Here is a 56,417-nt window from a genome sequence, read left to right on the forward strand (position 1 = left end):
TCGAGTTCATGACAAAGCTCCAATTCGGGGGTCGACGCACACCCACACCGAAGGGGGATCGGTCAGGCGCACGCAAGCACCGACAGGCGCTCAAACAAAGGGGGAAATCATCCGGCACGCGGGGCCAAGGGCCTGCTTCACGCCGCCGGGACCATGTGTAACGACCGACCGGCCACCATCATTCCCGCGGCCACACCCACCATCGGGGGCGGTCTTCCTCGGTCGTTCACCCGTCTACAACGCCCCCGACCCGCCGCCCATTCCGCCCCGGCACCCGGCACCCGGCACCCGGCACCCGGCACCCGGCACCCGGCACCCGGCACCCGGCACCCGGCGATCGTGGAACCAAACCGCCCACCCCGGGTCACGATCGCACCAAGATCCCCCGGCCAACACCTCCCGCGACCCCGAACACCACACGCGAACCCGACACCCGGCACATCCGGACGGTGTCCGCCCACGACGGGGGTGTGGCCCGCCGTGCCCGGCGCAGGGATCAAGCCTGACCGCCCGGAGCCGGGCACGGCGGGCCACACCCCCAGAGCACCCACGGCCGGACAGCACGGCAAATCCGGCATCGCCAGCCAGCCGCCCACGCGGGCACGGCAACCCACAACCCCGGCAGCCGGACACGGCTCACCCCGACCGCCCCTTCCGCGACGCGTGCGGCGTCCGGGGGAACACGGGACGGCAACGAGGATTTCTCATTTTCACCGGATCGGGTCTCAAGGCCACCTAGTGTTGGGCACACCGGTGCTAGTCACGGAGTTGGCCACCCGAACGACGTCCCACGCAGTCAGCGGACGAAAAGTGAGGGAAGACGCGTATGAAGGCAAGAAGAGTTCTCATACCGGCTGCAGGCGGCATCGCTCTCGGCGCGCTGTTGCTGCCCGGCACCGCGCTGGCCGACACGACCGTGTCGCCGTCCACCACGCCGGTCGGCGGAACCGTCGTACTGACCGCGACGGGCTGCAACCCGAAATCAGGCGACGCGATCTTCCGCGTCACCGGGCCTGACCGCGACCAGAATGTTCGCTCCACCACGGCAGCCGCGGGCGGCGGGTTGAGCGCGGAGCTGTTCACCGCCGGGTTCACCCTCGGCACCTACACGGTGGCCGCCACCTGCGGCGACGGTACGGCCGACGGCAGCGCGACCTTCACGGTCACCCCGATCGGCGGTGCCGAGGCCGGCGGCCGTGGCGGCGACGACGGTGCCGGTACGGTGGCCACCGGCGCCACCCTGCTGGCCACCGCGCTCGGCGGTGCCGTCATTCTGGCCCGGCGGCGTCGTCACGCCGTCACCGCCGCGACCCACTGATCCACGGCCCACCCCATCCCATCCTGCGACGGGTGCCCGTACCGTGCTCGACGGTACGGGCACCCGAGGTGGCACCGGCAGACGGAGTCGAGCCCCACGCCCCCGCTCCGCGCGGGCACCGCGAACGGAGGTTCCCGTGCGGGCGTACCAGCTGAGCCGGTTCCTGGTCGCGGCGCTGGCGGTGGTCGGCCTCGCGCTGGTCGGCGCGGGTGTGACGCAGCTACCGGCGCGACCACCGCAACCGGACGGTGCGGCGGCGCCGCACCCGACGATGCCCGTGCCGCGCCTGCCACCGCTGCCCCGGGCCGCCCCGGTCGAGGTACGCATCTCCGCCATCGACATCCGGGCACCGCTGATCTCCGTGGCCGCCGACGCCGCCGGGGCGCTTGAGGTGCCGCCGCTGGACCGACCGGGGGTGGCGGGCTGGTATCGCCCCGGAGTCAGCCCCGGCGAAACCGGTAACGCGGTGCTGGTGGGTCACGTGGACTCCCCCGCCGGGCCGGCCGTCTTCTTCCGCCTGGGACAGCTGCGCCCCGGAGACACCATCGAGATCGTCCGGACCGACGCCCGGGTGGTGCGCTTCGCCGTGTACGGCGTCGTGGCGTATCCGAAGGACCGGTTCCCCACCGACCTGGTCTACGGCCCGGGCGACACGGCCGGACTCCGCCTGATCACCTGCGGCGGCCGGTTCGACCGGGACACCGGCGAGTACGTCGACAACGTCATCGTGTTCGCCACCCGGGCGGCGTGAGCCCGCGTTTGACCGTCAAGGCGGCGGGAAGACCCGTCGCCCACGGCAGATTCGCAAGGAGCGACGATGGCGCAGGCAGCACGGGCCAGCAAGCGGACCGGCGCGGACAAGGGCGGCCCGCCGCCGCGGAAGGTGGCGGCGAAGAAGGCGGCCACGGCGGCGAAGCGGGCCACCGGGGCCACCGCCGCGAAGACGCCCGATACGAAGCCCACCCCGACGAGTTCCCGCGTCGCCCGTAAGAAGGCCGTCTCCGCCACCGCCACCCCGGCCCGCCGGCCCACCGCGAAGGCGACAGCGGCGAAGAAATCCGCTCCGGTCAAGAAGGCACCCGCGAAGAAGGCGACGGCGGCGAGAGCGTCCGGCGCGACGGCACCGGCAAGGAAGGCCACGGGTACGAAGCGGGCACCGACCAGGAAAACCTCCGCCTCCCAGGCCGCCGCATCCCGGTCCCGCTCCGCCAGCCCGGCAGCGGCGAAGCGGTCCGCCACGATGGAGTCGTTCGGCAACCGTCGGGGCGTCCGTACCGGATCCCGCTGACCGGCACGCCAGCGGCCGGTGGGCAGTCGCGCCGACGTGGGACAGTGAGGTCGCCCCGGTGGCCGTGGCCGACGCGGCGACCGGAAGGATGGCGACGTGGCCAAGCGAGACAGACGAACGGCCGGCGGGGCCGGGGTGACCGGGACGTGCCCGTGCGGGCAGGGCCTGCCATACGCGGACTGCTGCGGACGGCTGCACCGGGGCGAGACCGATGCGCCCACGGCCGAGACGCTGATGCGGTCCCGGTACGCGGCCTTCGCCGTCGGCGACCCGGACTACCTGATGCGCAGCTGGCACTCCCGCACCCGGCCCCCACGGCTGCACCTCGACCCCGCCCAGCGCTGGACCCGCCTGGAGGTGCTCGACACCGACGGGCGGTGGCCTGTTCGACAGCGTCGGCACCGTGACGTTCCGAGCCCACTACGAAGAGGGACGCGAGCCGGGCACGGTGACCGAACGCAGCCGCTTTGTCCGTGAGGACGGCCGTTGGGTCTACCTGGACGACGACCTCGGCTGAAGCTGGTCACCGCCCGGGGTCACCCCTACCGGCGCGCGCGGGCTCCGGTCGCCGATCGGCCCTATCGCCACCGCGGCCGCGATCAGCAGGTACGGCACCGCGGCGACCGCGAACGCCACCGGGTTGCCCGCCGCAGTGGCGACCAGACCGTACCCGGCGTACACGACGATGATCGTCAGGTCGGTGCCCATGCCGGCCAGTGAGGTGACGGTGGCCCGCCCCGGCCCAGCGATGCGGGCCTGTAGTCGCGCGTCGGCCAGCACCGAGGCCAGTTGCAGGCCGCAGAACGCCACCGCCACCAGACCGAACGCGGCCGGGTGACCCGACAGTGCGCCTGCGGCCAGGGCCAGTGCCGAGCCGGCAAGCAGCAGCGCGTAGCCACGGCTGCCGAACCGTTGACCGATCGGGGCGAGCAGACCGCCGACGATCTGCCCGACCGTGACGACCAGGAGCAGCAGCGGCACCGTGGTCAACGCGACGCCGGTGTCACGGGCCAGCAGCGGCGTGTACTCGTCCAGTGCGCCCCAGACGGCACCGACCCCGGCGACGAGCAGCACCGCCCGGCGCACCGGCCGGTTGCCACGGGCCTCGGCCACTCCCGCGCGCAGCCCCTGCCACCAGCCGAGTTCGTCCGCGTCCGGGTCGGCCACCGCCGCCCCGGGGTCCGCCGACCCGCTGCCCACGGTTGGGGCCGCCCGACCCACGGCGGGCACGGCGCGGTCGACGTCGAGGCCACCCGGCGCAGCGCGATCGACGCCACGCGGCACGGCAGGATCGACGTCGAGGCCAACCGACGCGGCGCGATCGACGCCACGCGGCACGGCAGGATCGACGTCGAGGCCACCCGGCGGGGCGGAGGCGACGCCGGCCGGGCCGGTGTCCGGGCGGCGGGTGACCCGGCGGTGTTCGGGGAAGCGGACGGCGACGGCCGCGGCGAGCAAACAGGCTGCGACGCTGGCCGCGCCAACCGCCGGGTAGCCGCCGAACCCGAGCACCGGAGCGGCCAGCACGATCGACGCCAGCACCCCGACGGTGCCGGCGGTGCGCGCCCGGCCGATGACGCGGGCGTACCGGTCGGCGGCACCGAGCCGGTCGAGTTCGTCGAAGACCAGGGCCTCCGTCGCGCCGGAGGCGAGCGCGCCGCCGGCTCCCCAGAGGACGAACCCGGCGGCAAACGCCGGATAGGACGGTGCGAGGGTCCAGAGGGCGAACCCGGCGGCGGTGCACAGCGGCGCGAGGCAGAGCATTCGCCGTCGGGAGGTCGCGTCGGCCCAGGCGCCGGACGGCACCTCAAGCGCGATGCTGGCCAGCGACCAGATGACGAACAGCGAGGAGATCTGCCCGACCGACAGGCCGGTGTCGGCGAAGAGCAGCGCGTACACCGGGTAGAGCAGCACCAGGTCGGTGAGGAACGCGTACGCGTAGAGCGTGCCGGCCAGGCGGCGGGCACGCGGCGAGGTCGGGGTCATCGGGGCCTTTCAGGTGGGACGGATCACGGACGCCGGTGTCACGGCGCCCGTGGCGGCCCACGGCCTCGGATGACGGATCAATGTCGCCAGGTCATGACGCTGATGCTAACGCCTCACCCGGCGCATTCGCACTGGTGTTGCGGGCGGCGGACTGCTCGGGCGGAACGGGACCGGCATCGGTCCCGTTCCGCCCGTCGTTCAACGCTGCTCGCCGGTCTTCGGCAGCACGATTGTCGAGTCGCTGTCGGCGGAGTCGCGCTGTGCCGGCAGCTGCGGCGGGTTCGGGGTGACCACCTGGGTGGTGTCCGGGTCGCTCTCCGGCGACGCCGAGGACGCCGGCCCGGACCGCGTCGAATCCTGGCGCGGTAGCGGCGTGGTCGCGTCGGGATCGATGGCGGGTCCGGTGACGACCTGGGTCGCCTCCGGGTCGTCACCGGCCGACGCGCCGGTGGAGGTAGGCGCTGCGTTGACCGGATGGGAGGTGCTGGGCGTGGCGACGTCCGACGGGTAGGTGGGCGCGCCGGCGGTAGGGTCGGCGAGATTCTCGTCGCTGTCGCGGCGGCCGACGGAGTAGGCCCGGGCGTGCTCGGCGATGGTCCGCGACTCCTGCTCGGCCCGGGCGAGCCAGGACTCCCAGCGGCTCTGCATCGGACGCACCAGTCCCCCACCGACTCCGACCACCAGGATGCCGCCGATGGTGGCCAGCACGGCGATCAGCACCGGCGTGGTCACCGCGGTGGCGACCCCGATCTGGTTTAGCGCGGCGATGATGCCGAGACCGAGAATGAACGCCGAGGCGACGGTGGCCAGCAGCCGGCCGTACGACAACCCGCCGAGCGCGCCGGAGATGATGTCCTTCACCGCACTGGCGATGGCGGCGGCGACCACCACGATGACGATCGCCACGAAGGCGCGGGGCAGCCAGGCGATGACCCCGCCGATCAGGTCGGAGATCGGGTTCGGCCCCCAGACCCCGAAGGCCAGGTAGAGGGTGAGCAGCAGGATCCCGTAGTACGCGAGCCGGGCGACGATGTCACTGGCGTCGTAGCGGGATCGGGCCAGGGCCCGGCGGATCCCGCCGCGTTCGACCGCACGGTCGAAGCCGACCCGTTCGAGCAGCCGGTTCACCAGCTTCAGCGCTGCCTTGGCCAGCAGCCAGCCGACAACCAGGATCGCCACGAAGGCGAGCGCCTTGGGCAGGAAGAGAAGTATCGAGCGGAGGGTGTCCCCCACCGCGTCACCGAAGTCGTCTCGCATCGGATGGTCCTCCACAGGGGCAGGTGGTTCGTCCGGCCCGACCTACCCGCCCGCCCCTGCACAGAAACCCCGCCCCTCAGCAGAGCCCGCCCAGATCTGTGGCAGGAAAGGTGGCCCCTGGTCGGCGTGTCGAGCGCCAAAGCTGCCACGCATCGGACGAGGTGACCGCGGCCACCACGAGCGCTCCGGCCCAGGACGGCAGTCCTGGGCCGGAGCGGGTGGGACGGTTGTGGAGCTGGTCGATCAGACGAAGTTCACGTCACTGCACCACATGTACGCCTGGTCGAGGTGCGAAGCCTGCCAGATGACGAAGACGATGTGGCGTCCGGTGTAGCCGGAGGTCGAGACGTTGAACGAGATGTTCTGCGCGGGCGCGTACCTGCCGGTCTGCGTGATGAAGTCGAGGTTGCCCCAGCCGAGTTGCTGGGTGGTGGGGTCGAACCCCTGCTTGCTCACGTAGACGCGGAAGAAGTCGGCGCCGTGGCTGGCCTGGTCGTACAGCTGGACCGTGAAGTTGCGGCTCACGTTGGTCGTGCGCCACGCACCAGGCTGGTTCAGGCTGTTGTTCCTGGACAGCCCGTTGCTGCACAGCTGCCCGTCGGGGGTGCGGCCCTGGAAGTTGCCGCCCAGACCGTCCCGCAGCGCGCTCATCCAGTTCCACATGGTGTCGGGGTTGGCCTGGAACGCCTGCCAACACATGGGGTCCTGCTGCTGCATGGCCGGGTTCGTGTGCTGGCTGCCCCAGCTCTGCCAGCACTGGTAGGCGCGGGAGGCCGGGTTGATGATGGTGCCGTGGGCTTGGGCCGGGGTGGCCCAGGGCAGCACGCCAACGATCATCGCGAGTAGCACGGCAAACACCCGAAGGGGCTGGCGGACGGCTGACCGGGACCGTCCGCCGCTCTGATCAGGCCTGCGTGAACGCATGTGCGTCCTCCGTTCCTCGGTGGTGTCGGTGGATGGGAGCGCTTCCAACGCCAGACAAGCATCGAGTCGCATAAATGTCAACAATGATCTTAATTGGTACCACTGTGTCCCGAGCCGGCCCGAGTCACCGTGAAGGGCACCAATGCCCCATCTGTGCTGCGACGATGACCCATTCCGCCACCCATCCGATCACCCGAACGACGTCCCGGATCGAAACTTTCGGTTGTTGACGGCCCGCGATTCATAGTACGAGAGCGCCGTCAGGCCGGCTCGTTCCAGAGGCGGATGTCGGTGTGGCCGGCAGAGGTCGTCAAGTCGCGTCCGCAGCGAGCAGCGGCAGCCGCTCGGCGGCGGCGCTGCCCGATTCCACAGCGCTGCCCGATTCCACGGCGCTGCCCGGTTCCACGGCGCTGCCCGATTCCACAGCGCTGCCCGGTTCCACGGCGTAGGCGATCAGGATGGGGCCGCTGCATCCCGGGGGCGGGCAGGCGTCCCAGCCCCAGACGCATCCCCGACCACCGGCCTGGAGTCAGCCTGGACAGGCGTAGCTGACCTCGGTCGCCGCCTGCGCCGGTGCCGGTGACACGATGTTCACCGTCGCGGTCTCCGTGGTGCTGCCGACCCCGGTGAATGACCAGCGCAACGTCAGCGTGACGCTACGCTGTCCCCGACCGACACGCTCGGTGAGCAGAGCACCTGGCGCACTGCCGGTCCGCAGCCACTGATACTCGATCACGCCCGCGCGGCCGTTGGTCCGCACGGTGGCGACCACGTCGACGGTGACGTCGCAGCGTGCGCCGGCGGGTCGGGGCACGCTCGCGGTGACGTCGGTGACCTCCAGTGGGCTGAGCCGCTGCCAGATCCAGAGTCCCACCGCGGCGAGCAGCGCGAGAGTTAGCAGGGTGGACAGCACGGAGACCAGTCGACGCCGCAGCGACGGGCGACGCGGTGGCGGCGCGGACGCCGGCCAGGCCGGCGCGGGTGGCGGGGCGACCGGCACCCCGGGACCGAACCGCAGCTCACCACCGGGCCCCGCGGCCGGTGCCGGCGACACCGCGCCGCCGGTACGCGTGCCTGCCGTGGCACCCGTGGCACCCGTGGCACCCGCGGCCATGGTCGCGCCGACGCTGGCCGTGCCGGCCGCCGTCCCCTTCAGCGAGACCGTCGACTCACCGCCGCCCCACGCCACCGTAGACCCGCCGCCGAATCCCTGCCCAGCCAGCGACACCGTCGGCTCGACACCGCCCAGCGACACCGTCGACTCACCACCGCCCAACGACACCGTCGACTCACCACCGCCCAACGACACCGTCGGCTCACCACCGCTCAACGACACCGTCGACTCACCACCACCGAAGGACACCGTCTGCGCATCACCACCTGACGACACCGTGGGCTCGTTCGCCGCCGGTGGAGGTGCGGGCAGGGTAACGGTCGGCTCAACCGGTACCCGTCGGGTGGGCAGGGCCTCGGTGGCGTCGTCCGGCTGCGTCACGGCTGTCGTCTCTCCTGCGTCGTTGTGGGCCTAAGTGTGCGGGGTGCGGCCGGATCAGCCGGGTGTGCAGAAGGAGTAGAGCGTCACGTACACCGTCGCGCCGGTGGTGGTGTTGCCGGCGGCGTCGGTGGCCAGGACCGTCACCGGGATCCGCGTGGTCGCGCCGGGCCGGGGCAGATCGCCGAGCCCGCCGCCGAACTGGCCGCCACGCAGCAGACCCATGCTCTGTTCGTACGACCGTTTCTCCAGCGTGTAGCGCAAGCGCACGCGCAGCTGGCCCGGGTCCGTGCGGTCGTCGGCGACCAGGGCGGTAACCGTGCTCGCGGTGGGCCCGAACGGGCAGCCGGACGGATCCAGTTCGGTCGGGCTCGCCGCGACCCGGTCGACGGTGGGCGCGGTGGTGTCCGGCGGCGGTGCCGGGCTGGTGGGCGGGCTGGGCACCGGCGTGGGGGCCGGCGCGTCGCCGGTGCGGGACACCGACGGGCTCGGGTCAGCGGGGGTGATGCCGGTCGGGGCGGGGCCGGTACCGGTCGGCGTGGCCGGTCCAGGGCTGTCGACCACCGGCTCGTCCGGTGTGGGCGTGACCGTGCCCGGGGGCGCGACCGGAACTCCGCTGGTCGGGGCTGTCCCGGCGGTCAGCTCCGTGCGGGCCTCGGTGGCGGCCCCGGCCCCCACGGGTTCGTCTTTCGCGGCGTAGCTGAGCCCGGCGCCACCGACCAGCATCGCGGCCACCAGCCCGGTCCCGACCAGCGCCGCCCGGGCCCGCCCGGTCCGCCGGGGCACGGGTGCGTCGGAGTCGTCGGCCACCGGCGGCGGGGTGGACGCAGCGAGCGCCGTGCTGGCCACGCTCATGCCGCCACCGGTGCCGTTCGGGAATGGGAAGAGTGCCGCCAGCAGCGCCGCGCGACGCGCCAGCTCGCGCCACCCGCGTTCCTCCCAGTCATCGCCGTAGGCCGCGGCGGCCACCTCCTCCAGGCTGGCGAGGAAGACCTGCGCGGGCTGCGGGCGCTCGTCGGGTCGCTTGGCCATCCCGTCCCGCAGCAGGCCCTGCACCGGGCGTGGCGCCCGGTCGGTGGGAATCGGCGCGCGGACGTGCTGGCGGCGCAGCGTGGCCAGGTCCCGCCCGTCGTACGGCGGGTGGCCGGTGAGGCATTCGAAGAAGGTGGCGGTAGCGGCGTAGATGTCGCAGGCCGGACTGGCCGGGGCACCGGACCACTGCTCGGGGGCCATGTAGCGCGGGGTGCCGGTGACACTGCCACCGGAGGCGGCACCGACCGGCATGGCGATGCCGAAGTCGGCGAGCTTGCTCGTGCCCTCGGCAGTCACCAGCACGTTCTCGGGTTTGTAGTCACGATGCACCACGCCGCGCGCGTGCGCCGCACCGAGCCCGGCCAGGGAACCCTTGAGCACGCAGAGCGCCGACTCCGGTGTGGTGGGGCCCTGTGCCCGCAGCATCTGGCGCAGCGACACGCCGTTGACCAACTCCATCACGATCGCCGCCCCGCCGGACGCCTCGACGTACTCGTAGAGGCGACAGATGTGCGGGTCGTCAATGTCGGCAAGCAGCCGCGCCTCGTCCCGGAAGTCGGCCCGGAACAGTTCGTCGTCGGACCTGGCGGTCAGGTATTTGATCGCCACTGGCGTGCCGGTGGCGTCGTGAACGGCGAGTTCGACGCTGCCGGACGCGCCAGCGCCGAGCCGACGGACCGGGGTATAGCCGGAGACCTGCCAACCGCTCATGTCGCCGCTCTCCGTGCTGTGCGCAGGTGGACAATGCCGCTGAATACGCTGATCATTATCGTCACCGCCGCCGGTGACACCATCGGCCCGGCGGGTGCTCCGCTGCGCCGGGTGGCTGCCTGGTGACTCCTCCGGTGGCACGATCGGTGGCGGGGCGCTGGCTCGGCCACCCCGACGACGCACGATGGTCGGTCACGGACACCCTGTCACTGGTAGCACCCCCGGTCAACGTCCGACGGCGGCGCGGACCAGGCGGTGCCGCCGCCCAATCCCGGCGCTGACCTGCGCGGCGTCGACGTTTGGCCCCGGCCGGCGACGGAAAGTGTGGCGGGATGAGATGGGCCCGTCACGCCGTACCCGCCGCCGTAACCGCCCTCGCCGCGCTCGCCGCCCGTGACCTGCTGCAACGCGAGCACGCGCTGAGGCGCAACTTTCCGCTGCTGGTCACGCCCGCTACCTGCTCGAATCACTCGGGCCGGAGCTACGGCAGTACATCGTGGCCGGCAACAACGAGGAACGTCCATTCACCCGGGACCAACGCCGCTGGGTGTACGCCTCGGCGAAGCGGCAGAACAACTACTTCGGGTTCGGCACCGACAACGACATCGAGTACACCCCGGGATATCCGGTCATCAAGCACCGCACCTTCGGTCGGGCGGTACCACCGTCGACGCCGACGACCGGGCACGAGGTGCGGCTGCCGTCGGCGAAGGTGCTCGGGGGCGCGCGGCGACGCACCCACGCGTTCCGCCCCGAATCCGTGGTGACCATCTCCGGGATGAGCTTCGGCTCCCTGTCCGGCCCGGCGGTGGAGGCGTTGAACCGGGGCGCGGCGCTCGCCGGCTGCCTGCACAACACCGGCGAGGGCGGGCTGTCGCCGTACCACCGCCACGGCGGGGAGCTGATCCTGCAACTCGGTACCGCGTACTTCGGCTGCCGCGACGATCGGGGCCGGTTCGACCTGGCCCGACTCAAGGACGTGGTCGCTGGCGCACCGGTGCGGGCGCTGGAGATCAAGCTCAGTCAGGGTGCCAAGCCCAGCCTCGGTGGCCTGCTGCCGGCGGCGAAGGTGTCGGCGGAGATCGCCGCGACCCGGGGGATCCCGGTCGGCCGGGACTGCGTCAGCCCCTCGCGGCACGCGGAGTTCGCCGACTGCGACAGCCTGCTCGACTGGGTGGAACTCCTGGCCACCGAGACCGGCCTGCCGGTCGGCATCAAATCGGCCGTGGGCGACCTCGATTTCTGGACCGAGCTGGCCGACCTGATGCGCGGCACCGGCCGAGGCGTCGACTTCGTCACCATCGACGGCGGCGAGGGCGGCACCGGCGCCGCGCCACTGATCTTCACCGACTCCGTCTCGCTGCCGTTCCAGCAGGGCTTCGCCCGGATCTACCCCGTCTTCGCCGAACGTGACCTGCACGAGCAGGTCGTCTTCATCGGCTCCGGCAAGCTCGGCCTGCCCGACAACGCGGTGGTCGCGTTCGCGCTCGGCTGCGACATGGTGGCCGTGGGCCGGGAGGCGATGCTGGCGATCGGCTGCATTCAGGCGCAGAAGTGCCATACCGACACCTGCCCCACCGGGGTGGCCACCCAGAACGCCTGGCTGAACCGGGGGCTGGACCCGGCATCGAAGTCGGTCCGGGCGGCGCACTACATCAAGACGCTGCGGCGGGATCTGATGAAGGTCGCCGAGGCGTGCGGGGTGGAGCACCCAGGACTGATCGACACCGACGCCGTGGAGATACTCGGCGGGCGGACCAGCGCCACCCCGCTGCGCGAGGTGTACGGGTACCGACCTGGCTGGGGCCTACCGTCGGCGGCCGACCGCAAGGCGGTGGTGGAGCTGATGTCCACCGAGGCACCCCAGGGCGGCAGCGCTCCCCCGTCACCGACCGCCAAGCGTTGACGCCCGGCGTTCACCCCAGCCGTCGACAGTGGTTTCGCGAGCCGGGGTGCACGCGGGTCGACCGAGGCCGACCCGCGCGCGTTCGTGCCACCTCAGGACGGATCAGCGGCGGGCACCGACCCCTCCCCCGGCGTCGACCGCTACCACCGCTCTGGGCGACGTCGCCGGTCGGACGGGTGGTACCCGTCGCGCCGGAAAGGTGGACGGGCTGAGCCGCACCGACGGGGCCGGCCGCCACAGCAGGTTGACGGTGGCTCCGCCTGGACACGACAGACGTTGCCGGCCCCGGTAGCCGAGCCGGCGATACAGGCGCAGGTCGTCGTCGCCGTGCACCTCCGCGTAGGTGGGCAGACCGAGGTTGTCCATGTACCGGTGGCTGCCGGCGAGGACGGCGGCGGCCTGACCGGTCCGGTCGACGTCCGGTGGTGCGGCGAGGAACGCGAGGTGGTTGTGTGCGTCGGCGGGACGCCGCGCGGCAAGGAGGTGATCGACGCGACGGAAGCGCACGGCGTGTTCGCCGCTGGCGTCGTCGAGTCGCTCGTCGTAGCGGGGTGGCGGCGGGATCGGACGGTAGCGGTGGAACCAGACGGTGGCGGCGGTCCCGTCCTTGAGCAGGAACGCGTCGCCGAACAGTAGGGCGTGCTCGGTCCAGATGCGGGCCACGGCGGCGATCACGGCGGGACGCCGCCGCCCGTCGGGCACGAGCCACGCGCCGAGGGAGGTCGGGACGATCGTGGCGGTGAGCAGGTCGACGATCCAGTCGAGGTCGCACCATCGGGCACGGTTGACCGGCAGGGTGACGTGCATGGGTACTCCTGGTGAGGCATGAAGTCGGAAAGAACGGTGACGGGCCGGTGCCACGGGTCACGCACGGGCGGGCCCGGGACGGTCGGCGGGGTACGCGCCGTCAGGTGTCGCGTCACGCGACCACGACCGGCGTGGCGGCGCTGCGGGGGCAGCGCCGCGGTCAGGCCGGCCGGCTGCGCGGGCGTGGCGAGCGGGAGGGTCGTCGCCGGGTACGCGCCAGCCGGGTCACCCGGCCGCTGACCGCCGGCGGCGACCAGCCGGCCACGGCCATGTCGGCCGGGCCGCTGTGCGAGGTCGGTGCCGACTCGGTACCGCTGGTGCCGGGAGCCGGCGACGAGGGCGGCGGACCGGGCGTACGGTCGGGCCGCCCGTTCCCGTCGCGCTGTCCACCGTCGACGATCCCGTCGGTGGTGTGCGGCAGCGACGCCGACGGCTGGCCGGACCGGTGACGGACGACGTGGTGGACGGAGCCGATCTGCCGGGCGCCGTCCGGGCCGGCGTCGGCCCGGTCCGGCCTGGCCGGTAGCGCGGGTTCGGCTCCCGGTGCCGGTGGCGTGGCGGGATCCGGATCGGGTCGGGGGGTCGGGTCCACCGGTGTCGGTGCCGGAGCGGGCTGAGGCAGCTCGACGACCGGCTCCAGCAGGTCGAGCACCGGCTCCAGACCCACCACGACGGAGTCGAGCAGCGGCGACGCGGGAGCCAACAGCTCCGCAAGGGCGGCGATGAGCGGCGCTGCGAGCGGCCCGGCCTCGGCGACCACGGCGGCCACCTCGTCGCGTACCGCCTCGGGCAGCCGCGCCAGCGGCTCCGCCGACCGGCTGAGCGACCTGCCCGCCGCAGGCGACCCGGCCGCCCGCTGCGCTGACGGTGCCGCACCCGTCGGATCGGCGGCTCCCCGAGGTGCGGTCGGCCTCGGTCTCGACATGCCCGGATCGGTCTCCGGTGGCACCTGACCAGCCGGCGGCGTCGGGTCAGCCGGCGGCGCAGTGTCCTGCGGTGGTCGCCCATTGGCAGGTGGTGACGGCGGTTCGGTCCGCCCGGCATCGGCGGGTGGTTCGGGCTCGTCGGGCGGAAGCGGTCGGGGCGGATCAGTCCTGGGCGGAGGGGCCGGCGGCGGAGGGGCCGGCGGCGGAGGGGCCGGCGGCGGAGGGGCCGGCGGCGGAGGGGCCGGCGGCGGAGGGGCCGGCGGCGGAGGGGGCTCCGGGGCGGGCGGATCCGACGTGAGTACCGGGGCGAGCAGACCTCGAACGAGGTCGCCGACGCGGGGCGTTGCGCCGTCCTGAGTGGCGGCCGGCGGTTCCCCGGCGGCCCGGGCGGAATCGGTCGAGGCGACGTCGTAGGCGCACCACGCCGCCCCGGCGACCACGGTCAGGAAACCGAGTCGTAGGACCATGCGGGCGAGGCCACGCCGTCGTCTCGTCACCGGCGCCTCCCGTGCCCAACCACCACCCGCTGCGAACGCACCCTAACTCACCGCGACAGCCTGGTCACGAGCCACGGGCGTGTCGATCCGCGGACCAATACTGGTCCAACCAGTTGACGGGTTGATGTGCCCTGGGCCACACTGCCCGGCATGGCATTCGTCCCCGTCACCCGGGCCTCCGTTTCCGACCTGGTCTTCGGACAGTTGCGCGACGCCATCGTCAGTGGCACCTACCGCACCGACGACAGCCTGCCCGGCGAGCGGGAGCTGGCCGCGGCTTTCCAGGTGAACCGGCACGCGGTCCGGGAGGCGCTGCGTCGGTTGCAGCAGCTCGGCCTGGTCAGGATCAGCCAGGGCGGGGCGACCCGGGTGTTGGACTGGCGGGTGCACGCCGGTCTGGATCTCGCGCTGTCCCTGGTGCGCTCCGGCGACGTCCTGCCGGTCGCCACCCTGGTACGCGACATGATGGACATGCGGGCCTGCATCGGCGTGGACGCGGCCCGGCTCTGCGCCCGCCGTGCCGACGACGCCGCGCGACGACGGATCGTACGGGCGGTCGAGGAGTTCGCCGACCTGGCCCCGGACCTGACCGCGATGGGTGAGGCCAACATCGCCGTCTGGCGGCTCATCCTGGACGGCTGCGGCAACACCGCGTACCTGCTGGCCTTCAACAGCCTGGTGGCCGGCGCCCTGGCGGTGGCCGAGGTGCCGCCACAGCGGCGCGCCAGCGAACTGCTCGACGTCACCGGGCACCGCCGGCTGGCCTCGGCCATCGCCGACGGCCGGGACGTCGAGGCCGCCGAACAGGCCCGATCCCTGCTCACCGCCGCGCTCACCGCCCCGACCAGAAAGGACAGCCGGGCATGATCCCCGCCGTGCTCTACGCCATCCCCGCGTTCCTCCTGCTCATCACCGTCGAGGCGTTGTCGTACCGGTTCGCGCCCGACGACGCCGAGCGGGGCTACGAGACCCGGGACACCGCCACCAGCCTGACCATGGGTGCCGGCAGCCAGGTCATCGGCGTGCCGTGGAAGCTGCTGACGATCGGCCTGTACGCCGCCGCGTACACCATCTCGCCGTTCAGTCTCTCCCCCGGCGACTGGTGGGTCTGGGTGTTGTTGTTCTTCGCCGACGACTTCGCCTACTACTGGTTCCACCGGGCCCACCACGAGGTCCGACTCCTGTGGGCGGGGCACGTGGTGCACCACTCCAGCGTGTTCTTCAACTTCTCCACCGCCCTGCGGCAGAGCTGGACGCCGATGACCTCGCTGCCGTTCTGGCTCGGCCTGGCCCTGCTCGGCATTCCACCGTGGATGATCTTCCTTCAGCAGTCGATCAGCCTGCTCTACCAGTTCTTCCTGCACACCGAGCGGATCAACCTGCTGCCCCGGCCGATCGAGCTGCTGCTCAACACTCCCTCGCACCACCGGGTGCACCACGGCTCGAACGACGAGTACCTGGACCGCAACTACGGCGGCATCCTGATCGTCTGGGACCGACTCTTCGGGACCTTCCAGGCCGAGGGGGACGCGGTCCGGTACGGGCTGACCAAGAACATCGGCACCTACAACCCGCTGCGGGTGGCGACCCACGAGTACGCGGCCATCTGGCGGGACCTGCGCACCGCCCGGTCGTGGCGGGAGCGGCTCGGGTACCTGCTGCGCCGCCCGGGCTGGCAGCCGGCCCGATGAACACGGCAACCGGCACCGGTCGACGACCGGTGGGCGTACGGCTGCGGCGGCCGGACCGGGGCGGGGCGTGGCTCTGGGCGTTCGCCGTCGTGGCGGCCGTCGAACTGGTCGCCGTCGCCACCGACGTGCCCGCGGCGCAGTGGTTGGCCAAGCCGCTGCTGGCACCGCTGCTGCTGGCGTGGCTGTGGCGGGTCCGCGCGGCGGACGTCCCGATCGCGGTCGGCCTGCTGCTCGCCACCGCCGGAGACGTCGCGCTGCTGGTGCCGTCGGAGATCGCGTTCCTGGTCGGGATGGGCTGTTTCCTCGGTACGCAACTGGCGTTCATCACCGCGTTCGTGAGACACCGCCGGGCCCGACCGGCGGCGGTGACCGGCTACCTGGCGCTGTGGGCTGTGGCGAACGCGATGCTGTGGTCGCGGCTGGGCGACCTGCGGCTACCGGTGCTCGGGTACAGCCTGGCGCTGTGTCTGATGGCGGCGACCGCCACCGCCCTCGGCCGGCGGGTAGCGCTCGGCGGTGCGCTGTTCCTCTTCTCGGACCTGCTGATCGGCCTCGGTGCGGCCGGTACGACGGTGCCCGGACACGGCGTGCTGGTGATGGCGACCTACAGCGCCGCGCTGTTCCTGATCAGTACCGGCTGGGCGGCGACGAGCCGGCGCTAGTACTAGTGACCGTGGTACAGGGCGGCGACCTCGTCGGCGAAGTGATTCTGCACGGCCTCCCGCTTGATCTTCAGAGTGGGGGTGAGCTCCCCGTCCACCTCGGTGAGATCCCGGTGCAGGATCCGGAAGGTCTTGACCTGTTCGGCCCGGGAGACGCTGCGGTTGGCCCGGTCGATCGCGACCTGGATCTCGGCACGTAGCTCCGGATTGTCCCGCAACGCGGACACCGACGCCCCGGGATGCCCGTGCTGCTCCCGCCAGCGCGTCCACGCCTGCGGGTCCACCGTCACCAGGGCGGCGACGTAGGGGCGGCCGTCGGCGACCAGCATCACCTGACTGACCAGCGGATGCGCCCGGATCCGCTCCTCGATCGGCGCGGGCGCGAGGTTCTTGCCGGCGGCCGTGACCATGATCTCCTTCGTCCGCCCGGTGATCCGCAGGAACCCGTCGTCGTCGAGTTTGCCGAGGTCACCGGTACGCAACCATCCGTCGTCGGTAAGCGCCTTCCGGGTGGCCTCCGGGTTGTTCCAGTAGCCGCCGAACACCACCTCTCCCCGGGCGTGGACCTCGCCGTCGTCGGCGATGCGGATCCGTACCCCCGGCAGTGGTCGCCCGACCGTGCCGATCCGCATCGCCGTCGGCAGGTTCGCGGTCAACGCCGGGGAGGTCTCGGTCAACCCGTACCCCTCCAGGACCGTGATGCCCACGCCCCGGAAGAAGTGACCGAGCCGCTCCCCCAGCGGCGCGCCGCCCACGATGGCCATCCGGCACCGCCCGCCGAGTGCGGCGCGCATCCGGCGGTACGCGGCGAGATCGAAGACCAGGTGCGCCAGGCGGAGCAGCTTTCCGGGCCCGCGCGCGGTGTCCAACACGCGGCTGTACCGCACAGCCGTCCGCTCGGCGAGGCCGAACAGCCACCCCCGGTGCGCGTCCTCGGCGGTGTGGCGGGCCTGGTCGTGCATCTTCTCGAACATCCGGGGCACGGCGAGGATGAAGGTGGGCTTGAACCGGCGCAGCTGGTCGAGCACCCCGGAGATGTCGGCGCTGTGCACCATGGTGGCGCGGTTGTGCACCATGCCGATCTGAATCAGCCGGGCGAAGGCGTGCGCCAACGGCAGGAACAGCACCGTCGACGCACCCGGATGCAGCAACTCGGGCAGCACCGCAGTGGCGTTGCCGATGTCGGCGGAGAGGTTGCGGTGGGTTAGCACGCAGCCCTTCGGTGGGCCGGTCGTGCCGCTGGTGTAGACGATGGTGGCGATGTCGGCGCCGGTCACGGCGGCTCGGCGGGCATCCACCTCGGTGACGTCGACGGCCCGGCCCCGCGCCACCAGCTCGATCAGATCACCGGCGTCGATGCGCCAGGTCTGCCGCAACTCGGGCAGTTCCGACCTCAGATCGGCCACGCTGAAGGCATGGTCTGCGGTCTCCAGCACGCAGCCGACCGCCCCGGAGTCGCCGAGCATCCAGCGGATCTGTTCCGGGCTGGAGGTGTCGTAGATCGGCACGGTCACCGCGCCGATCGACCAGAGGGCGTAGTCGACGAGCGTCCACTCGTACCGGGTACGGCTGAGCAACCCGACCCGGTCGCCGTGCGCGATCCCGGCAGCGGCGAAACCGCGGGCCACCGCCACCACGTCGTCGCGGAACTGCCGGCAGGTCACCGGCAGGGCGCCGCCTCGTCCGGAGCGGCGCACCGGCCACGACCGGGGATCCGGGTCGGGCCGGACGAACTGCACCGCGTCCGGGTCCTCGGCCGCGTTGCGCCACACCTGCTCCGCCAGGCCGACGTCATCGCCGCTGACGATCGGCTCGACCGCTGTCTCCCGCACGCCCGTCCACCTGCCGTCGCATCACCCGGCCTAGGCCATCGGAACAGATGGTCACCCGCCACCCCACGGCGTACCCCGAAAACCCGCAAACCCGCCCCCCACCCCACCCCCCGTGCTAACCCCACCCCCGCTCTCGCCGATCTTGCGCTTTCGGTCGGCGAAGTACCCCTTTCGCGGCCTATGCCTGGACGAAAAGTGCAAGATCGGCGGGGTGGGTGGGGCGGCGGGGGTGGGTGGGGCGGTGGGGGGGGTGGGGTGGGGTGGTTAGGGGTGGGGTGGTTAGGGGTGGGAGGGGGTGGGGTGGCGGGGTAGGCCGAACTGGTCCACGGTCGCGGTGATCAGCTCGTCGGTGGACAGTCGCAGGTCGAGGACGAGGCCCCGCTCCTCGGGACAGAGCGACTCCAGGGTGGCGGCCTGCGAGTCGAGCAGGCCTACCGGCATGTAGTGGCCCAAGCGCCGTGCCAGTCGCTCCCGGAGGCCTCGGTCGGGCCGGTCAGGTGCACGAAGTCCACCTCCGGCGGGCCCTGCCGCAGCACGTCCCGGTACGAGCGCTTCAGCGCCGAGCAGGCCAGCACGGTCGACACGCCCTCGCGGTGGCGGGCGGCCATCCAGTCGGCCAGGGAGCACAGCCACGGCCAGCGGGCCGCGTCGTCCAGGGGTACGCCGGCCCGCATCCGGGCCACGTTGGCCGCCGAGTGGAACTCGTCGGCCTCGGCGAAGGTCAGCCCGGTCAGCGCGGCCACCCCCTGCGCCACGGTCGTCTTCCCCGCGCCGGACACGCCCATCACCACGACGTGCCGGGTCGCCCGGTCACCAGTCATGGACGGTGCCGTCCTGAAGCCGGTTGAACGGCAGGTACGCCGGTTGGTACGGGAACCGGGCGGCCGCCTCCTCGTCCAGTTCCACACCGATGCCCGGCTGCTCACCCGGGTGCAGGTAGCCGTCGGTGAAGGTGAACGACTGGCGGAACACCTCGTCGGTGAGCGCGCCGTGCCGCATGTACTCCTGGATGCCGAAGTTGTGGATGGCCAGGTCAAGGTGGAGGGCGGCGGCCATGCCGACCGGCGAGATGTCGGTCGGCCCGTGGATGCCGGACTTGATCTGGTACTGCGCGGCGAAGTCGAGCAGCTTACGCATCGCGGTGATGCCACCGGTGTGGGTGACCGCGGAACGCACGTAGTCGATCAACTGTTCCCGGATCAGGGTCTGGTAGTCCCAGACGGTGTTGAACACCTCGCCGATCGCCAGCGGCGTGGTGGTGTGCTGACGGACCAGCCGCAGCGCCTCCTGGTTCTCCGCCGGGGTGCAGTCCTCCAGCCAGAACAGGTCGTACGGTTCGAGGGCCTTGCCCAGCTTCGCGGCCTGGATCGGGGTCATCCGGTGATGCCCGTCGTGCAGCAGCGGCAGCTCGGGCCCGAACTCGTTGCGGACCGCCTCGAAGACGCCGGGCAGGTGGCGCAGGTACGCCCGGGTGTCCCAGTCCTCCTCGGCCGGCAGCGGGGTGCGCTGCGCCGGCTCGTAGTCGTAGCGCTTACCGTCGGCGCTGGGCTGGGTGGCCACGCCGTACACGGCGTTGATGCCGGGCACGGAGGTCTGCACCCGGATGGACCGGAAGCCGAGATCGAGGTGCGCCCGGATGGAGTCGAACAGCTCCGGCAGGTCCCGCCCGGAGGCGTGGCCGTACGCCATGATGCCGGTACGGCACGCGCCGCCGAGCAGCTGGTAGAGCGGCATCCCGGCGGCCTTGGCCTTGATGTCCCAGAGCGCGACGTCGACCGCGGCGATGGCGGCCATGGTGACCGGTCCGCGCCGCCAGTACGCCGAGCGGTACAGAAACTGCCAGGCGTCCTCGATGCGGTGCGCGTCGCGCCCGAGCAGCAACGGCACGACGTGATCACGCAGGTACGAGGCGACCGAGAGTTCACGCCCGTTGAGCGTACCGTCACCGAGGCCGGTGATGCCGTCCGCTGTGGTGATCTTCAGGGTGACGAAGTTGCGGTCCGGGCTGGTGACGATGACGTCGGCGGCCACGATCTTCACGAGGGGGTGCCTTTCCCGCGGGCCGTTAACCCGGCGGCGGCACCGGCGGCGAGTCGGGGGAACCCGCGTTGAGCTCGACGTTGTACTGGCCCGAGATGCTAGGCCAAAACGCCTCCGCGCCGCCATCCGCGGCGGGGAACCTACCCCGGCCGGCCGCCTGCCCGATGTGGCCCAGCACCTCGTGGACGTGCGGGCGGACCTGGGCGCGCAACGTCTCGCTCCAGTGCTCCTGCTCGTAGCGGTGGTTCAGGTACATCCGGCGGGCGTGGGCCAGGACGGGCCGGTGATCCGGTGGCAGGCGGGCCACGGCCCAGTCGGCGGCGACGTCCTTGGCACGGACCTCACCGGTGGTCACGGTGAACCAGACGCGGGCGAGGGTGAGCAGCACGTTGCGGGTGTCGCCGTCGAGGTCGTCGAGCAGGCCCGGTACGCCGGCCACGCTCGCCCGGACCACATCGGCCGTAGGCACCGCCGCCAGCACCCGCGCCGGGGGCGGACCGGCCAGCGGGTGATCGCCGACGCGGGCGGCCGTGACCACCAGCGCCAGATCCGCCATCGTCTCCGGCTGCGGCACGGTGCCGGCCAGGTACGCGGCGCGGCGCCACTCGCCGTACTGGAAATCCACAGTGGGTGGGTACCGCCACGGTCGCACCTCGGCGGCGACGACCACGGTCAACTCGATCGGGCGGACCCGGTTCACCGAACCGGAGGTGGCCAGCAGCCCGTCGAGCAGCAGCCGCCGCTGCGGGTCGGTCAGGCTCCGAGCCGTGACCACCAGCACGTCGATGTCGCTGGCCGGCCGCAACCCGCCGAGCACCGCCGAGCCGTGCAGGTAGGCACCGACGAGCCGGTCACCGAGCACGTCCTTGAGGAGTTCGACGAGCTGCCGGATCTGGTCCATCATCGGCCGAGTCTGTGTCCGAGCGCAGCGTCGGCGCCACCGCTTTCCGGCCGTGCCACGGGCCGCCGGCTGGTCCTGGCGGAGCGTACGATGCGGCACATGGCGTTGTTGCACCGAGCGGACATCCGTCCCTCCAAGCTGGAACTGTTGGCGGCCTGGCTGCCGACCCGGGACTGGTACGAGGGCGGCGGCGACGTGACGCGCGTGGCCGCGTACCGGTTCGACGATCCGGCCGGGCAGGTGGGCATCGAGACGCTCCTGGTCCGGAGCGGCGACGGGCCGGTGCACCAGGTGCCGTTGACCTACCGTGGGGCGCCGCTGGACGATGCCGACGAGTGGCTGGTGGGCACCATCGAGCACTCGGTGCTGGGTCGGCGGTGGGTCTACGACGCGGTCGGCGACCCGGTGTACGCGGCCACCCTGGCCGAGGCCATCCTGGCCGGCACCGGACAGGCCGAGGAGTACTTCGAGGTCGACGGCCGGCGCGAGGTGCGCCCACCCAATATGGGCATCACCAGCGACGCTCCCGTCGCCGACCCGCCCACGATCGGGGCGGTCCGCCAGGTGGTCGACGGCGACCCCACGCTCATCGTCACCGACGCCCTCGAGCTGGGGGTGATCCGCCGCCCCGGATCCGTCGCCGCACCGGCCGGCGCCACGCTTACCGGCACCTGGGACGACGTCCGGGCCCCGCTGGCCTACGCAGCGCCACGCTGAGTCGGCGCGGACACCGCAACGGCCCCGCGACGCCACGGTGCCACGCCTCTACCGGCACCGAGCCGGTCGGGCGACACCTCGGCCGGTACAAGAGCCGGCGGTGCGCGCGCCGACCGAGGCGTGGCCTCGACGATCGGGCGTCAGTCGGCGAAGGCGGACAGGTCGAACCGGTCCAGGCGGGCCGGGTCGGCGATCACGTCGATCTCGGCGATACGCCCGCCGCGAATGCTGAACGCCATCACCGACAGCGGGCGGCCCGACGCCATGACGACCACCCCGGCGGCACCGTTGATCACCGCTGGCCGCGCGAAGGGCGAGAACCGGCCGAATGTCGTGGCCTGGGCGGCCACCGCCCGTGCGCTGGTGATCACGGTGGTGTGGCGGGTGCGGGTGGCGCCGCCGTCGGCACGGAGCACCACGTCCGGGTGCAGCACGGCGACGAGTCCCTCGATGTCACCGTCCCGGGCGGCGGCGAGGAACGCGTTGACCACCGTGCGTTGCCGGGCGAGGTCACGGTCGGTCGGCGGTGCCTGACCGCGTACCCGACGGCGGGCCCGGCTGGCCACCTGCCGTGCGGTGGCCGGCGACCGGTCGATCATCGGGGCGATCTCGTCGAAGGGCACCCCGAACATGTCGTGCAGGACGAATGCGAGACGTTCGGCGGGGGTCAGTGTGTCGAGCACCACCAGCAGCGCCAGCCCCACCGAGTCGGCCAGTACGGCGGCGTGCTCGGGATCGTCGGGTCCGGCGGGCGTGATCACCGGGTCGGGCACCCGGATGTCCAGTGGCTCCTCGCGCCGCCGCTGTCGGCTGCGCAGGATGTTCAGGCACACGCGGGCGACCACCGTGGTCAGCCAGGCGGCGAGATTGTCCACCTCGTCGGAGTCGGTACGGGACAGCCGTAGCCACGTCTCCTGCACGGCGTCCTCCGCCTCGCCGAGCGAACCCAGCATCCGGTAGGCCACCGAATGCAGGTACGGCCGCTGCTGCTCGAACCGCTCGGCCAACCAGGCGGACTCCCCCATTGCCACTTCCCTTCCTGAAGGTTCACCCACCCGACCCCGGCCGAGGCCTGAACGTGACAAGAGCCGGCCTGGACGTGCCGGGGGTGCCGGCGGCCGGTGTGGCGGGCGAGGCCCGTCAGGCCAGAATGACGGGATTGGTCAGGGCCGCCATCTGCCGGTCCGGATGGCGCACCTCCGCCCGGACGAAGCCGCTGTCCCGCGCGGCGGTACGCCACCGGATCGTGTCCGCCCCGTCGGCGGGAAGTCGCTCGCGGAGCACGGTGCCGCGTTCGGTGTGCAGACTGACGGTGCCCGACGGTACCCCGGACACCCGCACCCGTACCTCGATCGGCTCGCCGTCGGAGTCCAGGCGGGCCCCGACGCCGGCAGCGCGGCCACCGGTCGTGGCGGTGAGTTCCAGGTCGACGACGGCGGAACCGGCGATCCAGCTCCGGCCGGCCCGCAGGCCGGCGAGGATCGCGTCGACACCCAACTCCTCGGCGTGGACCACGGTGTGCGGGGTGCCGAGCTGGCCGGCGAGGTGGGCGTCGCTGTTGCCGACCGCCGGCCACCACCGTCCCCGATGGATGTCGTGGCCGAGGTTACGCCCCCACTCGGCCAGCGCCGCCTCGTTGTCCGCGTTCCACGGCAGGTCCGAGCGCCACTGCCCGTTCCACACCTCCACCGCGTCGAAGCACCGGTACGGGTAGGCCAGGGTGCCGGACTCGTACGGCGCGTACGGGTGGGCGGCCACGCAGAGCCCGCCCGGTCGGCGTACCCGGGCCAGTTGCCGGTCGATGGCGTCGTCGCGCACGCCGTAGCGCCACTCGACCTGGTGCCCGGGTTCGAGGCCGAGGGCGAGCCAGTGCCCGGTGTGCGTGGTGACCTCCTGCCCGAGGATGACCAGCAGGTCGTCGCCGGCGTACCGACTCCAGTCACCGTGCCCGGCGAGGGTGTTGTGCTCGGTGGTGGCGACGAAGTCCAACCCGATCTCGCGGGCAGCGGCGGCGAGTTGCCCCGGGGTGAGTTCGCCGCCGGCCGAGCGCACCGTGTGCAGGTGGACGTCGCCCCGGTACCAGCCGGGCCCCCGACCCGCCACCCGCCGGGCCGGGTACGCCGCCCCGTCGGGATGCCGGAGCCGGTCTTCAGCCACGCGAGGGTCGCATGAGACGCTCGGCGGTGCCGAACGCGTAGCCCCGCGACTCGATCAACTCCGAGTCGTCGCGTTCCCAGGCCAGTTCGTCGATCACCTCGACGACGCCGGCGAGCCTGGCCGTGTGATCGGCCACCATAGCGGCGAGGCTGCGACTCTCGACGGTGCCGGACAACGTCACCACGCCGTCCACCACGCCGACCGTCACGGTGTTCGGGTCGATCCAGAGGCCGCGCAGCACGGTGTCGACGACGTCGGCGCTGATCTCCGTGTCCAGTCGGGTGTGGATCCGCAGCAGATCCCGCCGGGACACGATTCCGACGAGCCGCCGGTCGGTGTCCACGACCGGCATCCGCTTGACCTGTGCCGCCTCCAGCCGCCGGGCCGCCGCGGCGACCGACGCCGTCGGCTCGATCACGACCGCCGGTGCGGTCATCAGGTCGGCGGCGACGGTGGCCTGTGCCTTCGCCGCCACCCGGCGGACGCCGATGATCCGGCGGTGCCGCTCGTCCCCCGCGGCCTCGATCTTGTGCAACAGGTCAGCCTCGGACACCACGCCGAGGACGTGACCCTCCGCGTCCACCACGGGTGCCGCGCTGACACCGCTGCCCACCAGCGCGTCGACCACCTCACGGTACGAGGTGTCGGGCCGCACCGACATGACGTCGCCGGTCATCACGTCGCCGACCATCCATTGTGACTTTCGCTGTGCAGTGTTGGTGGTCATTGCCCTCCTCCTTGCCTTCCAGCCTTCCACCGCCGCTGCGCCGTCGACAGAGTCGTTGGGCCCTGCCGCAGGACGGGGTTTCTCTCCTACCCAGGTAGGGGGCGGCCATCCGACCGTCGGCCGCGGTCGGGGCCAGTGGTCGGGCGACGTCGGCCCGTACGCCGACAAGCATCTACAGGCATGACTGACAACCTGTCGCGGCGGGCGTACCGGCACCGCCCCCTGATGGTCTTCGTCTCGGCGATGGCGGTGCTCGCCGTCGTCTGCGCGGTCGGCATCGTCGCCGACCAGCGGGTCCTGACCGGCGCGCCGATCTGGCTCAAGCCGTTCAAGTTCTCGGTGTCGTTCGTCCTGTACGGCGGCACCCTGGTCTGGCTGCTCTCCCTGCTGCGCCGCCGCAGCCGGGTCGCGGAGTGGGCCGTCACCGTGGTGGTCGCCATGGGTGTGGTGGAGATGTGCATCATCGTCGGGCAGGTGATCCGCGGCACCACCAGCCACTACAACGAGACCAGCACGTTCAACGCCGTGCTGTGGCAGCTGATGGGTGCGGCCATCATGGTGCTGTTCGTCGCGCACGTCGCCATCGGTGTCGCGGTGCTGCGGCAGCCGATCGCCGGCCGGGCCGGCCGGTACGCCATCGGTCTGGGGCTCGGGCTGGCGGCACTCGGCATGCTGGTGGCGGTACCGATGACCATGCCGGGTCAGGCGCCCGTGATCGAGGGCATCGCCGGTGCGCACAGTGTGGGTGTGCCCGACGGCGGGCCGGGACTACCGCTGGTCGGCTGGAGCACGACCGGCGGGGATCTGCGGATCGGGCACTTCGTGGGGCTGCACGGAATGCAGGTGCTGCCGATCCTGGCGCTGTTGCTGAGCCGGTTCGCCGGTGGCTGGCTGGACGAGCGTACGCGGGCGCGGCTGCTGCTCGTCGTGGGTGTCGGCTACGGTGCGGTGACCATGCTGCTGACCTGGCAGGCGCTGCGCGGGCAGCCGCTGCTGCGACCGGACACGCTCACCCTGGCCGCCGCCGCGGCGCTGGCGGTGACGACCGTCGCCGCTGCCGGCGCGGTGCTGGCCCGACACCGTTTTTCGGCGGCCACGGTCGAACACCCGCCGACGGGCCCGGGTGAGCAGCGCGCGACGGGCGGGTCGACGGTGACGAGCGGACGGAGGTGACCGCGTGAGCGCCACGTTGTTCTCCTTGACCTTCGCGGTGGCGGCACCCTTCTGGGCGCTGATGATCCTGCTGCCGAACTGGACGGTGACCCACCGGATCATCCGGTCACCGCTGATCGTGATCCCGGTCGTGGCGATCTACGCGATCCTGGTGATTCCGGCGCTCGGGGAGGTCCTGCCGGCCGTGGTCGACCCCACCCTCGACGGCGTACGGGAGTTGCTGGGCGGTGCCGACGGCGCGGCGGCGGCCTGGGCACACATGATCGCCTTCGACCTCTTCGTCGGCCGTTGGGCCTGGCTCGACAGCCGGGAGCGGAAAGTCCCGTCGCTGGTGATGGCGCCGGTGCTGGTGCTGACGATCCTGCTGGGCCCGCTCGGCCTGGCCGCCTATCTGGTCGTCCGCACCAGATGGGTACGCCCGCCGGCCACTTCTGGCCTCGACGAGCAGCGCCTAGGCTGAGGCCGTGGGCTGGGTGGGACGGCTGTTCGACGCGCGCGACAGCCTCGTGCGGATGGTGCTGCTCATCCTCTCCGGGCTGGGCTATCTGTTCTTCGGCGCGCTGTCCGCACCGACCACCACCCAGTGGATCCTCGCGGCGCTCGCCTTCGTGGTCGGGCTGGCGCTGCACCGCCGGCCGCTGGCCAACCTGCTGACGCAGACCGCGCTGCTGGCGGTGGCGATCTGGCTGATCAACGACTTCATGATCAATCAGGTCGGCGCCAGTTGGGCGCTGCTCGAACTGACCATGGTCGCCCGCCGGAGCCGGACCATCTGGCTGGCGGCGGGGCTGCTGGCCGTGGTCGACCTGACCGACTCGATCGGCGATCCGCTGCCGCGCCTGCTCTCCGGTGTGTTCGGGCTGCTGGCAGAGGTCGGCGTGCCCCTGCTGCTGGGGCTGGTCATCCGGACCACCCGGGAACTCGCTCAGCAGTCGCGGCGGCGGGCCGAGGAGGAGCAACGGCGGCGCGAGTCGGAGAATCGCGCCGCACGGGCCGACGAGCGCAGCGCCATCGCCCGCGAGCTGCACGACGTGGTCGCGCACCACGTGGCCTCAATGGTGCTGCGCGTCGGGGTGGCCCGACACGTGCTGACCGACCTGGATCCACGGGTCGGCGCGGTCTTCGACGACGTGCACGGCACCGGCACGGCGGCCCTTGCCGACCTGCGCCGGCTGGTCGCGGTGCTGCGTGACCCCAACGGTGTACGCGGCGACGCCGCGTTGACCGCGATCGAACCGTCGGCGTTGCCGGCCGCGCTCGGCGCCGCGGTGGACCGGGCCCGCCAGGCCGGTGTCACAGTCGTCGCCGACATCGACCCGGCGGTCGGCGCCCTCGACGCGGTACGCGGCCTCGCGGTGCTGCGGCTCAGCCAGGAGGCGCTGACGAACGTGGCCAAGCACGCCGGTACCACCGCGGTGGCGCGGCTGTCGGTAAACGTGGTCGACGGGGCCGTCCACTGGGAGGTGGTCGACGACGGTCGTGGCTGGGTGCCCGCCACCGTGCCGGTCGGCGGCGGCCACGGCATCACCGGCATGCGCGAACGGGTCGAGGTCCTCGGCGGACAGTTGACGGCCGGCCCGACCGGCGCGGGGTGGCGGGTGGCCACCGTGCTGCCCGCCGGCCGCCAGGTGTCCGGTGCACCCGCCCCGGCACCGTCGACAGACGACGCGACAGTCACGCCGTCGGCAAGGGACGTGCCGGCCGGGCCGCCGGGCACCGCGTCGACGGCGGGGGTGGACGGGTCCCGCGCCGGCCCGTGTGCGACGGGGCGCGCGTGATCCGCGTACTGCTGGTCGACGACCAGCACCTCATCCGCGCCGGCCTGCGCATGCTCTGCGAGGCTCAGCCCGACATCGAGGTCGTCGGCGAGGCCGACAACGGCCGCGACGCGATCGCCCTGGCCGCCCGGCTGGTGCCCGACGTCGTGGTGATGGACCTGCGCATGCCCGGCGTCGACGGGATCTCCGCGACCAGCCGGATCATTGCCGACCGTCCCGGTGCGCGCGTGCTGGTGCTGACCACGTTCGGCGACGACGACCACCTCTACCCGGCGTTGACGGCCGGCGCCTGCGGCTTCCTGCTCAAGGACGCACCGCCGACCGAGCTGCTGGACGGCGTTCGTCGGGCCGCGACGGGCGACAGTCCGTTCAGCCAGGAGGTGCTGCGCCGGTTGGTGCAGCGCGCGGTGCACGCCCGCACCGGGACACCGCCGCCGGTCACCGGGCTGACCGCCCGGGAGCAGCAGGTGCTGGACCTGGTCGCCGACGGGCTGTCCAACGGCGAGATCGCCGAGCGGCTGCACATCGGCGTCACCACGGTCAAGTCCCACATCACCAGCCTGATGACCAAGACGGGCAGCCCCAACCGGGTACGCCTGGCGCTGTTCGCCCGCGGCCTGTGAACCGGCGTCGCCCGGGCGAGGCATCGGGCGGCGGCAGCCTGGGTCGCGGCGGCCCCGGCAGCGTCTTTAACCGGTTATCCGCCGGCCATCGCGCCGAGGACGATGAACGGCTCCTCACCGGCGACGACCCGCTCGGGCAGGGGTGTGTCGGGTGAGCTGTTGGACAGGTCCTCCTCGCAGGCGTAGAAGCGGACGAAGGCGCGGCGCTTACCGCTGTGCCGGTCGCGGATGGTGCCGAGCAGCATCGGGTACCGCGCCTCGATGGCGTCGAGCACCAGGCGCTGGGTGGCCGGCCCCGGGCCGGCCACCTCGACCCGCACCTCGCCGGTCACCCCGGCGAGGGTCTTCAGGTGAGCCGGGAGGACGACCCGGATCACGGCAGCACCTGAACTTCCACGGAGAGCACGGCTGGCAGGTCCCGGACGATCGGCGCCCAGCTGTCGCCGCCGTCGGCGGAGCGGTAGACCTGACCACCGGTGGTGCCGAAGTAGATGCCGCAGGGGTCGAGCGTGTCGACGGCCATCGCGTCGCGCAGCACGTTTACGTAGCAGTCGGACTGCGGCAGCCCGTCGGTCAACGGCTCCCACTCGTCGCCGCCGGTGCGGCTGCGGTAGACGCGCAGCTTGCCCTCCGGCGGGTAGTGCTCGGAGTCGCTCTTGATCGGCACCACGTAGATGGTCTCCGGCTCGTGGGCGTGCACCGCGATCGGGAAGCCGAAGTCCGACGGCAGGTTGCCGCTTACCTCGCGCCAGTTCGCGCCGGCGTCGTCGCTGCGCATCACGTCCCAGTGCTTCTGCATGTAGAGCGTGTCGGGGCGCGACGGGTGCTGGGTGATGTGGTGCACGCAGTGGCCGACCTCGGAGTCCTGGTCGGGAATCTCTCCCGACCGCAGGCCCTTGTTGATCGGCAGCCAACTGGTGCCGCCGTCGTCGCTGCGGAACGCGCCGGCCGCCGAGATGGCGGTGTAGATCCGACCCTGGTGGACCGGATCCAGGATGATCGTGTGCAGGCACATGCCACCCGCGCCGGGCTGCCATGACGGCCCGCTCGGGTGGGTACGCAGGGCGGTCAGCTCGGTCCACTTGCCGCCGCCGTCGTTTGACACGTAGAGCGCCGCGTCCTCCGCGCCCGCGTAGACGGTGTCCGGGTCGTCGCGGGACGGTTCGAGGTGCCAGATGCGCTTGAACTCCCAAGGCCGCGGGGTTCCGTCGTACCAGAGGTGGTCGCCGACGTCGCCGGCGTAGGCGAAGTCGTTGTCGACCGTGGTCCAGGTGCGCCCGCCGTCGTCGGAGCGCTGGATCAGCTGCCCGAACCAGCCGCCGGACTGGGAGGCGTAGAGCCGGTCCGGATCGGCCGGCGACCCGGTGAGGTGGTACATCTCCCAGCCGCCGAAGTGCGGCCCGTCGACCGTCCAGCTGTCGCGTCTGCCGTCGGAGGTCAGGATGAACGCACCCTTGCGCGTCCCCACCAGTACGCGTACACCACTCATCTGAGCGTCCTCTCGTCTTCGTCGGGCCGGCGGGCGGTCTCCGCGCCGCCGCACCGACATGCATCGGTCCTGGCCGGTCTACTCCCTGGGTACGACGAATTGGCATCAGCGAAACGGACAGCACCCGCCGCCGCTCGGATTCACCCGGCTTCTGTCGGATGCCCGTCACTTGCGGCCCTGACCCGTATCCCGCCGTGGCGGCCCTTGCACGGTGTAGTGACAGCGACCACGATGGGATCATGGTCGATGGATTGATCTTGCAGGTCGTGTCGGACGGTCCGGTCAGCGACGAGGAACTGGCCGAGCAGGCCCGCCATCTGAGGGAACACCTGAACCAGCTTCCCGGCGTCGAGGCGAGCGAACTGACCGCCGAGGCCGCACCGGGCACCCGGGACACCGCGAGCTACATCTTCGGCGTACTGGCCCTCGCCGTGTTCACCGTGCCGACGGTCAAGCGGGCGGCGGCGGACATCCGGCACCTGGCCGAGGTCATCAAGCGCTACCAGGAGCGCAACAAGGGCAAGCGGCTGCGCATGACCCTCCCCGACGGCACCGAGATCGACGTACGGGACGTGTCGGAGAAGACCCTGGCCGAGCTGATCAAGTCGGTGTCGGTGCCCCGGCAGGGTGAGGCGGCCGTGCCCGAGAAGGTCGACGGTGACTGATCCGGCGGAGTCACGGTGAAGCGGGCGCTGCTGGTCGGGGTGGGCAGCTACGCCAACGAGGCGCTGCCCACCCTCGACTCCCCCGCCAGCGACCTGAAGGACTGGGCGCGGCTGCTGCGGGATCCGACGCTCGGCGCCTTCGACGACGTACGCGATCTCCTGGACGCCGACTCGTACCGCCTCCAGCTCGCCCTCTACGACTTCCTGACCAGCGCCGATCCGCACGATTTCCTGCTCGTCTACTACTCCGGCCACGGGCGGCTGCATCACGATCACCGGCTCTACCTCACCGCGACCGACACCGACCCCGACCGGCTCCCACCGACCTCGGTGCCGACCGACGAGTTCCGGCACTGGGTCGACGAGTGCCGGGCCGGCGAACTGGTGCTGATCCTCGACTGCTGCCACGCGGGCGCCTTCGGTGACCTCAAACAGCGCGGCGGCCGTAGTCGCATCGTCGTGGTCTCCGCCGGGGCCACCGAGCTGGCCCACGAGGGCGACGGCCACAAGCAGCACGCGCTGCCGTCGGCGTTCTCCGGTCCGTTCCTGGAGGGGCTGCGTACCGGCGGCGCCGACCGGGACGGCAACGGGATCATCAGCGTGCGGGAGGCGTTCGAGTACGCGGCCGTGCGCATGGTCGACCGGGAACGCCGGCAGACACCCCAGATGCGCGCCGCCGGGGTCGGTGATCTCATCCTCAGCAACGCGCCGCGCCGGCCCGAGCTGATCCCGGATGACCTGCTGGCGCTCACCCGCAACCGGCTCGCGGCAGCCCGGGTGCTGGCCGTGGAGGAGCTGAGCAACTGGGCGTACGGCCACCAGCGCAGCCGGGAACAGTTGGTCGCCGCCTTCGAGACGCTGGAGACCCTGGAGCGGGATCCGGCGGAACGGGTGGCCGAGCGTGCCCGGCAGGCCCTGTCGGGCCGGCTGCGGGTCACCCGGGCCGAGATGGCGGAGGATCCCGGGCCGCCGGAGCCGCCGGGCGAGCCGGGCTGGGCGGCCGGCAGCACCTTCTACGAGGTAAACGTCCGGTTCTTCTACGACTCCGACGGAGACGGCCACGGCGACCTGCGGGGTGTCACCGAGAAACTGGACTACCTGCGCCGCCTCGGCGTCGACTGCCTGCTGCTCAATCCGATCATGGCGGCACCGGCGCTGGGCGACGGTCGGGCGGCCGCCGACTTCGAGGCGATCGACGAGGGCCTCGGCGCGCCGTCGCACCTGCTGGAACTGCTCAGCCTCGCCCACCGGCAGGGGCTGCGGGTGGCGCTGGATCTGGTGCTCAACCACACAAGCGACAAGCACCCCTGGTTCCAGGCCTCGCGCAGCGACCCCGCCGGCCCGTACGGCGACTTCTACGTGTGGAGCGACAGCGACGAGGGTTACGCCGAGGCCGACGACCCGCTGGGCAGCCACGGCGCGGGGTGGACCTACGACAGCCAGCGCCGCCAGTACTACTGGCACCGCTACAGCCGGTCCGAGCCGGACCTGAACTACGACGCGCCCGAGGTACGCGCGGCGATGCGCGACGTGATGGCGTTCTGGCTCCGGCAGGGCGTCGACGGGCTGCGTCTGCTCACCGTCCCGTACCTGTTCGAGCGCAGCGGCACCTCAAGCAAGGGGCTCGACGAGACCCACGGCTACCTGCGCCAGCTGCGGTCCTGGTTGGACGAGACGTACCCGGACCGGATCCTGATCGCCTGGAGCGAGGACTGGCCGGAGGGGGCCGGTGCCTACTTCGGCACCACCGAGCACCCCGAGTGCCACCTGGTGATGTACGCCTCGCTGATGCCGAGCCTGCTGCTGGCGATGCGGCGGGAGGCGCACCGACCGGTGTCCCGGGTGCTGGCGCAGATGGGTGACCAGCCGCCCGACCGGCACTGGGCGGTGTTCCTGCGCAACGGCGACGAGATGTCGCTGGGCCTGCTGCACGAGCGGGAACGCGACGACCTGCTGCACGCGTACGCGCCGCTGGCCCGGATGCGGGGTGCGACCGGCATCCGGCGCCGCACGGCGACCCTGCTCAACGACGACCGGGGGCAGTTGGAACTCGCCTTCGCCCTGCTGCTGTCGATGCCCGGCGTGCCGGTGCTGTACTACGGCGACGAGATCGGCATGGGCGAGAACCTGGCGTTGCCGGGCCACCTGGCGTTCAACACCCCGATGCAGTGGGCGCCGGACCGCAACGGCGGCTTCTCGGTGGCGCAGCCGGAGAACCTGCCGGCGCCTCCGATCCACGAGTCGATCTACGGCTACATGGCGGTGAACGTGGAGAACCAGCTCCGCTCGCGTTCGTCGCTGCTGCACGTCGTCGAGAAGATGATCGAGACCCGGCACGCCTGCCCGGCGTTCTCCCGCCCCGGTTGCCGCATCGTCCGCTCCACCAATCCGGCGGTGCTGGCGTTCCTGCGCGGTGAACCGGACGACGAGGTGCTCTGCCTGTTCAACTTCTCCCGCTACCCGCAGACCACGACGCTGACCCTGACCTCGCACGTCGGCCGCCGGCCCCGCGAACTGACCGGCGGTGCCGAGTTTCCGTGCGTGCCGGATTCGGGCGAGTACGACCTGGGCGTCGCCGGTCACGGCGTCTTCTGGCTGTCGGTTGCCGCGGGCCGCGACCCGGACACCGTGCTCACCCCGCCGGGGACCGCCGCGCGTCGGCGGGCCAGATGACGGTGGTGGGGATGCCCCGCTCGCGGGCCCAGCCGACGGTCCGGTCGGTCGACGCGTCGTGGCAGCCCGGTTCGCCGTCCCAGACCGCCAGCAGCCGCTGCACCCGCAGCAGCAGTTCCCGGTTGGCGGCCACGTAGGCGGCGGTGCCGGAGGTGCGGTGGCCGGTGTGCAGGACCCGGGTGGCGCGGCCCAGTAGCTCGTCGAAGGCGCCCCGGGCCGCCGGGGCGATGGTGTCCCGGTAGTCGGGGGCCGGCAGCACCACCTCGTACGTGCCGCCGCCGTCCAGGACCGCGCGGGCGAAGATCTGGTCGGTGCCCGCCGCCAGGCAGGTGACCCCGTGCACCGGCCGGTCGCTGATCCGGCGCAGTTCGAGGCGGATCGCCTCGGCGACCAGCCGTTCGGTGGCCGGGGTCAGGTTGATGTGGCCGGTGACCCCGACGCGGACCGGTTCCCGTTCAGGCGGCATCGGCCGACCCTCCCCGCTGGACGGGCACGCTGGGGCCCAGCCGGATCAACTCGAATCCGCTGTCGGACAGCACATCGGGCAACGCCCGGATCTCCTGCCGGTTCTGCTCCTTCGCCGCCGGCGACAGCTCGTCCCACGGCCGCAGCAGGTGATGTCGACGCCGGACGTCGTCGCGCGGCTCGCCGTACGTCCAGCCTTCGGAGCGCCGCTCCCGGCACCACCGCTCGTGTTCGAGTCGGGCGAGCTGTTCGACCCGGTCGTCGATGGCCCGCCCGGCGGCCGAGGCGTCACCGGCACCACCGTGCCGGGGCGCCACCACGCAGCCCAGGTTCAGCAGCTTGGCGGCGATGTCCTGAACATGACTGCGGTTGGCGCGGCGCAGCGACTCCGGCAGCCGGGACCAGGGCACCATGGCGGGTGCGTCGCCGAGACGGACCCCGGCCCGCTGCTGGGCGTACAGGTACCGCAGGTGGATCTGTTGGGCGAGCCGTTCGGTGAGGTCCTCGGCGATCAGCCGGGCGTCGCAGGCGTGCGTCAGCACCGGGTACAGCCGCAGCTTGCCGTGCACCTCGTCGAGCAGGTCGTGGCGGACGTCGCCGTGGAAGGCGGCGGCGAGCGCGGCCTGCCGGTAGACCGGCACGAAGACGATGCTGCGCGCCCCGCGCCAGAGCGCGGGGGTGTCCAGCGCGAAACGCAGGCCACTGATCTCGTCGGGGGCGCAGAGGTAGATGCGGTCGTAGCCCTCGGCGGCGAAGTGTTCCAGGCCGACCAGCCCCGCGATGTCCCGGTCGTACCCGGTCAACCGGCAGACCTCGCTCAGGAACGGGTAGCGGGAGGTGGCCAGGGCCAGTTCGGCCCGGGCGTCCGGCGCCACCAGATCCACCCGCAGCCGGCGGTCGGGCCCACTCTGGTCGGCCTGGTGCGCCCGCCAGTGCCGGGCGGTCTCCACCAGCAGGGCCCGGCGGAAGCTGCCGCCACCGGCGATCAGGACCGTCGTCGGCCGGTCCGGGGCCGACGGCAGCGGATGGTGCCGGTGCAGCGCCCGGGCGGCGATGTCGTCGACGTGGAAGTAGTCCAGGCGCAGCCGGCTGGACCCGGCGGCACCGAGCCGCCGGGCCTGCAACGACAGGCACATCTCCGGGTCGTGGACCTGCACGTACACCCGGGGCGGGTGGCGTCGGTCCTGGATGATCCGGTTGGCGGTGTTGGCGATGGCGTGGTTGCGGTCGTCGTCGTCGGTGCAGGCGTAGACGGTGTGCGCCCGGGGCAGGCCGGCACCCCGCAGCACCTCCTCGTTCGTCGGGTCGCCGACGACGCCGAGGTAACGGCGTCGGCGGTACTCCAGCGGCCCGAACGGTTCGGAGCGTACGACGACCACCCGGTCGCCGTCGGCGTAGAGCCGGTCGGCCAGCATGTGCGCGAACTGGGAGTCGCCGCAGACGACCGCGTGGCCGCTGGCGCGTCGGGCCCGCCGCCGCCGGATCTCCGTGGCCAGCAGCAGCCGGCCGGCCTCGGCCACCGCCAGCAGGGTGAACAGCGGTGCCATGAACCGGGCCACCTGCAACTGCCACGGATAGGGACCGGGTTGCTCGAAGAGTTCGGCGCTGAGGAAGAACAGTTGCAGGTCGTAGTAGAGGATGTCGTACCGGTCCCCGATGGCCTCGGGGCGTACCTGCGACAGGCGTTCCAGGCCGACGTAACCGAGCACCGAGGCGACCAGGCCGATCACCCCGAAGACGACCCGCAGCCACCACGCGGCGGGCCGGGCCGCACCGGGGACCGGCTGGGTCATCGCCCGGCTACCTGAACCCGCCGGCACCCCAGCCACCGGATTACGACCATGCGCGCCATGCTATTGGACAAAGTCGATCACCAGGGTCGGCGACGTGCCGGCCGGTCGGGCACTTTTCGCAGGTGACGCGGTTTCGTCGGAGTCGAGCTGTCGGGGTTCAGCTCGACATGACCCGGGCGTGCAGGTCGGTGACGACCTTGCGAGCGGACTCGAACGCCCCGGCCTGCCAGGCGATGTAGTGGCTGAGGTGGTCACCGGCGAAGTAGACCCGGCCGTCCGGCTCCAGCAGCCGGCCGTACTGTCCACTGGTGCGCGACGGCCACGACACCCAGCCGCCCTCGGAGTAGCGGGTGCGGTCCCAGGCCACCGAGAACGACGTCTCCAGCTCCGTCCGGTACGCCTCGCCGTGGATCTTCACGCCCTGCGCGACGGCGCGGGCCTCCCGCTCGGCGGGCGTCAGCGCCGCGTACGCCTGGGCGTTGGCGCCGAAGTTGTAGTAGCCGACCACCACCCCCTTCGCACCGTGGTAGCCGTAGGAGGGGTACCAGATCGTGGCGAGGTCCAGGTTGGTGTTGGTGATGCCGGAGTAGATGTTCTCGTCCTGCTCCCACCACCGTCGCCGGTACTGCAATCCGATCTTGCCGGTGGCGTTCGGGACCGGGTAGGCCAACGCGTCCCGAACCGGCTGGGTGAGATTCGACGGGATCTTCGCCAGCACCTGCGGTGGGATGGTGCAGACGCAGAAGTCGGCGGTGGCGGTACGCGGCCGGCCGCCCGGCCCGTCGTAGACCACCGTGACACCGGAGCCGGTGTTGGAGATCGAGCGCACCGCAGCGCCGTAGGTGATGAGCCGACGACCCACGGCCGCTTCGAGGGCGTACGCGATGCGGTCCATCCCGCCGACCGGCTGGAACATCAGCATCGCCTGGTCGTAGCCGAACTCGAAGGAGAAGTACCGGCCGATGCCGCTGGCCAGCACGTCCGTCAGCGGGTACGGGGTGACTTTCGGGGTGCCCGCCTCGAAGCCGGCACCCGGCTCCACCAGATAGCCGCGCCGGTTGGTGCCCGCGTACCGCCAACTGGCCGCCGGGTCGTCGACCACCCGGCCGCCGATCGCGCCGAAACCGCGCAGGAACTCCAGCAGCCGTTCCTTGTCCTCACCCGTGAGGTAGGTGTCGAGGGCACCCTGGTCGGTGGCCTTGGCGAGCAGTTCGGAGACGTACCCGTAGACGTCCGCCTTGGCCTCGCGGTGCCGGATCGGCCGGCCGGAGAGCGCTCCGGCGTTCTCGTTGACGTAGTAGGCGTCGGCGTTCTGGTTGCCGAAGATCTCGATCGGCACGCCGAGTTCCCGGCAGTAGTCGAGGGTCACCATGTGCTGGGCGATGCGGGCCGGGCCGGCGTTGAGGTACTGGCCGTCGGCGAAGCGGGCCCGCTGGGGGCGCCCGTCCAGGTCGGTCTCGGTGGTGCCGCCGCGCACGGTCCAGTTGCGCCCGCCGGGCCGGTCGCGCGCCTCCAGCAGCCGCACCCGGTAGCCCGCCTTGCCCAACTCGTACGCGGTGGCCAGGCCGGCGATGCCGGCCCCGAGCACCAGCACGGACGTCGCCGACCGGCCGGTCAGCGTGAAGTCGGACCGGTTCGGCGCCCGGAACGGTGGCGCCGCCTGCGCGGCGGGCGCCAGGCCGAGCGCACCCATCGTCCCGTAGAGCACCCCGGCCCCGCCGGACACCCCGACTGCCTGGAGGAACTGTCGCCGCGTCGTCGGTATCGTCACCGCCACCTCCCGCACAAGATCGATGTCCGACGATCTCAACGACGGGTTTCAGCGACGCATCCCTCTTGTTACGCGTCGATCACCGGCCAGGCGCGGCCGGCGATCGACGCGAACCGCTGGACACCGTCAGCGGTAGCCGGCAGCGATGATGTTGGCGTGCACGGCGTTCTCGGTGGCGTCGGAGGGATAGCCGGCGACCATGGCACCCTCGTAGAAGGTGCCGGCGCTGAGGTTGGCCCCGCCGTCGGGTTTGCAGCAGTCCCCACCACTGCCCAGGATGATCGCGCCCTGCTTCTTCATCGGGCTGTACCCGGGCGGCAGCGGTCCCTCGTAGAGCGTGTAGAGGCTGCCGGACTGGGCGTTGCTGCCCTTGATGGCGAAGCGGGTGGTGCCGTTGTTCTTCAGGGTGGCGGTGACGAACTTGTGGGGGAACGAGCGCTGGTTCGGATTCCAGGACTGGCTGCCGCCGGGGAACAGGCCCCATTCCAGGTCCGCCTGCACCCACGGGCCGGTTCCGGAGCACCCGCCGAACCAGCACTGGGTGCTGAAGTTGATCGCGTCCATCGCGCCGGCCGCGTCGGCCTTACGGGTCGTCTCGCTGTTGCCGTAGTCGAAGCAGCAGCCGTTGTTGACGTGGGTGCCACTGGTCACCATGTACATGCCCTCCGGTGCGCTGCCGGTCGGCACGCCGGTCAGGTGGCCGTCGCGCCAGTAGCTGTTGCCCGGGTTGATGTACAGCGAGTACGCCTTGCTGCCCCCGACGGTAAGCGACTCGGAGGTGGCGATCGCGGGCCGGCTCTGCGGCGAGCCGGGGACGACGGTGGAGCCCTGGTACCACAGGTCGTTGCCCCGGCCGGACTGGTCGTAGATGACGGTGATCACGCACTGCGTGCCGGCGCAGAACGAGTCCTGCGTGGCCGCGTTGGCGGTGCCGCCGGTGGTCAACAGGCCGATCTCCCGGGTCGTGTTGTCCGACGAGCGTCGCACCTGGTAGAGGTTGCCGCGGTACGCGGCGTACAGCGCCCGGGTCGTACTGTGGGCCGCCACGCACGCCGTACCGCCGGCCGCGTAGATGTCACAGGGCAGCGACCCGGCCGGCGGGGTGGGCGGCGGGCTCGTCGGCGGGGGTGCCGGCGAGGTCCACTGCTGGTTGGTGCCGCCGTGACAGGACCAGAGGATCATCTTCGTACCGTTGCCGGTGCCGGCGTTGTTGGCGTCCAGGCAGAGCCCGGACTGCACGCCGGTGATGGTGCCGTTGGCGTTGACGTTCCACTGCTGGTTCGTGCCGCCGTGGCAGTCCCAGATGATCACCTGGGTGCCGTTGCTGGTGCCGGCGCCGTTGGCGTCCAGGCACTTGTTGCCGTACACCTGAAGTTGCCTGCCAGCGGTGTAGGTCCAGGTCTGGTGGGCGGCTCCGGTGCAGTCCCACAGCTGGGTCTGGATGCCGTTGGTGGTGCTCGCGTTCGGCACCTCCAGGCACCGCCCGGACGCGACACCGGTGATCACGGCACTCTGGCCGGGGACGATGGCCTCGGCGATTGCCGCGCCCGGCGCGGCGACCGCGACATGGAGCTGCGGCGCCAGGATGGCACCGCCCATCACGGTGAGCACTGACGCGCCGATGGCCGCCAGTCGTCGGGGGCGATGGCGGCGACCTCTCGCAACGATCATGATGATTCCTCCGGAATGGTGGTGGAGGGCTGGTGCGACTTCCGGAAGCATAGAGGAACTTAAACATAATTGGTATGACGTCCGACGATCGTCGTCCTGGTCAGCGTCGACCCGCAGCCAGGTAGCTTCAGCGCGGCAACGGGTGGATCGGGGTGACGGTGGGGACGAAGGCGAGCACGTCGAAGCTGCCGGCCAGGGTGGGCAGTTCGTAGTAGTGGTCCCGGTCGTGCTCGGCCTGGTACAGACCGGAGATCAGCCGGGTCCGCCACGGCCGTCCGAGCCGGTCCGCGAGGCGCGCGGGAACGGCCGCGCGCAGGTCGATGATCCGTTCACCGGGGTCGAGGAGCAGCACCGCTTCCAGTGACGACGGGACGGGGCGCGGGATCTGTGTCGCGGGGAGCCGGCCGTGGCCGAAGGTGAGGTGGACGGCGGCGTACCCCTCCCCCAGGCCCGCCCTGAGGTGCGCGCCCATCATCACATCGCCGTGCGCCGCGACGTGGGCGCTGCCTTCCCAGAACACGATCCGGTCGCCGGTACGCCGCAGGTGATCGAGAAGTCGCCCGGCCGCCGCACGCTCCTCCGTTGCCGCGTCGTACCCGGCGCCGAGGGCGTGCGCGTGGAAGTCGACGATCGCCTCGATCAGCCGCAGTGCCTCGTCACGCCCCGGGCTGTCCGGCAGATCGGCGGCCAGGTCGCGGGCGGTGCGGGCGAGGTCGACGAAGGGTACGCCCGGGTGGGTGCCGTGCAGGCGTTGGACGTGCTCGCCGCTGTCGTGGGCGGTACGGATGACGTCGAAGATCCCGCCGATCCGCGCCGCGGTCGCCGGTTCGGCCGGGGCGAGCAGCGCCACGACCCGGTCGTAGTCGCCCGGCAGCGTACGTCGACCGTTGACGGCGATGACGCGTACCGGATCGTCGGGGTGACGCGCGTTGTGCCGGCGCAGCCGGACCAGCGCGTCGCGCATCTCGATCGTCCGCCACGGACCCCACGCCTGGCCGAGCGCCGCGTCCAGGTCGACGTCCTCGCCCCGGACGTACCGGTCGTAGAGGTCGCCGACCCGCTGGTTGTCCAGCAGGGCGACGACCCGGAAGCCGCGCCGGATCAACTCGTGGGTGGTCTCCTCGACCAGCCGGAAGGTCTCGGTGGCCTCCCGGGTGCTGGTGCCGAGACCGACGATGGTGGCCGTCTCGACGAGGGCGGCAAGTGTGCGGGCGGACGACGGGACCGGGGTTCGCAGATCACTCATACCCCGACGATCGGGGTTCAACATATGTTGAAGTCAAGGCCGCGAGGCGGTCACGTTCGCGGGCCGGTCACCGGGCCCGGATCGTCCCGCCCGATCTCGCACAGCCTGGTGCCCGACTCCAGCGCCGCGAGTTGCGCCTTGAGGTTGCGTACCCGCTCCTCGACCTCGGCCACCAGCCGATGGGCGACACCCGCCCACTCGTCGGGCGTCGGATCGGCCGACAGGTCGGCGAAGAGGGCCGCGATCTCGCGGACACTCAGACCGGCCCGCTGGGCGAGTTTGGCGACCTGGATCCGGCACGCGGCGGATCCGTCGAAACGACGCTGGTTGCCGGCGGTGCGTACCGCGGTGATGACCCCGTGGCTCTCGTAGAACCGCACGGCGGACGGCGCGACGCCACTGTCGACGGCGACCTCACCGACGCTTAACGACCGAGGGGAACCCGCGAGCACTGTCATGGCCGCAGGATAGGCATGCGGGCGACTTGACTTCAACATATGTTGAACCTGCACGGTCTCGGACATGAGTGTTTCGACCGACCAGCACCGCAGCTTGTCCCCCGCCGCCAGCCTACGGGTGGCCGTGATCTCGGGCAGCGTCCGTAAGGACCGGATGGGGCCCACGATCGCCCGCTGGGTCGCCGCCACCCTGGACCCCCCTGCCGCACCGGACCCTGCTCCCGCCCTGGACCCCGCTGCCGCCCTCGACCCTGCTCCGGTCGACCTGATCGACGTGGCCCAGGTGGAGCTGCCCGACGACAGCCTCCTCTATCCCGGCGGCGGGCCGAAGAGCGAGGTCGCCGACCGGATAGCCGCCGCCGACGCGTTCGTGTTCGTCACGCCGGAGTACAACCACAGCTACCCCGCCTCGCTGAAGCGCCTGATCGACTGGCACTACGGCGAGTGGCGGCTCAAGCCGGCGACCATCGTGGCCTACGGCGTGCACGGCGGGTACGCGGCGATCGAACACCTGCGCGGCGTACTGGCCGAACTCAGCGTGGTGACCACCCGCCGGGCCCTGGGCCTGCGGGTGCCGTGGACGTCCCTCGACGACCAGGGCCGCTACACACCGGACGCGGAGCTTTCCCGGGGCCTGACCGCGAGCCTGACCGAGCTGCGCTGGTGGGCGGAGGTGCTTGCCGACGCACGTCGGGACCGCCCCTTCACGACCTGAACGCGGAGCTGGTTTCCGGTCACAGCGGCGCGGGCCCAACTCAGCGATCACCCTCGCTCCCACCCTCGGCGACCGGGACGTCCAGCTCCGTGAGGAACGCCGTCGCCGCGGGGGTGAGGGTGGCCCGGTTCCAGATGAGGTGCTCGATCCGGGCCGGGGCGTCCCGTACGGGAATGGTGACCACGCCCGGCAGGTGCGGCGCGAAGTTCGACGGAAGCAGGGCGATGCCGAGCTGCCGGCGGATCAGCCGGGTCATCATGGAATCGACGGTGCTCACCTCGAAGGCGACCTCGCGGTGCACTCCGGCGGCAGCGAATGCCTGGTCGGACTGGGCCCGCCCGGCCGATCCCGCCGGCAGATCCACGAACGCCTCGCTCGACAGGCGGGCGAGGTCGACCTCGGCCTGACCGGCGAGCGGATGGTCGGGGGCGACCACGGCCACCAACCGGTCGTACGCCAGCCGACGGGCGGTGACCCCTTCGGGCCGGGCGTTCACGGGAAGCCCGAGAAAGCCGATGTCGATGGCGCCCTCCTTGACCTGCTCGACGAGCTGTTCGCTGCCACCGACGCGCAGCCGGATGCGGACGTGCGGATACCGCCGATGAAAGGCGTCAAGCGCGGCCGGGATGTCGACCGCCGCGACGGTCGGGATCATGCCGACGGTCAGCCGGCCCCGGATCTCGCCGACCGCCGAGGCGACCTCGGCGGCGGCCCGCTCGGCCGCGTCCAGGCACTGACGGGCCGCCGGGAGGAACGCCTCGCCGGCCGGGGTCAGCCGCACCCGACGGCTGGTCCGGTCGAAGAGGCGGGCGCCGAGTTCCCGTTCCAGGCGGGCGATCTGATGACTGAGCGCGGACTGGACGACCAGACAACGCTCGGCGGCGCGGGTGAAGTTCCGCGTCTCGGCGACGGCCACGACGTACCGCAGCTGTTGAAGCTCCATCCATCAATCGTGGATCGTGATGGTTGGGCTGACAAGGATGTGTTGGACTCATGAATGCGTGTCGTCGATCCTGATTCGCGTGACGAACCTGTTGCCATCTCCGACCGCGGGCCGCCTCGCCGCCACCGCCACGACCGCCTTCGCACCAGCGGTGTGGGGCACGACGTACGTGGTCACCACCGAGCTGCTGCCGGCCGGCCATCCGCTCTTCGCGGGGCTGATCCGGGCACTGCCGGCGGGCCTTGCCGCACTGGCGATCGGCCGGGCGCTGCCACGCGGCAGGTGGTGGCTCAAGGCGGCGGTGTTGGGCGTACTCAACATCGGTGTGTTCCTGCCGCTGCTGTTCGTCGCCGCCGAACGGCTTCCCGGAGGAGTGGCCGCCACGCTCGGCGCGGTGCAGCCACTGGCCGTGGCGATCCTGGCCGTCACCGTGCTGCACCAGCGCCCGTCGGCCTGGAGCTTCGCCTGGGGAATCGCCGGCGTCGCCGGGGTCGGGCTGCTGGTCATCGGCCCCGACGCGGACTTCGACGCGGTCGGGCTGCTGGCCGGTTTGGGCGGCGCCGGTGCGATGGCGGTCGGGGTGACCCTCACCAAACGCTGGGGACGTCCCGAGGGCGTCGGCCCCACGGCGTTCGCCGGCTGGCAGCTCACGGCCGGCGGCCTGTTCCTGCTGCCGGTGACGCTGCTGTTCGAGGGGGCACCGCCCACCGTCGACGCCAGCGCCGCGCTCGGCTACCTCTGGCTCGGCCTGCCCGGCGGCCTGCTCGCCTACATCCTGTGGTTCCGCGGCATCGCCACGCTGCCGGTCACCTCCGTCGCGGTGCTCACCCTGCTCTCGCCGATGGTGGCGGCGCTGCTGGGTGCGGTGCTGCTCGACGAGTTGCTCACCCCGAGCCAGTCGGCCGGCTTCGTTCTCTGCCTCGCCGCGATCGTCGCCGGCCAGGTCAGCCCGACACGCGCCACGGCCACCACCACGCGCACCAAGGAAAGGATCAACCAATGAGGATCACTGTGATCGGAGCAACCGGCATGGTCGGCTCGCGCGTCGTCCGCGAAGCCCTGGACCGAGGGCACGACGTCACCGCCGCCTTCCGGGGCCGACGACCGGCCGCCCTACCGCCCGAGGTGATCGCCGCCAGGGGCGACGCCGCGGATGTCGACCAGATGAAGCGGCTGTTCACCGAAGCCGACGTGATCGTGGGCGCCACCCGCCCCGCGCCGGGCGCGGAAAGCACCGTCACCGCGACCACCCTCGCCCTGCTCGACGCCGCCGCCGCAACCGGGATCCGCATCCTGCTGGTGGGCGGTTCCGCGCCGCTGCGGAGTCCGTCGGGTGGGCTGGTGCTCGACGACCCCCGGTACGTGCCACCGGCCGTACGCGACATCGCCGCCGCGAGCGCCGCCCAACTGGACGTCTGCCGGACCCACGGCGCCGACTGGGTCTATCTGAGCCCACCCGCGCTGCTCGAACCCGGGGTGCGTACCGGCGACTATCGACGCGGCGGCACCGCCCTCATGGTCGCCCCGGACGGCTCGTCCCGGATCTCGGCGGAGGACCTCGCCGTCGCCGTCCTCGACGAGGTGGAGCGGCCCGGCGAGGACCGCCACTTCGCCGTCGGCTACTGAGTGGACCGCTGCGCATGTCAGCCGGTGACCAGCGGGTCGTGGACCCGGCCGAGGAACAGCGGTACGCCGGTGACCCGGTCATGGATGACGTACAGGAACGGCCGGTTCACGAAGAACTGCGGCCCCTGCGGAATCGACGGTGGCCGGATGATGACCGCCGACGCGGCCGCCGCCTCGACACCCTTCTCGTCCACCCCGATGAACGTCTCGTGCACCACGTCATCGATGCACAGCGCCGGATCGGTGGTGCTCATGCCGGTGAAGTCGGCATTCTGCGTGAAGGCCGTGGGCATGCCGAGGCCACTCAACGCGGCGCCCAACTGGGCTGGCAGACGGAACGTCCACCGCGGCATCCGCAGCTGGATGTCGGTGAACTGGAAGCCGGCGAACAACGCGCTCAGCCACGCCCCGTCGACGTTCGCCTCGACCGCGGCGAGGTTGTCCCGGGTCGGCATGACGATGGCCATCGCCAGTCCGTCGCCCGCGAGCGGCACGTCGACCGCCCGCCAACCGTCGCCCAGGACATGGCCCATCCGGTCGAACGGGCCGCGCATCATCGGCACCTGGACGACCGTGCCGTCATCCCGGGTGAACGGTTCGTCCACCGTGGCCGATGCCCGGAAGGGGTAGTACCAGGCCGCCTTGAGGTAGGCCGTGTTGGTGAGCATCAAACTGGTGTCGGGGCGCACCGCGTCCGGAACCAACAACTCCGGGATCTTCGCGTTGGTCCGATCGGACACCCAGGCGTTGATCTCCTGGCGGGCCGCTTCCGGCGCGTCACGGAAGTCGACCGGGTGCGGGACGGCACCGTAGTAGCCGGCCAGGGTGTCCTGGAACCCGGACCGCAGGCCCAGATCGAGGCGGGTCCACACGGCGTTGGCCGTGGTCACCCGGGGCTGCCGCACTCCGTCGCCATCCTGGAACCGCTCGGCGAGCGACTGGTCGACGGTATTCAGCCCACTGTCGAGCGCGCCGGGGCGCGGATGCGGCGCGTGCAGCACGGTATCCATCTCGTCCGCCGTGGTCGAGCCGGCACCCGCCCTGGCCATCGCCAGCGCAATTTGGACCGAGTACGGCGCGCACACCACGTTGCCGCCGGCGTGGCTCGATGCGATCGTGCGGTAGAGGTCGGCGGTGAAGCCGCGTACGGCTGTTGCGGCGGCCTGCATCGTGGCCGGGTCGGGAGGTATGCGTTCCGGGATGGTCGAGGTGGACGACCCGTTGAGCCGGGCGTGACCTGGGGTGGCGGTGAGGGCGACGGCGGCGAGCGGTACCGCCCCCAGCAAAGATCGACGCGAGACCATGTCCCGACGGTAGTGCAGTGTTACCGGGGCGTGACGGAGGAACGTCCAAAATGCATCGAAGTTCACCAATGTTCGTTACTTGCGTACGCATCCCAGGGCTTCCTCGGCAACTAGCGGTGCACCCCTTCCACCTGGACTATCCCCCGCTGGCGGACCGCCGGAGGCTGCCTCGACCAGCCGAACCCGAAGCGCCTTCGATGATGTGGGAGAAGATTCTGCGGGGGAACGCCGGTGTCGGGTACCTCGACGAACCCCGACATCTGGTACCGCTCACCTGAGCACGAATACCGACCACACGCCTGGAGAATCGATGCTGGAAATCGAGGCAGTCACAATATGCAGCAGCTCCAAGTTCTACGACACAGCCCAACGTGCCGAGGCAGCGTTTCGCCGCCTGGGCATGACCGTCTACACACCGCGCTACGACTTCAACGAACAGCATGTGCAGGTCAACGAAGCGGACAAGATCCAGCTCACGCGTGATTTCCTGGCGAAGATCGCGAAGTCCGACGCGATCTTCGTGGTGGCGAACGGTGGATATGCCGGCGTCAGTGTGTGCATCGAGGTCGGCTACGCCGTGGCGCAGGGCAAGGTGGTGTTGTTCTCCGAGCAGCCGACGGAGTTCGCACTCCGGGCGCTGGTCGACGCAGTGATCCCGATCGAGGAGATCGGCCCAGGGGTGCGATCGGTTGCCAGGGCCGAAGTGGCCAGCAAGTCGCGGTGATCGTCGCGTGCCCAGTCCCTTCGAGCCGGCTGTTCGGCACGGTCGCCGGGTTCGTCGGCAGCCAGTTCGCTGGCCTGGACGAGGATCACCCGAGGTCGCTGGGGCACCGCATGAGCACGGACTCACTCATCCACAGCCGAGGCGTCGACATAGCCGCAGCGCGGCGACCCGGGCCAGCACCGGTCGGCACGCGGCATCCTGACCGTCCGGGCCGATCTCGACGCCTTCGAGCCACACCTATTCGCCGTCGTACCACTCGCTGAGGTCCGGCCGGACCCGGACGATCCGGAGCGGAGCGGACCGTCGGCGTACCGGTAGTCGGACTCGGCGAACTGGACCACGTCCCCGGCGGCGACGGACACGGGCGGGACGACCGGCACCCGGGCAACCGCCGCCGGCTCGGCGTGACTATGCGGGCGGGACGGCGGCTGCCGTCCGGTCCCAGCGGCCAGCGCTGTCCGACGTGCCCGCAGGATCAGCCGGTTGCGGATCTGCGCGGGCGACAGGTCGAAGACGTTCATCGCCAGTACGTTCGAAGGCAGCGCACGATGATCGTGTCGGCCCAGTCCGCCCGGGGGCACGTGCCGTCGACGCGGCAGTCCGGGCACTTGCTGGTACGCGGATCCTCGGCGGGGCTCCGCCAGTGCACCTCGAACAGCCGGTTCGCCCTGGCGAGCTGAGCGGGCGTCACGAAGAGGTCGTTGTCCGCATCCGGCCGAGCGCCCGGCGCAGTCGCCGGATCCTTCGTCATCCTCGACTTCCCTCCCACCAAGGGCGGTCGGACCGCACCGGAGCCGTCGGTCGTCTACAGCGAGTCGTTGACCGGCGCGCTCTACCTCGACAAGCCCGATGAACTGGCGGCATACGAACGCGTCTGGCGAGGACTGGATGCGCTCGCCCTCGGCGAGGCAGAACCGAAGGACATGATCAAAAGCTCATCGGGGAGATCCGGCATGACTGACCTGACCGGCGTTATCTGGCGCAAGAGCACCCGCAGCGGCGACAACGGCGGCAACTGCGTCGAGGTCGCCACCAACCTCCCCGGCCTCGTCGCCGTCCGCGACTCCAAGGACCCGACCGGGCCTACTCTCGCCTACTCTCCTGCGGCCTGGGCCGCCTTCGTCCGCACTGCGCCGTCGCCGAACCAAGCTGGCTGAACGAGTCCCTGTCGACTCCGCACTCGGGCCGGAGTGCGGGAGCTTCAGCGGTCCTGACCGGTCAACTCCTCACGAGGTTGCACGGGTGCTCGCCGTCCCAGATCGTCGCCAACCGGGTAGACGCCAGGCGCTTCATGCGCCTTCTCGTCGAGAATAGAGGGAATAAGGTTCCGCAGGAATTCCTGCGTCTCCTCGTCGACTGAGTAGACAAGGCACCCACGCAGCCCACGCGTGAGCAGCACCTTGTAGGCGTTGCGGATCAACCGGTCAGCGTTGCGAGCAATGCGGGGCCGCTCGGCCGTGCCGATGATGGCGACATCCCTGGACTGGTTGGGCTGGCTGACGAACCGTCCGTTCCGCACGACCAGGTCGTCGCCAAGGATGACCCCGGACCAGTCGTACTCGAAGCCCTGAGCGGTGTAGATGCATCCGATCTGCGTGAATCCGCGCGGGTCGGTTGCCCAGTACGAGCCCGCCGGGACGCCCTTAGGCGGATGGTTGCCGTAGGCATTCCATGGCCGATGCCAGTTGCCGATCCGTACATCTGACACGAGCCTGCCCCGCTGCGGCTGTTTCGTCCAATCCCAGCAGAAGCCTGCCGAGATCCGGGCGGTCATGCCCTCGGCGTTGCGTTGTCGAAGTACCGCTTCCATGGTTTCCGGAGAGTCGACCACTCCCAGGTAGAAGTCGTCGTCGCCCAACCACCGGTAGGGGTGAGACAATGCCAGGCCGAGTAGATGTAGCACCCAGCGCTCGTAGCGAGGACTCCCGCCACACCTGAACTGCGCGCCAAGGTTTACCACGTCGACATCCAGGTCGAGACGACCAGCAGCCTCGACTATCATCCCGACTGTGCCCACCTCGTTCGGGCGCACGACCTGATAGTCGTCGAGCAGGAAGACGGGCACCTTGGCGGCCTGAATCAATTCTTCCACCTGCGGCATCGAGCCAGAAACACCATTACGGTCTGAACGCTCCCGCATGCGATGCGCCTCGTCGCAGATCAGCACGTCAACGCTGTCCGGAGCGACGTTCATAAAGTCACGAAAGAAGCTGAACAGCGGACGGGTCCGCTGATGCGGCCCCGCGTCCCTGGCATGTGCGTACCGCTGTAGGCTGAGAGTGAACGCCTTGGAGCCGGTGGCATGAGCGACCGCGTGTCCCCCTTCGGCCAGGGTGGCCAGCAGTGAGAGAGCAATCGCGCTCTTGCCACTGCCCGGTCCGCCGGAGATCACCACAACCCGCTTCCGCCGTCCGGCTGCGGCCCATCGCAAGGCGCGCATCACCAACTCGTAGGCCTCCCGCTGGTCATCAAGCAGGATGAAGTGCTGGCGCCTGCCGATTTCCTGTGCCGCCAAGGCGAGCAGTTGCCGGCTGGGCCGCACCGGACTGGCAAGCAGACGGTGAACCGCCCTACTTTCCCTTCCTGCAGCGAACTTCATGCGAAGATAGCGAGCGAATTTCTCCTCCTCTCCAAGTGTGAAGACCATGCTCTGGTACGTCCGCTTCCGCTCTGCGGCCACTAGATGGGACACGCGCTGGCGGGTGGCGTTGTGCAGGTAGGCCATGCCGTGCACAGTGGCCGGAAACTCGTGCAGCTTGACAAGGAAGTCCACGAGGTAGTTGCAGTACGCTTGCACCTGAACGCCCGGATGAAGCTGCGGTTGCCCCATTCCATTGACGGCTACCAGGTTCTCGGCATCGTCGTAACGTGTAGCGGCGCTCCACTGCTTCAGTTCCACCACCAGATAGGTGTCGCCCCCTGATTCGGGGGCTGCGCCGCCCAGAATCACATCCACTCGCCTGCTGCTGCGAGGCAACTGAAACTCGACCAGCGCGTCGAGGTCACCGTATCCAAGCTGCTGCAGGTGCCTGGCGAGAGCAGGAAGACTGTTCAGCCATGCCGCCTGTTCACGCGAATCAACCAGGTAGCCGCTCTCAACCAGATGGGCGCCGACCAGGGAAACCAGTCGTCCGGTACCGTGTAGGTCCAAAATCGCATTTGGCGTGGTATGAAACGCCCGCAATGACCTTCCCCCAAGGCACGAGAAACTCGTGCGGTGGGGGCATGTCCATCAGGGAAGCCCGTCGATCCGCTGATACGGGACCACTCTAGTAACGCGGTACGGAGTCGGCTACCCGGCATCCCCATCGTCGCCACTCGGCTCATAGTGGGTTTCCACCTCGCGGGTGGGTCTCACCAGACCCGCCAGGAAGTCGCGGGTCTCGGTGTCGACCGAGTGGATGGCCGTCCCCCGCATGCCACGGGTCAGCAGGACTTTGTAGGTGTTACGGATCAGCCGGTCGGCTTCCTCGTCGCTGACCGCCTTGCGCCGCAGTTCCGGGTCCTTCGACTCGCCGCGCCGGGTCACCAGTCGGCCGTCGCGCGCCACCAGGTCGGGCCCGATGATGACACCGGACCAGTCGTACTCGAATCCCTGGGCGGTGTAGACGCAGCCCACCTGGTCGAAGCCGTTCGGGTCGGTGGCCCAGAAGGCGCTGCCGGGAGCATCACCCACGCTGCGATCACTCTTGACGTTCCAGGGTCGGGCCCACTCGCCGACCACCACGTCTGGCACGAGGGTGCCGTCGGCCCGAGGGTCGCTCCACGGCCAGCAGTAGCCCGCCGACATCCTGGCCGTCTGTTCAGGTTCACCGGCCGCTCCCGGGGGGCGTTGGCGAGTCCGCAGGAACGCCTCCAGTTGCGTCGGCGACTCTGCCAGCCGCAGATCGAACCGTCCGTCGCCGGCCCACACGGTCGGCCCATCGCCGTCGAGGCCGAGCAGGGTGAGGACCCAATTCTCGTACGCCGCGCTGCCGCCGCACCGGAACTGGTCGTGCAGGGCGACGACCTCGACCTCCAGGCCCAGCTTCTGGGCGTACGCCGAGATGACCTCGACGTTGCCCAGCTCTCCCGGCTTCACCACCTGATGCTCATCGAGCAGGAAGACCGGCACGCGCGCGGTCGAGATCAGCTCGTCCAACTGCGGCCTTGCCTGGTCCCGCCGAGCCTTCGGTGTGTACCGGTTGACAGAGGTCTCCCGGATCCGGTGCGCCTCGTCGCAGAGCAGCACCTCGATGTCGTTGGCCTCGGCGTCCATGAAGCTGTTGAAGTACTTGAACATCCCTTGGAGCCGGGTCGAACCGCGTCCAGGGTAGCGGCGCAGGGTTTGGGTGAACGCGCGGGAGCCGGTGGCGTGCAGCACGGTCCGACCCTGACGGGCCAGTTCTCCCATCACTGACAGCGCTATGACGCTCTTGCCGCTGCCCGGTCCGCCGGCCACCACCACCGCCCGCTTTCGGTTCGCGGTCCGGGCCCGCTCGACCGCGTGCAGCACCAACTCGTACGCCACGTGCTGCTCGTCGATCAGGGTGAACTGTGGCCGGTCCTTGAGTTCCTGCGCGGCGTACCGCAGCAGGTGCCGACTCGGCCGAACGGTGCTGGTCAGGAATCGATCAGCCGCGGTCGCGCCGGACTTCGGCGCGAACCGCGACTGGAGGTACGTGAGCCACTGGCCGCGGCGCTGCCTGGTGAAGAGCCGGCTCTGCTCGGTGGCTGGTCGGTCGAGCAGGTCGGCGATGTCCCGGTCGGCGGCGTTGTGCAGGTAAGCGACACCGTGGAGCGGATACCGCTGGCGGCCCAGGATGCCGAGAAAATCAGTGAGGTACTGGCAGTAGTTGGCGACCTGCACGCCGGGGTGTAGTCGTGGTCCATGCGCGTGCTCGACCGCGACCAGGGTGTCGGATCCCTCGTAGGCGGTCGCGTAGGACCATTGCTTCAGCTCGACGACCAGATAGGAGTCATCCCCACTACGGGGATTAACGCCGGCGAGCACCGCGTCGATACGTCGACTGGTCAACGGCAGTTGGTACTCGACCAGCACCTCTACCTGGTCGAGGCCAGCGTCGGCGAGGTCCTGCGCCAGGACCGGCAGGCTGTTCATCCAGGACCGCCGCTCAGCCGGGCTCACTCCGTGGCGGATCGACCACAGATGCTCGGCGACCCGGTCGGCGAGGGTGCCGTCAGTGGCCAGACGCAACAGATTGGCGGCGGACGTCCGAAACGCCGACATTGACACATGCCCCCAGGCAGCACGATGTGATCGTGCGGATGGGGGGCATATCCGTGCATCGGAAGCCCGTCGGACCGCTTGGCTCTGAGCACCTTACCGAGTCGGATCAGGGTGTTGACGGCTAGCCGGTGCGGTCGGTCGATGGAGCCTTGGCGGCCGAGCCGTACGACCGTTCGACCGGGTAACGACGCGCCGCCTCGGTCAACTTGTCGCTGGCGGCAGCCAGCGGATCGATGCCCAGGGTGTCGCTCAGCCGGGCTAGGTAGATCATGACGTCGCCGATCTCGGCGCGCACCCGTGCGCCGTGCTCGGGATCGGCCATCACCTGCGCGGATTCCTCCGGGGTGAGCCACTGCAACTCTGCCAGCAGCTCGCCCACCTCGCCGGCGAGCGCCATCGCCAGGTTCTTCGGCGTATGGAACCGCTGCCAGTCCCGCTCGTCGGCGAACCGGCGCAGCCGGTGCACGAGATCGGCCAACCCGGGGTCGTTCGGTTCGTGTTCCACGGGGCCGAACCCTACCGCCGTCAACTCACCAGCCGAGTTCAGCCGGGCCGGTGAGTGCCGCCCCTGCCTGGTGTCCCAATCCGGCCTCCGGCGCTCCCGAGTTTTGTCAGACCGGTGTCCTAGCGTGGGCCGATGACCGACATGGTGGCGATCGTCCGGCGGGCCTGCCTGCGTCTTCCCGAGGTCAGCGAGCGGCTGAGTCACGGCACCCCGACCTGGTTCGTCCGGGGCAAGAGGTCGTTCGCCACTGTCTGGCCGGACGGCCATCATCAGGACGATTTCGCCCACCTGTGGTGTGCCGCGCCGCCGGGTGCCGCCGTCGAGCTGATCGCGGAGGACCCGCGGACCTACTTCCGCCCGCCCTACGTGGGGCATCGCGGCTGGGTCGGCGTACGCCTCGACACGGGCATCGGCGAGGCCGAGCTCGCCGAGGTCATCGAGGACGGCTACCGGGCGGTGGCACCTCGGACCCTGATCGCCCGGCTCGACGAACGACACTCTCCGGCGACCCCGCCGACATCGCCATCGCCCTGACGGGGCCGTGGCCACGTGTCGGTGGCGCCTGACGTCGAGCCGGAAGCAGTTGCAGATCACCAACACTTGGAGACAGCATGGCGGGTCGGTTCGTGTACTGGATGAACGTTTCGGTCGATCTGCGGATCGAGCGCGCCCTGAATGAGCAGGGCGGCGGCGACTGGATGCGCATCGGGGAGCCGTTGCACCGGGAGTTCAACGCGCGGGCCCGGGCGATGTCGCTGATGGTCGAGGGCCGCACGATCTACGAGACGATGGAGGCGTTCTGGCCGGCCGCACGGGATGACGAATCCCTGCCGGACTTCATGCGTGAGTACGGTGAGATCTGGACCTCGATGCCCAAGGTGCTCGTCTCGCGCACCCGCGACAGCGCCGGGCACAACACCCGGGTCATCGGTGGGGACGACGCGGTCGAGCAACTCGCGCGGCTGCGGGCGCAGTCCGACGGTGACATCGGGGTCGGCGGTGCCACCCTGGCTACCAGCCTGCTGCGGGCCGGGCTGCTCGACGAGCTTCTGCTCTTCACCCACCCGGTGGTGCTCGGCACCGGTCGGCCGTTGTTCGACGCGCACGACGAGCCGGTCGAGCTGGATCTGATCGAGCAGGCGTCGTTCGATCAGGGTGTGACGATGCACCGGTACGCGGTCCGGGGCGTCCGCGACACCGGCGCGGTGGCCTGACGGGTCACGCCGAGCCGTCGGTCCAACCTGCACCGCCCCCAGGCCCGAGGATCCGCCCGTCGGGCCTGAGGGCGGTTTTTCGTGTGTGGACGATCCTTTCGCCACCATGGTCGAAAGTTCGATTAAACCTGGCAGAAGCCATGGACATATCGACATCTCTTTTGTTAACTTCAGCCCGGATGTTACGACGCGGTGAACCGCCACAGGGGCCAGCGCCTCGATCGTGACCTCCGATGGCCCCTCGGACACCTACCCCAACTCCCAGTTCCTGCGCCCGCGCCGCCCACCGGCGGTCCAACGGGCCATTCGGTGCTGCCCGACACCCGGAGGAGAAGCCCAGAAACCGTACGTCCCGACCTGCCCGACCCGTCCTCACACCAAGGAGAGGCAGTTGAAGAGACGACTCGCGCTCGCCGTGGCGGGCCTGACGACCATCACACTCGTCGCCCCGCCCGCCAGCTCGATGGCCGCGCCGACCACCCCCACGGCCGCGCCCGCCACCACCACTCCCCCACCCGACACGGCCTTCCAGAAGGTCACCCTCAACGACCGCCCGGGCGAGCCGATGGACCTCGCCGTACTGCCCGACGGCCGGGTGCTGCACGTGACCCGCGCCGGCGTGGTCTGGCTGCACAACCCCGACACCGGCCGCAACACGATCGCCGCCACCCTCGACGTCTACCAGCACGACGAGGAGGGCCTGCAGAACGTCGCCATCGACCCGAACTTCGGCCGACGCGGCAACAACTGGGTCTACCTGTACTACTCGCCGCCGATGGACACCCCGGTCGACGATCCGTCCACGCCGGACGTCAACGAGGGCGACGCGCCGGCATGGGGCACCGAGGAGGAACTCGCGCCGTTCCAGGGTGTCATCCGGCTGTCCCGGTTCCGCCTGGTCAAGAACACCTTGGACCTGCGTACTGAGCAGCGGATCCTCGACGTGCCGGTGGACCGGGGCATCTGCTGTCACGTCGGCGGGGACATCGTCTTCGACGCCAAGGGCAACCTGTACCTGTCCACCGGGGACGACACGAACCCGTTCGAGTCCGGCGGGTACGCACCGATCGACGAGCGGCCCGGCCGCAACCCCGCGTACGACGCCCAGCGCACCAGCGCCAACACCAACGACCTGCGCGGCAAGATCCTGCGGATCAAGGTCGGCGCCAACGGCAAGTACACCATCCCCAAGGGCAACCTGTTCAAGCCCGGCACCCGGGGCACCCGGCCCGAGATCTACCTGATGGGTCTGCGGAACCCGTTCCGGATCGAACTGGACCGCAAGACCGACGACCTGTACGTCGCCGACTACTCACCCGACGCCGGCCAGCCCGACCCGCTGCGCGGACCAGCCGGGCACGGCAAGTGGTTTGTGGCCCGCAAGGCCGGCAACCACGGATGGCCCTACTGCATCACCCCGCAGCTGCCGTACCGGGACTACGACTTCGCCACCGAGGAGTCCGGTGCGGAGTTCGACTGCGCGGCGCCGGTCAACGAGTCGCCGCACAACACCGGGCTGCGGAAGCTGCCCGCGCCGCAGCAGCCGGACGTGTGGTACAGCTACGGCGCCTCCGCGCAGTTCCCCGAGCTGGGCACCGGTGGTATCGGCCCGATGGCCGGTCCCGCGTACCGCTTCGACCGGGCGACCACCCGGGGCCGCAACCCGGTGGCGTGGCCGGCGTACTACGACGGCAAGCCGCTGTTCTACGAGTGGACCCGCGACTACGTGAAGGCGTTCCAGCTGGACCGGCGCGGCAAGCTCGACGGGATCGAGCCGGTGCTGCCCTCGGTCGTCTTCGACAACCCGATGGACCTGGAGTTCGGCCCCGACGGCGCGCTCTACGTCCTCGAGTACGGCGACGGCTTCTTCAGCGAGAACCCGGAGGCACAGCTGGCCCGCATCGACCACGTCGGTCGGGGCGGCAACCGCAGCCCGATTCCGGCGGTCTCGGCCAGCCAGACCGCGGGTCTGGCCCCGCTGACCGTGGAGTTCTCCAGCGCGGGCAGCACCGATCCGGACGGCGACCGACTGCGGTACGAGTGGTACCTGGACGACGACGACCGGGTCGACTCGCGGTCGGCGAACCCGACCTTCACCTACCGCGAGAACGGCAGCTACGACGCGACGCTCAAGGTGACCGACCGGAAGGGACGCTCGGCGTCGGCCTCGGTGCGGGTCGTGGTCGGCAACGCCGTGCCGGTGGTCGAGCTGGTCGCGCCGGTCGAGGGCCAACCCTTCGCCTTCGGCGACACCATCCGGTACGAGGTACGGGTCACCGACGACCAACCGGTGGACTGTGCCCGGGTCAGCGTGACCTACATCCTCGGTCACGACGATCACGGCCACCCGCAGACCACCGCCAACGGCTGCACCGGATCGATCCTGACCACTGTCCCGTCGGGGCATGACCCGGAGACCGACAACCTGTCCGCCGTGTTCGTCGCCTCCTACACCGACCCCGGTGACGACGGACTGCCGCCGCTGACCGGGACCGACCAGGTCGTGCTCGTACCCGGCGTGTAGGACCCACGAGAGGAGTCATTATGTGTTACGGCTACGACGGGATGGCCGCGCTGCGGCGTTCCGTCCTCGACCGGCGGGGCCTGTTACGCGGCTCGGTGGCCGCGATGGCCGGTGTCGGCCTCGCCACGGCGGGGGTGGGCGCGACGGCCGCCGCCGCCGGTCCCAAACACGGTCCCGGGCATGGACCCGGTCCCGGGCACGGGCACGCCGGTCGGCGGCGGGTGCCGCCGGGGCTGATCAGCATTCAGCTGTGGACGGTTCGTGACGCGCTGAACGGCGAGCCGGGGTACGACGCCACCCTGCGGCACCTCGCTCGGATCGGCTACCCGAAGGTGGAACTGGCGTTGGGCTACTTCGGTCGCAACGCCGCCCAGCTGCGTCGCTTCCTGGACAGCATCTGCGTCAAGGCCACGTCCAGCCACGACGGGATCAGCGAAACTCCTGCCGCGTTGCGGGAGAAGATCCGCAACGCGGTGACGCTGGGTCAGAAGTTCATGGTGGTGCCGTACCTCTACTCGGAGAACGCCGACGACTGGAAGCGGTGGGCGGAGCAGATGAACGTGGAGGCCGCCGCGGCGGCCCGCGCCGGGCTGCGCTACGGCTACCACAACCACGCCCACGAGTTCACAATCGACCTCGGCGGCGGTCGTACCCCGTGGGACGTCCTGACCGAGGAACTGGATCCCCGGCTCGTCCACCTGGAGATCGACATCTACTGGGCGGTCACCGGCGGCATCGAGTCCGGCGACGGTGTGACCGACCCTGAGGGCTTCACCCTGGACGTCATCCGCGCCGCGCCGCAGCGGGTGCTCCAGTACCACGTCAAGGACCGGCACGCCGCCGACGGCGACATGGCCGACCTGGGCACCGGGATGATCGATTTCGCGCGGATCTTCCGGACGCACTCGGTGCTGGAGTACATCGTGGAGAACGACACTCCGGACGTGACGCCTCAG

Annotated in this window: 52 protein-coding genes and 3 pseudogenes (1 of these 55 running past the window's edge); 26 read left to right on the top strand and 29 right to left on the bottom strand. The window is 71.0% G+C overall.

Annotation, left to right across the window (positions count from 1 at the left end):
- Positions 1–826 precede the first annotated feature (826 nt).
- The 5 genes and pseudogenes from ACFY2A_RS22165 to ACFY2A_RS22185 all read left to right on the top strand — a co-directional run bounded on the left by ACFY2A_RS22165 (position 827) and on the right by ACFY2A_RS22185 (position 3,123).
- Positions 827–1,318: a hypothetical protein gene (locus ACFY2A_RS22165; RefSeq protein WP_363922534.1), complete on the top strand. Its 492-nt coding sequence runs from the start codon at positions 827–829 to the stop codon at positions 1,316–1,318.
- A 136-nt stretch (positions 1,319–1,454) separates the two neighbouring features.
- Positions 1,455–2,069, top strand: a complete 615-nt coding sequence (locus ACFY2A_RS22170; protein WP_363922532.1) for a class F sortase — start codon at positions 1,455–1,457, stop codon at positions 2,067–2,069.
- 66 nt (positions 2,070–2,135) lie between these two features.
- Positions 2,136–2,606, top strand: a complete 471-nt coding sequence (locus ACFY2A_RS22175) for a hypothetical protein (RefSeq protein WP_387174209.1) — start codon at positions 2,136–2,138, stop codon at positions 2,604–2,606.
- Between the two features lie 234 nt (positions 2,607–2,840).
- Positions 2,841–2,918, top strand: a pseudogene (locus ACFY2A_RS22180) (YchJ family metal-binding protein); the annotation flags it as partial.
- Between the two features lie 91 nt (positions 2,919–3,009).
- The gene (locus ACFY2A_RS22185) at positions 3,010–3,123 is read left to right on the top strand and encodes a YchJ family metal-binding protein (RefSeq protein WP_387174211.1); all 114 of its coding nucleotides are present in this window, start codon (positions 3,010–3,012) and stop codon (positions 3,121–3,123) included.
- Here ACFY2A_RS22185 and ACFY2A_RS22190 read toward each other — a convergent pair.
- From ACFY2A_RS22190 to ACFY2A_RS22210, 5 genes and pseudogenes are all read right to left on the bottom strand, one after another.
- The gene (locus ACFY2A_RS22190) at positions 3,099–4,592 is read right to left on the bottom strand and encodes an MFS transporter (protein WP_387174213.1); all 1,494 of its coding nucleotides are present in this window, start codon (positions 4,590–4,592) and stop codon (positions 3,099–3,101) included. The genes ACFY2A_RS22185 and ACFY2A_RS22190 overlap by 25 nt on opposite strands.
- 611 nt (positions 4,593–5,203) lie before the next feature.
- Positions 5,204–5,849 (bottom strand): annotated as a pseudogene (locus tag ACFY2A_RS22195) (hypothetical protein); the annotation flags it as partial.
- 243 nt (positions 5,850–6,092) lie between these two features.
- On the bottom strand, positions 6,093–6,707 hold the full coding sequence (locus ACFY2A_RS22200) for a lytic polysaccharide monooxygenase (RefSeq protein WP_387174215.1): 615 nt from the start codon (positions 6,705–6,707) through the stop codon (positions 6,093–6,095).
- 595 nt (positions 6,708–7,302) lie between these two features.
- Complete coding sequence (locus tag ACFY2A_RS22205; protein ID WP_387174217.1) at positions 7,303–8,268, bottom strand: hypothetical protein; 966 nt, start codon at positions 8,266–8,268, stop codon at positions 7,303–7,305.
- A 54-nt stretch (positions 8,269–8,322) separates the two neighbouring features.
- The gene (locus tag ACFY2A_RS22210) at positions 8,323–10,008 is read right to left on the bottom strand and encodes a protein kinase (RefSeq protein ID WP_387174219.1); all 1,686 of its coding nucleotides are present in this window, start codon (positions 10,006–10,008) and stop codon (positions 8,323–8,325) included.
- A 496-nt stretch (positions 10,009–10,504) separates the two neighbouring features.
- Here ACFY2A_RS22210 and ACFY2A_RS22215 point away from each other — a divergent pair, with 496 nt between their 5' ends.
- The gene (locus ACFY2A_RS22215) at positions 10,505–11,914 is read left to right on the top strand and encodes a glutamate synthase-related protein (RefSeq protein ID WP_387174221.1); all 1,410 of its coding nucleotides are present in this window, start codon (positions 10,505–10,507) and stop codon (positions 11,912–11,914) included.
- 102 nt (positions 11,915–12,016) lie between these two features.
- On the opposite strand, the gene ACFY2A_RS22220 is transcribed toward ACFY2A_RS22215, so the two are convergent.
- Both ACFY2A_RS22220 and ACFY2A_RS22225 read right to left on the bottom strand, forming a co-directional pair.
- Positions 12,017–12,721, bottom strand: a complete 705-nt coding sequence (locus tag ACFY2A_RS22220; RefSeq protein ID WP_387174223.1) for a hypothetical protein — start codon at positions 12,719–12,721, stop codon at positions 12,017–12,019.
- Positions 12,722–12,881: 160 nt separating this feature from the next.
- A complete protein-coding gene (locus tag ACFY2A_RS22225) occupies positions 12,882–13,646 on the bottom strand; it encodes a hypothetical protein (RefSeq protein WP_387174225.1) in 765 nt (254 codons plus the stop codon).
- Positions 13,647–14,294: 648 nt separating this feature from the next.
- On the opposite strand from ACFY2A_RS22225, the gene ACFY2A_RS22230 reads away from it, so the two are divergent.
- Genes ACFY2A_RS22230 through ACFY2A_RS22240 form a run of 3 tightly spaced genes read left to right on the top strand, consistent with a single transcriptional unit; the run spans position 14,295 to position 16,497 of the window.
- Positions 14,295–15,011, top strand: a complete 717-nt coding sequence (locus ACFY2A_RS22230; protein WP_387174227.1) for a FadR/GntR family transcriptional regulator — start codon at positions 14,295–14,297, stop codon at positions 15,009–15,011.
- On the top strand, positions 15,008–15,835 hold the full coding sequence (locus ACFY2A_RS22235; RefSeq protein ID WP_387174229.1) for a sterol desaturase family protein: 828 nt from the start codon (positions 15,008–15,010) through the stop codon (positions 15,833–15,835). The genes ACFY2A_RS22230 and ACFY2A_RS22235 overlap by 4 nt, the downstream gene beginning before the upstream one ends.
- Positions 15,832–16,497 (top strand): lysoplasmalogenase, encoded by a 666-nt coding sequence (locus ACFY2A_RS22240; RefSeq protein WP_387174231.1) that lies wholly within the window; start codon positions 15,832–15,834, stop codon positions 16,495–16,497. The genes ACFY2A_RS22235 and ACFY2A_RS22240 overlap by 4 nt, the downstream gene beginning before the upstream one ends.
- Positions 16,498–16,499: 2 nt before the next feature.
- Here ACFY2A_RS22240 and ACFY2A_RS22245 read toward each other — a convergent pair whose 3' ends face one another.
- From ACFY2A_RS22245 to ACFY2A_RS22265, 5 genes are all read right to left on the bottom strand, one after another.
- On the bottom strand, positions 16,500–18,329 hold the full coding sequence (locus tag ACFY2A_RS22245) for an AMP-dependent synthetase/ligase (RefSeq protein WP_387174233.1): 1,830 nt from the start codon (positions 18,327–18,329) through the stop codon (positions 16,500–16,502).
- 279 nt (positions 18,330–18,608) lie between these two features.
- Entirely contained in the window at positions 18,609–18,770 is a 162-nt protein-coding gene (locus ACFY2A_RS22250) for a hypothetical protein (RefSeq protein WP_387174236.1), read from the bottom strand.
- The gene (locus ACFY2A_RS22255) at positions 18,761–19,150 is read right to left on the bottom strand and encodes a gluconokinase (protein ID WP_387174237.1); all 390 of its coding nucleotides are present in this window, start codon (positions 19,148–19,150) and stop codon (positions 18,761–18,763) included. Before ACFY2A_RS22255 ends, ACFY2A_RS22250 begins: the two co-directional genes overlap by 10 nt.
- A complete protein-coding gene (gene manD, locus ACFY2A_RS22260) occupies positions 19,140–20,369 on the bottom strand; it encodes a D-mannonate dehydratase ManD (protein WP_387174239.1) in 1,230 nt (409 codons plus the stop codon). Before manD ends, ACFY2A_RS22255 begins: the two co-directional genes overlap by 11 nt.
- A gap of 25 nt (positions 20,370–20,394) precedes the next feature.
- Complete coding sequence (locus tag ACFY2A_RS22265; RefSeq protein ID WP_387174240.1) at positions 20,395–21,273, bottom strand: aminoglycoside adenylyltransferase family protein; 879 nt, start codon at positions 21,271–21,273, stop codon at positions 20,395–20,397.
- 96 nt (positions 21,274–21,369) lie between these two features.
- Here ACFY2A_RS22265 and ACFY2A_RS22270 point away from each other — a divergent pair, with 96 nt between their 5' ends.
- Positions 21,370–21,987: a hypothetical protein gene (locus ACFY2A_RS22270; RefSeq protein ID WP_387174242.1), complete on the top strand. Its 618-nt coding sequence runs from the start codon at positions 21,370–21,372 to the stop codon at positions 21,985–21,987.
- Between the two features lie 140 nt (positions 21,988–22,127).
- Here the strand turns inward: ACFY2A_RS22270 and sigJ are convergent, their stop codons facing one another.
- The 3 genes from sigJ to ACFY2A_RS22285 all read right to left on the bottom strand — a co-directional run bounded on the left by sigJ (position 22,128) and on the right by ACFY2A_RS22285 (position 24,871).
- Entirely contained in the window at positions 22,128–23,012 is an 885-nt protein-coding gene (sigJ, locus tag ACFY2A_RS22275; protein ID WP_387174243.1) for an RNA polymerase sigma factor SigJ, read from the bottom strand.
- Between the two features lie 115 nt (positions 23,013–23,127).
- Positions 23,128–24,144 (bottom strand): CehA/McbA family metallohydrolase, encoded by a 1,017-nt coding sequence (locus ACFY2A_RS22280; RefSeq protein WP_387174245.1) that lies wholly within the window; start codon positions 24,142–24,144, stop codon positions 23,128–23,130.
- A complete protein-coding gene (locus ACFY2A_RS22285; RefSeq protein ID WP_387174247.1) occupies positions 24,137–24,871 on the bottom strand; it encodes a CBS domain-containing protein in 735 nt (244 codons plus the stop codon). Before ACFY2A_RS22285 ends, ACFY2A_RS22280 begins: the two co-directional genes overlap by 8 nt.
- A 180-nt stretch (positions 24,872–25,051) precedes the next feature.
- On the opposite strand from ACFY2A_RS22285, the gene ACFY2A_RS22290 reads away from it, so the two are divergent.
- Genes ACFY2A_RS22290 through ACFY2A_RS22305 form a run of 4 tightly spaced genes read left to right on the top strand, consistent with a single transcriptional unit; the run spans position 25,052 to position 28,445 of the window.
- Complete coding sequence (locus ACFY2A_RS22290) at positions 25,052–26,044, top strand: hypothetical protein (protein ID WP_387174249.1); 993 nt, start codon at positions 25,052–25,054, stop codon at positions 26,042–26,044.
- Between the two features lie 4 nt (positions 26,045–26,048).
- Positions 26,049–26,504 carry an ABA4-like family protein gene (locus ACFY2A_RS22295; protein ID WP_387174251.1) on the top strand — a complete coding sequence of 152 codons (456 nt, stop codon included), beginning with the start codon at positions 26,049–26,051 and terminating at the stop codon, positions 26,502–26,504.
- A gap of 4 nt (positions 26,505–26,508) precedes the next feature.
- Positions 26,509–27,822: a sensor histidine kinase gene (locus ACFY2A_RS22300; protein ID WP_387174253.1), complete on the top strand. Its 1,314-nt coding sequence runs from the start codon at positions 26,509–26,511 to the stop codon at positions 27,820–27,822.
- Positions 27,819–28,445, top strand: a complete 627-nt coding sequence (locus tag ACFY2A_RS22305; protein WP_363922484.1) for a response regulator transcription factor — start codon at positions 27,819–27,821, stop codon at positions 28,443–28,445. Before ACFY2A_RS22300 ends, ACFY2A_RS22305 begins: the two co-directional genes overlap by 4 nt.
- Positions 28,446–28,519: 74 nt before the next feature.
- Here ACFY2A_RS22305 and ACFY2A_RS22310 read toward each other — a convergent pair whose 3' ends face one another.
- Together ACFY2A_RS22310 and ACFY2A_RS22315 are read right to left on the bottom strand one after the other, a co-directional pair.
- Positions 28,520–28,822, bottom strand: a complete 303-nt coding sequence (locus ACFY2A_RS22310) for a MoaD/ThiS family protein (protein ID WP_363922482.1) — start codon at positions 28,820–28,822, stop codon at positions 28,520–28,522.
- Entirely contained in the window at positions 28,819–29,934 is a 1,116-nt protein-coding gene (locus ACFY2A_RS22315) for a WD40/YVTN/BNR-like repeat-containing protein (protein WP_387174255.1), read from the bottom strand. The genes ACFY2A_RS22310 and ACFY2A_RS22315 overlap by 4 nt, the downstream gene beginning before the upstream one ends.
- A gap of 239 nt (positions 29,935–30,173) precedes the next feature.
- Between ACFY2A_RS22315 and ACFY2A_RS22320 the strand changes: the two genes are divergently transcribed.
- Both ACFY2A_RS22320 and ACFY2A_RS22325 read left to right on the top strand, forming a co-directional pair.
- Positions 30,174–30,599, top strand: a complete 426-nt coding sequence (locus tag ACFY2A_RS22320; protein WP_363922478.1) for a hypothetical protein — start codon at positions 30,174–30,176, stop codon at positions 30,597–30,599.
- Between the two features lie 15 nt (positions 30,600–30,614).
- Positions 30,615–33,272: an alpha-amylase family glycosyl hydrolase gene (locus ACFY2A_RS22325; RefSeq protein WP_387174257.1), complete on the top strand. Its 2,658-nt coding sequence runs from the start codon at positions 30,615–30,617 to the stop codon at positions 33,270–33,272.
- On the opposite strand, the gene ACFY2A_RS22330 is transcribed toward ACFY2A_RS22325, so the two are convergent.
- The 6 genes from ACFY2A_RS22330 to ACFY2A_RS22355 all read right to left on the bottom strand — a co-directional run bounded on the left by ACFY2A_RS22330 (position 33,232) and on the right by ACFY2A_RS22355 (position 40,676).
- Positions 33,232–33,738, bottom strand: a complete 507-nt coding sequence (locus ACFY2A_RS22330; RefSeq protein WP_363922474.1) for a hypothetical protein — start codon at positions 33,736–33,738, stop codon at positions 33,232–33,234. The genes ACFY2A_RS22325 and ACFY2A_RS22330 overlap by 41 nt on opposite strands.
- Positions 33,728–35,530: a RyR domain-containing protein gene (locus tag ACFY2A_RS22335; RefSeq protein WP_387174259.1), complete on the bottom strand. Its 1,803-nt coding sequence runs from the start codon at positions 35,528–35,530 to the stop codon at positions 33,728–33,730. The genes ACFY2A_RS22330 and ACFY2A_RS22335 overlap by 11 nt, the downstream gene beginning before the upstream one ends.
- A 157-nt stretch (positions 35,531–35,687) precedes the next feature.
- Entirely contained in the window at positions 35,688–37,301 is a 1,614-nt protein-coding gene (locus tag ACFY2A_RS22340; RefSeq protein WP_387174261.1) for a flavin monoamine oxidase family protein, read from the bottom strand.
- 126 nt (positions 37,302–37,427) lie between these two features.
- On the bottom strand, positions 37,428–38,972 hold the full coding sequence (locus tag ACFY2A_RS22345; protein ID WP_387174263.1) for an arabinofuranosidase catalytic domain-containing protein: 1,545 nt from the start codon (positions 38,970–38,972) through the stop codon (positions 37,428–37,430).
- A 127-nt stretch (positions 38,973–39,099) separates the two neighbouring features.
- Positions 39,100–40,218 carry an erythromycin esterase family protein gene (locus tag ACFY2A_RS22350; protein ID WP_387174265.1) on the bottom strand — a complete coding sequence of 373 codons (1,119 nt, stop codon included), beginning with the start codon at positions 40,216–40,218 and terminating at the stop codon, positions 39,100–39,102.
- Between the two features lie 50 nt (positions 40,219–40,268).
- On the bottom strand, positions 40,269–40,676 hold the full coding sequence (locus ACFY2A_RS22355; RefSeq protein WP_387174267.1) for a MerR family transcriptional regulator: 408 nt from the start codon (positions 40,674–40,676) through the stop codon (positions 40,269–40,271).
- Positions 40,677–40,740: 64 nt separating this feature from the next.
- On the opposite strand from ACFY2A_RS22355, the gene ACFY2A_RS22360 reads away from it, so the two are divergent.
- Entirely contained in the window at positions 40,741–41,391 is a 651-nt protein-coding gene (locus tag ACFY2A_RS22360; protein ID WP_387174269.1) for an NADPH-dependent FMN reductase, read from the top strand.
- 40 nt (positions 41,392–41,431) lie between these two features.
- On the opposite strand, the gene ACFY2A_RS22365 is transcribed toward ACFY2A_RS22360, so the two are convergent.
- Complete coding sequence (locus ACFY2A_RS22365; RefSeq protein WP_387174271.1) at positions 41,432–42,334, bottom strand: LysR family transcriptional regulator; 903 nt, start codon at positions 42,332–42,334, stop codon at positions 41,432–41,434.
- A 79-nt stretch (positions 42,335–42,413) separates the two neighbouring features.
- Between ACFY2A_RS22365 and ACFY2A_RS22370 the strand changes: the two genes are divergently transcribed.
- The gene (locus tag ACFY2A_RS22370; protein WP_387174273.1) at positions 42,414–43,337 is read left to right on the top strand and encodes an EamA family transporter; all 924 of its coding nucleotides are present in this window, start codon (positions 42,414–42,416) and stop codon (positions 43,335–43,337) included.
- Positions 43,334–43,960, top strand: coding sequence for an NAD(P)-dependent oxidoreductase (locus ACFY2A_RS22375; RefSeq protein WP_387174275.1), 627 nt, complete (start codon positions 43,334–43,336; stop codon positions 43,958–43,960). Before ACFY2A_RS22370 ends, ACFY2A_RS22375 begins: the two co-directional genes overlap by 4 nt.
- Before the next feature lie 17 nt (positions 43,961–43,977).
- Here the strand turns inward: ACFY2A_RS22375 and ACFY2A_RS22380 are convergent, their stop codons facing one another.
- Entirely contained in the window at positions 43,978–45,264 is a 1,287-nt protein-coding gene (locus ACFY2A_RS22380) for a serpin family protein (RefSeq protein ID WP_387174278.1), read from the bottom strand.
- 310 nt (positions 45,265–45,574) lie between these two features.
- Here ACFY2A_RS22380 and ACFY2A_RS22385 point away from each other — a divergent pair, with 310 nt between their 5' ends.
- Positions 45,575–45,988, top strand: a complete 414-nt coding sequence (locus ACFY2A_RS22385; protein WP_387174280.1) for a nucleoside 2-deoxyribosyltransferase — start codon at positions 45,575–45,577, stop codon at positions 45,986–45,988.
- 517 nt (positions 45,989–46,505) lie between these two features.
- Here the strand turns inward: ACFY2A_RS22385 and ACFY2A_RS22390 are convergent.
- Positions 46,506–46,739: a hypothetical protein gene (locus ACFY2A_RS22390; protein WP_387174434.1), complete on the bottom strand. Its 234-nt coding sequence runs from the start codon at positions 46,737–46,739 to the stop codon at positions 46,506–46,508.
- Between ACFY2A_RS22390 and ACFY2A_RS22395 the strand changes: the two are divergent.
- A pseudogene (locus tag ACFY2A_RS22395) lies at positions 46,690–46,860 on the top strand (XRE family transcriptional regulator); the annotation flags it as partial. The gene ACFY2A_RS22390 and the pseudogene ACFY2A_RS22395 overlap by 50 nt on opposite strands.
- Positions 46,861–46,941: 81 nt before the next feature.
- Positions 46,942–47,145 carry a DUF397 domain-containing protein gene (locus ACFY2A_RS22400; protein ID WP_387174424.1) on the top strand — a complete coding sequence of 68 codons (204 nt, stop codon included), beginning with the start codon at positions 46,942–46,944 and terminating at the stop codon, positions 47,143–47,145.
- Between the two features lie 44 nt (positions 47,146–47,189).
- Here ACFY2A_RS22400 and ACFY2A_RS22405 read toward each other — a convergent pair whose 3' ends face one another.
- The 3 genes from ACFY2A_RS22405 to ACFY2A_RS22415 all read right to left on the bottom strand — a co-directional run bounded on the left by ACFY2A_RS22405 (position 47,190) and on the right by ACFY2A_RS22415 (position 51,723).
- Entirely contained in the window at positions 47,190–49,172 is a 1,983-nt protein-coding gene (locus ACFY2A_RS22405) for a DNA/RNA helicase domain-containing protein (RefSeq protein WP_387174282.1), read from the bottom strand.
- Between the two features lie 108 nt (positions 49,173–49,280).
- Positions 49,281–51,218 (bottom strand): DNA/RNA helicase domain-containing protein, encoded by a 1,938-nt coding sequence (locus ACFY2A_RS22410; protein ID WP_387174284.1) that lies wholly within the window; start codon positions 51,216–51,218, stop codon positions 49,281–49,283.
- Positions 51,219–51,339: 121 nt separating this feature from the next.
- The gene (locus ACFY2A_RS22415; RefSeq protein ID WP_387174287.1) at positions 51,340–51,723 is read right to left on the bottom strand and encodes a nucleotide pyrophosphohydrolase; all 384 of its coding nucleotides are present in this window, start codon (positions 51,721–51,723) and stop codon (positions 51,340–51,342) included.
- A gap of 132 nt (positions 51,724–51,855) precedes the next feature.
- On the opposite strand from ACFY2A_RS22415, the gene ACFY2A_RS22420 reads away from it, so the two are divergent.
- The 4 genes from ACFY2A_RS22420 to ACFY2A_RS22435 form a co-directional block, all read left to right on the top strand.
- Positions 51,856–52,257 (top strand): MmcQ/YjbR family DNA-binding protein, encoded by a 402-nt coding sequence (locus ACFY2A_RS22420; RefSeq protein ID WP_387174288.1) that lies wholly within the window; start codon positions 51,856–51,858, stop codon positions 52,255–52,257.
- A gap of 77 nt (positions 52,258–52,334) precedes the next feature.
- A complete protein-coding gene (locus ACFY2A_RS22425) occupies positions 52,335–52,937 on the top strand; it encodes a dihydrofolate reductase family protein (protein ID WP_387174290.1) in 603 nt (200 codons plus the stop codon).
- Between the two features lie 391 nt (positions 52,938–53,328).
- Complete coding sequence (locus ACFY2A_RS22430; RefSeq protein WP_387174293.1) at positions 53,329–55,461, top strand: PQQ-dependent sugar dehydrogenase; 2,133 nt, start codon at positions 53,329–53,331, stop codon at positions 55,459–55,461.
- 20 nt (positions 55,462–55,481) lie between these two features.
- On the top strand, positions 55,482–56,417 hold the 5' portion of the coding sequence (locus ACFY2A_RS22435; protein ID WP_387174295.1) for a sugar phosphate isomerase/epimerase family protein. 48 nt of this gene lie beyond the right edge of the window; the window shows 936 of its 984 coding nt (coding positions 1–936); it begins with the start codon at positions 55,482–55,484; the stop codon falls past the right edge of the window.

The sequence above is a fragment of the Micromonospora sp. NPDC000442 genome (assembly GCF_042898635.1).
GTDB lineage: Bacteria > Actinomycetota > Actinomycetes > Mycobacteriales > Micromonosporaceae > Micromonospora.

Coding starts and splice junctions, on each gene's coding strand:
- ACFY2A_RS22165 (WP_363922534.1), top strand. CDS start 827: ATGAAGGCAAGAAGAGTTCTCATACCGGCTGCAGGCGGCATCGCTCTC.
- ACFY2A_RS22175 (WP_387174209.1), top strand. CDS start 2,136: ATGGCGCAGGCAGCACGGGCCAGCAAGCGGACCGGCGCGGACAAGGGC.
- ACFY2A_RS22190 (WP_387174213.1), bottom strand. CDS start 4,592: ATGACCCCGACCTCGCCGCGTGCCCGCCGCCTGGCCGGCACGCTCTAC.
- ACFY2A_RS22210 (WP_387174219.1), bottom strand. CDS start 10,008: ATGAGCGGTTGGCAGGTCTCCGGCTATACCCCGGTCCGTCGGCTCGGC.
- ACFY2A_RS22220 (WP_387174223.1), bottom strand. CDS start 12,721: ATGCACGTCACCCTGCCGGTCAACCGTGCCCGATGGTGCGACCTCGAC.
- ACFY2A_RS22225 (WP_387174225.1), bottom strand. CDS start 13,646: ATGTCGAGACCGAGGCCGACCGCACCTCGGGGAGCCGCCGATCCGACG.
- ACFY2A_RS22230 (WP_387174227.1), top strand. CDS start 14,295: ATGGCATTCGTCCCCGTCACCCGGGCCTCCGTTTCCGACCTGGTCTTC.
- ACFY2A_RS22235 (WP_387174229.1), top strand. CDS start 15,008: ATGATCCCCGCCGTGCTCTACGCCATCCCCGCGTTCCTCCTGCTCATC.
- ACFY2A_RS22240 (WP_387174231.1), top strand. CDS start 15,832: ATGAACACGGCAACCGGCACCGGTCGACGACCGGTGGGCGTACGGCTG.
- ACFY2A_RS22250 (WP_387174236.1), bottom strand. CDS start 18,770: ATGCCGGTAGGCCTGCTCGACTCGCAGGCCGCCACCCTGGAGTCGCTC.
- ACFY2A_RS22255 (WP_387174237.1), bottom strand. CDS start 19,150: ATGACTGGTGACCGGGCGACCCGGCACGTCGTGGTGATGGGCGTGTCC.
- ACFY2A_RS22265 (WP_387174240.1), bottom strand. CDS start 21,273: ATGATGGACCAGATCCGGCAGCTCGTCGAACTCCTCAAGGACGTGCTC.
- ACFY2A_RS22270 (WP_387174242.1), top strand. CDS start 21,370: ATGGCGTTGTTGCACCGAGCGGACATCCGTCCCTCCAAGCTGGAACTG.
- sigJ (WP_387174243.1), bottom strand. CDS start 23,012: ATGGGGGAGTCCGCCTGGTTGGCCGAGCGGTTCGAGCAGCAGCGGCCG.
- ACFY2A_RS22285 (WP_387174247.1), bottom strand. CDS start 24,871: ATGACCACCAACACTGCACAGCGAAAGTCACAATGGATGGTCGGCGAC.
- ACFY2A_RS22290 (WP_387174249.1), top strand. CDS start 25,052: ATGACTGACAACCTGTCGCGGCGGGCGTACCGGCACCGCCCCCTGATG.
- ACFY2A_RS22315 (WP_387174255.1), bottom strand. CDS start 29,934: ATGAGTGGTGTACGCGTACTGGTGGGGACGCGCAAGGGTGCGTTCATC.
- ACFY2A_RS22320 (WP_363922478.1), top strand. CDS start 30,174: ATGGTCGATGGATTGATCTTGCAGGTCGTGTCGGACGGTCCGGTCAGC.
- ACFY2A_RS22330 (WP_363922474.1), bottom strand. CDS start 33,738: ATGCCGCCTGAACGGGAACCGGTCCGCGTCGGGGTCACCGGCCACATC.
- ACFY2A_RS22335 (WP_387174259.1), bottom strand. CDS start 35,530: ATGACCCAGCCGGTCCCCGGTGCGGCCCGGCCCGCCGCGTGGTGGCTG.
- ACFY2A_RS22345 (WP_387174263.1), bottom strand. CDS start 38,972: ATGATCGTTGCGAGAGGTCGCCGCCATCGCCCCCGACGACTGGCGGCC.
- ACFY2A_RS22350 (WP_387174265.1), bottom strand. CDS start 40,218: ATGAGTGATCTGCGAACCCCGGTCCCGTCGTCCGCCCGCACACTTGCC.
- ACFY2A_RS22355 (WP_387174267.1), bottom strand. CDS start 40,676: ATGACAGTGCTCGCGGGTTCCCCTCGGTCGTTAAGCGTCGGTGAGGTC.
- ACFY2A_RS22360 (WP_387174269.1), top strand. CDS start 40,741: ATGAGTGTTTCGACCGACCAGCACCGCAGCTTGTCCCCCGCCGCCAGC.
- ACFY2A_RS22365 (WP_387174271.1), bottom strand. CDS start 42,334: ATGGAGCTTCAACAGCTGCGGTACGTCGTGGCCGTCGCCGAGACGCGG.
- ACFY2A_RS22375 (WP_387174275.1), top strand. CDS start 43,334: ATGAGGATCACTGTGATCGGAGCAACCGGCATGGTCGGCTCGCGCGTC.
- ACFY2A_RS22380 (WP_387174278.1), bottom strand. CDS start 45,264: ATGGTCTCGCGTCGATCTTTGCTGGGGGCGGTACCGCTCGCCGCCGTC.
- ACFY2A_RS22385 (WP_387174280.1), top strand. CDS start 45,575: ATGCTGGAAATCGAGGCAGTCACAATATGCAGCAGCTCCAAGTTCTAC.
- ACFY2A_RS22390 (WP_387174434.1), bottom strand. CDS start 46,739: ATGACGAAGGATCCGGCGACTGCGCCGGGCGCTCGGCCGGATGCGGAC.
- ACFY2A_RS22400 (WP_387174424.1), top strand. CDS start 46,942: ATGACTGACCTGACCGGCGTTATCTGGCGCAAGAGCACCCGCAGCGGC.
- ACFY2A_RS22410 (WP_387174284.1), bottom strand. CDS start 51,218: ATGTCGGCGTTTCGGACGTCCGCCGCCAATCTGTTGCGTCTGGCCACT.
- ACFY2A_RS22420 (WP_387174288.1), top strand. CDS start 51,856: ATGACCGACATGGTGGCGATCGTCCGGCGGGCCTGCCTGCGTCTTCCC.
- ACFY2A_RS22425 (WP_387174290.1), top strand. CDS start 52,335: ATGGCGGGTCGGTTCGTGTACTGGATGAACGTTTCGGTCGATCTGCGG.